This window comes from Duganella sp. Dugasp56, from assembly GCF_047304105.1.
Lineage (GTDB): Bacteria > Pseudomonadota > Gammaproteobacteria > Burkholderiales > Burkholderiaceae_D > Rugamonas > Rugamonas hordei.
Window position 1 is genome coordinate 56,488 of sequence record NZ_JBGLYQ010000001.1, and the last position, 56,256, is coordinate 112,743.

52 protein-coding genes and 1 riboswitch (1 of these 53 only partly in view) are annotated in these 56,256 nt (G+C 66.1%); of the genes, 33 read left to right on the forward strand and 19 right to left on the reverse strand.

The genetic code is table 11. From position 1 onward, the window contains the following. The 4 genes in view from ACCD07_RS00260 to ACCD07_RS00275 are tightly spaced (at most 50 nt apart) and all read left to right on the forward strand, a layout consistent with a single transcriptional unit that may run on beyond the window. Positions 1–1,274, forward strand: the 3' portion of a protein-coding gene (locus ACCD07_RS00260) for an inorganic phosphate transporter (protein ID WP_413446140.1). It extends 325 nt beyond the left edge of the window; 1,274 of the gene's 1,599 nt are visible here — the last part of the coding sequence; its start codon lies beyond the left edge, outside the window; its stop codon occupies positions 1,272–1,274. Between the two features lie 14 nt (positions 1,275–1,288). Then, positions 1,289–2,209 (forward strand): polyphosphate kinase 2, encoded by a 921-nt coding sequence (ppk2, locus tag ACCD07_RS00265; protein ID WP_413446141.1) that lies wholly within the window; start codon positions 1,289–1,291, stop codon positions 2,207–2,209. A gap of 50 nt (positions 2,210–2,259) precedes the next feature. Beyond that, entirely contained in the window at positions 2,260–2,631 is a 372-nt protein-coding gene (locus ACCD07_RS00270) for a VOC family protein (RefSeq protein WP_413446142.1), read from the forward strand. Between the two features lie 6 nt (positions 2,632–2,637). Next, the gene (locus tag ACCD07_RS00275; RefSeq protein ID WP_413446143.1) at positions 2,638–3,003 is read left to right on the forward strand and encodes a glyoxalase superfamily protein; all 366 of its coding nucleotides are present in this window, start codon (positions 2,638–2,640) and stop codon (positions 3,001–3,003) included. A gap of 50 nt (positions 3,004–3,053) precedes the next feature. Here the strand turns inward: ACCD07_RS00275 and ACCD07_RS00280 are convergent, their stop codons facing one another. The 5 genes from ACCD07_RS00280 to ACCD07_RS00300 form a co-directional block, all read right to left on the reverse strand. Next, on the reverse strand, positions 3,054–5,381 hold the full coding sequence (locus tag ACCD07_RS00280; RefSeq protein WP_413446144.1) for a GH92 family glycosyl hydrolase: 2,328 nt from the start codon (positions 5,379–5,381) through the stop codon (positions 3,054–3,056). A 113-nt stretch (positions 5,382–5,494) separates the two neighbouring features. Then, positions 5,495–6,397 carry a type II secretion system minor pseudopilin GspK gene (gene gspK / locus ACCD07_RS00285; RefSeq protein ID WP_413446145.1) on the reverse strand — a complete coding sequence of 301 codons (903 nt, stop codon included), beginning with the start codon at positions 6,395–6,397 and terminating at the stop codon, positions 5,495–5,497. Continuing rightward, a complete protein-coding gene (locus tag ACCD07_RS00290) occupies positions 6,397–7,524 on the reverse strand; it encodes a polysaccharide lyase family 7 protein (protein ID WP_413446146.1) in 1,128 nt (375 codons plus the stop codon). Before ACCD07_RS00290 ends, gspK begins: the two co-directional genes overlap by 1 nt. A gap of 132 nt (positions 7,525–7,656) precedes the next feature. Continuing rightward, on the reverse strand, positions 7,657–8,820 hold the full coding sequence (locus tag ACCD07_RS00295; RefSeq protein WP_413446245.1) for a cyanophycinase: 1,164 nt from the start codon (positions 8,818–8,820) through the stop codon (positions 7,657–7,659). Positions 8,821–8,864: 44 nt separating this feature from the next. Beyond that, the gene (locus ACCD07_RS00300) at positions 8,865–9,818 is read right to left on the reverse strand and encodes a MurR/RpiR family transcriptional regulator (RefSeq protein WP_176650969.1); all 954 of its coding nucleotides are present in this window, start codon (positions 9,816–9,818) and stop codon (positions 8,865–8,867) included. A 119-nt stretch (positions 9,819–9,937) separates the two neighbouring features. Here ACCD07_RS00300 and ACCD07_RS00305 point away from each other — a divergent pair, with 119 nt between their 5' ends. Then, a complete protein-coding gene (locus ACCD07_RS00305) occupies positions 9,938–10,255 on the forward strand; it encodes a FlxA-like family protein (protein WP_413446147.1) in 318 nt (105 codons plus the stop codon). A gap of 89 nt (positions 10,256–10,344) precedes the next feature. Here ACCD07_RS00305 and ACCD07_RS00310 read toward each other — a convergent pair whose 3' ends face one another. The 3 genes from ACCD07_RS00310 to ACCD07_RS00320 form a co-directional block, all read right to left on the reverse strand. Further along, the gene (locus ACCD07_RS00310; RefSeq protein WP_413446148.1) at positions 10,345–11,346 is read right to left on the reverse strand and encodes an NADP-dependent oxidoreductase; all 1,002 of its coding nucleotides are present in this window, start codon (positions 11,344–11,346) and stop codon (positions 10,345–10,347) included. 134 nt (positions 11,347–11,480) lie between these two features. After that, on the reverse strand, positions 11,481–12,080 hold the full coding sequence (locus tag ACCD07_RS00315; protein ID WP_413446149.1) for a TetR/AcrR family transcriptional regulator: 600 nt from the start codon (positions 12,078–12,080) through the stop codon (positions 11,481–11,483). Between the two features lie 31 nt (positions 12,081–12,111). Next, a complete protein-coding gene (locus tag ACCD07_RS00320) occupies positions 12,112–13,128 on the reverse strand; it encodes a helix-turn-helix domain-containing protein (RefSeq protein ID WP_413446150.1) in 1,017 nt (338 codons plus the stop codon). A gap of 186 nt (positions 13,129–13,314) precedes the next feature. On the opposite strand from ACCD07_RS00320, the gene ACCD07_RS00325 reads away from it, so the two are divergent. The 5 genes from ACCD07_RS00325 to ACCD07_RS00345 all read left to right on the forward strand — a co-directional run bounded on the left by ACCD07_RS00325 (position 13,315) and on the right by ACCD07_RS00345 (position 19,673). Continuing rightward, on the forward strand, positions 13,315–14,124 hold the full coding sequence (locus ACCD07_RS00325; RefSeq protein WP_413446151.1) for an SDR family NAD(P)-dependent oxidoreductase: 810 nt from the start codon (positions 13,315–13,317) through the stop codon (positions 14,122–14,124). Continuing rightward, a complete protein-coding gene (locus ACCD07_RS00330; protein WP_413446152.1) occupies positions 14,121–14,432 on the forward strand; it encodes a YciI family protein in 312 nt (103 codons plus the stop codon). Before ACCD07_RS00325 ends, ACCD07_RS00330 begins: the two co-directional genes overlap by 4 nt. A gap of 86 nt (positions 14,433–14,518) precedes the next feature. After that, on the forward strand, positions 14,519–15,163 hold the full coding sequence (locus tag ACCD07_RS00335) for a glutathione S-transferase family protein (RefSeq protein ID WP_413446153.1): 645 nt from the start codon (positions 14,519–14,521) through the stop codon (positions 15,161–15,163). A 92-nt stretch (positions 15,164–15,255) separates the two neighbouring features. Beyond that, positions 15,256–16,620, forward strand: coding sequence for an amino acid permease (locus tag ACCD07_RS00340; protein WP_353403596.1), 1,365 nt, complete (start codon positions 15,256–15,258; stop codon positions 16,618–16,620). After that, entirely contained in the window at positions 16,617–19,673 is a 3,057-nt protein-coding gene (locus tag ACCD07_RS00345) for a triple tyrosine motif-containing protein (protein ID WP_413446154.1), read from the forward strand. The genes ACCD07_RS00340 and ACCD07_RS00345 overlap by 4 nt, the downstream gene beginning before the upstream one ends. Here the strand turns inward: ACCD07_RS00345 and ACCD07_RS00350 are convergent. Next, entirely contained in the window at positions 19,670–19,939 is a 270-nt protein-coding gene (locus ACCD07_RS00350) for a GlsB/YeaQ/YmgE family stress response membrane protein (RefSeq protein WP_176650975.1), read from the reverse strand. The two genes, ACCD07_RS00345 and ACCD07_RS00350, sit on opposite strands and share 4 nt — an antisense overlap. A 166-nt stretch (positions 19,940–20,105) precedes the next feature. Here ACCD07_RS00350 and ACCD07_RS00355 point away from each other — a divergent pair, with 166 nt between their 5' ends. Then, on the forward strand, positions 20,106–21,428 hold the full coding sequence (locus ACCD07_RS00355) for an amino acid deaminase (protein ID WP_413446155.1): 1,323 nt from the start codon (positions 20,106–20,108) through the stop codon (positions 21,426–21,428). Here the strand turns inward: ACCD07_RS00355 and ACCD07_RS00360 are convergent. Both ACCD07_RS00360 and ACCD07_RS00365 read right to left on the reverse strand, forming a co-directional pair. Then, entirely contained in the window at positions 21,425–24,502 is a 3,078-nt protein-coding gene (locus tag ACCD07_RS00360) for a response regulator (protein ID WP_413446156.1), read from the reverse strand. The two genes, ACCD07_RS00355 and ACCD07_RS00360, sit on opposite strands and share 4 nt — an antisense overlap. After that, positions 24,503–25,651 carry a glycerate kinase gene (locus ACCD07_RS00365; RefSeq protein WP_413446157.1) on the reverse strand — a complete coding sequence of 383 codons (1,149 nt, stop codon included), beginning with the start codon at positions 25,649–25,651 and terminating at the stop codon, positions 24,503–24,505. Positions 25,652–25,851: 200 nt separating this feature from the next. Here ACCD07_RS00365 and ACCD07_RS00370 point away from each other — a divergent pair, with 200 nt between their 5' ends. Next, positions 25,852–27,240, forward strand: a complete 1,389-nt coding sequence (locus ACCD07_RS00370) for an amino acid permease (protein WP_353403589.1) — start codon at positions 25,852–25,854, stop codon at positions 27,238–27,240. Between the two features lie 47 nt (positions 27,241–27,287). Here the strand turns inward: ACCD07_RS00370 and ACCD07_RS00375 are convergent, their stop codons facing one another. The 3 genes from ACCD07_RS00375 to ACCD07_RS00385 are packed head-to-tail and all read right to left on the reverse strand — an operon-like array spanning position 27,288 to position 28,419. Continuing rightward, complete coding sequence (locus tag ACCD07_RS00375; RefSeq protein WP_413446158.1) at positions 27,288–27,728, reverse strand: pentapeptide repeat-containing protein; 441 nt, start codon at positions 27,726–27,728, stop codon at positions 27,288–27,290. Continuing rightward, positions 27,689–27,973 carry a pentapeptide repeat-containing protein gene (locus tag ACCD07_RS00380; RefSeq protein ID WP_413446159.1) on the reverse strand — a complete coding sequence of 95 codons (285 nt, stop codon included), beginning with the start codon at positions 27,971–27,973 and terminating at the stop codon, positions 27,689–27,691. The genes ACCD07_RS00375 and ACCD07_RS00380 overlap by 40 nt, the downstream gene beginning before the upstream one ends. Continuing rightward, complete coding sequence (locus ACCD07_RS00385) at positions 27,970–28,419, reverse strand: nuclear transport factor 2 family protein (RefSeq protein ID WP_413446160.1); 450 nt, start codon at positions 28,417–28,419, stop codon at positions 27,970–27,972. The genes ACCD07_RS00380 and ACCD07_RS00385 overlap by 4 nt, the downstream gene beginning before the upstream one ends. Positions 28,420–28,433: 14 nt before the next feature. Between ACCD07_RS00385 and ACCD07_RS00390 the strand changes: the two genes are divergently transcribed. The 7 genes from ACCD07_RS00390 to ACCD07_RS00420 all read left to right on the forward strand — a co-directional run bounded on the left by ACCD07_RS00390 (position 28,434) and on the right by ACCD07_RS00420 (position 33,963). Beyond that, positions 28,434–29,354: an ROK family protein gene (locus tag ACCD07_RS00390; RefSeq protein ID WP_413446161.1), complete on the forward strand. Its 921-nt coding sequence runs from the start codon at positions 28,434–28,436 to the stop codon at positions 29,352–29,354. Further along, complete coding sequence (locus ACCD07_RS00395) at positions 29,347–30,072, forward strand: copper homeostasis protein CutC (RefSeq protein WP_413446162.1); 726 nt, start codon at positions 29,347–29,349, stop codon at positions 30,070–30,072. Before ACCD07_RS00390 ends, ACCD07_RS00395 begins: the two co-directional genes overlap by 8 nt. Positions 30,073–30,172: 100 nt before the next feature. Next, positions 30,173–30,841: an amino acid ABC transporter permease gene (locus ACCD07_RS00400; RefSeq protein ID WP_413446163.1), complete on the forward strand. Its 669-nt coding sequence runs from the start codon at positions 30,173–30,175 to the stop codon at positions 30,839–30,841. Further along, positions 30,841–31,512 carry an amino acid ABC transporter permease gene (locus ACCD07_RS00405; protein WP_176650984.1) on the forward strand — a complete coding sequence of 224 codons (672 nt, stop codon included), beginning with the start codon at positions 30,841–30,843 and terminating at the stop codon, positions 31,510–31,512. The genes ACCD07_RS00400 and ACCD07_RS00405 overlap by 1 nt, the downstream gene beginning before the upstream one ends. Before the next feature lies 1 nt (position 31,513). Next, positions 31,514–32,248, forward strand: coding sequence for an amino acid ABC transporter ATP-binding protein (locus ACCD07_RS00410; RefSeq protein ID WP_413446164.1), 735 nt, complete (start codon positions 31,514–31,516; stop codon positions 32,246–32,248). Next, a complete protein-coding gene (locus ACCD07_RS00415; RefSeq protein WP_353403582.1) occupies positions 32,245–33,165 on the forward strand; it encodes an isoaspartyl peptidase/L-asparaginase in 921 nt (306 codons plus the stop codon). The genes ACCD07_RS00410 and ACCD07_RS00415 overlap by 4 nt, the downstream gene beginning before the upstream one ends. Positions 33,166–33,177: 12 nt before the next feature. Continuing rightward, a complete protein-coding gene (locus ACCD07_RS00420; protein ID WP_413446165.1) occupies positions 33,178–33,963 on the forward strand; it encodes a transporter substrate-binding domain-containing protein in 786 nt (261 codons plus the stop codon). On the opposite strand, the gene ACCD07_RS00425 is transcribed toward ACCD07_RS00420, so the two are convergent. Then, positions 33,953–34,951, reverse strand: coding sequence for a LacI family DNA-binding transcriptional regulator (locus ACCD07_RS00425; RefSeq protein WP_413446166.1), 999 nt, complete (start codon positions 34,949–34,951; stop codon positions 33,953–33,955). The genes ACCD07_RS00420 and ACCD07_RS00425 overlap by 11 nt on opposite strands. Before the next feature lie 110 nt (positions 34,952–35,061). Between ACCD07_RS00425 and ACCD07_RS00430 the strand changes: the two genes are divergently transcribed. The 7 genes from ACCD07_RS00430 to ACCD07_RS00460 all read left to right on the forward strand — a co-directional run bounded on the left by ACCD07_RS00430 (position 35,062) and on the right by ACCD07_RS00460 (position 42,095). Next, positions 35,062–36,360, forward strand: a complete 1,299-nt coding sequence (locus ACCD07_RS00430) for a cation:proton antiporter (protein WP_413446167.1) — start codon at positions 35,062–35,064, stop codon at positions 36,358–36,360. 54 nt (positions 36,361–36,414) lie between these two features. Continuing rightward, the gene (locus ACCD07_RS00435) at positions 36,415–37,527 is read left to right on the forward strand and encodes a GNAT family N-acetyltransferase (protein WP_413446168.1); all 1,113 of its coding nucleotides are present in this window, start codon (positions 36,415–36,417) and stop codon (positions 37,525–37,527) included. Between the two features lie 124 nt (positions 37,528–37,651). Then, complete coding sequence (locus ACCD07_RS00440) at positions 37,652–38,026, forward strand: nuclear transport factor 2 family protein (protein ID WP_176650991.1); 375 nt, start codon at positions 37,652–37,654, stop codon at positions 38,024–38,026. Between the two features lie 128 nt (positions 38,027–38,154). After that, positions 38,155–38,394 carry a hypothetical protein gene (locus tag ACCD07_RS00445; RefSeq protein WP_176650992.1) on the forward strand — a complete coding sequence of 80 codons (240 nt, stop codon included), beginning with the start codon at positions 38,155–38,157 and terminating at the stop codon, positions 38,392–38,394. A 152-nt stretch (positions 38,395–38,546) separates the two neighbouring features. Then, a complete protein-coding gene (locus ACCD07_RS00450) occupies positions 38,547–41,036 on the forward strand; it encodes an EAL domain-containing protein (RefSeq protein ID WP_413446169.1) in 2,490 nt (829 codons plus the stop codon). Between the two features lie 40 nt (positions 41,037–41,076). Then, positions 41,077–41,604 carry a flavodoxin gene (locus tag ACCD07_RS00455; protein WP_176650995.1) on the forward strand — a complete coding sequence of 176 codons (528 nt, stop codon included), beginning with the start codon at positions 41,077–41,079 and terminating at the stop codon, positions 41,602–41,604. A 14-nt stretch (positions 41,605–41,618) separates the two neighbouring features. Next, positions 41,619–42,095 (forward strand): pyridoxamine 5'-phosphate oxidase family protein, encoded by a 477-nt coding sequence (locus ACCD07_RS00460; protein ID WP_176650996.1) that lies wholly within the window; start codon positions 41,619–41,621, stop codon positions 42,093–42,095. On the opposite strand, the gene ACCD07_RS00465 is transcribed toward ACCD07_RS00460, so the two are convergent. Genes ACCD07_RS00465 through ACCD07_RS00475 form a run of 3 tightly spaced genes read right to left on the reverse strand, consistent with a single transcriptional unit; the run spans position 42,092 to position 45,000 of the window. Further along, entirely contained in the window at positions 42,092–43,042 is a 951-nt protein-coding gene (locus ACCD07_RS00465) for an ornithine cyclodeaminase family protein (RefSeq protein WP_413446170.1), read from the reverse strand. The two genes, ACCD07_RS00460 and ACCD07_RS00465, sit on opposite strands and share 4 nt — an antisense overlap. After that, positions 43,029–44,435 (reverse strand): nitrilase-related carbon-nitrogen hydrolase, encoded by a 1,407-nt coding sequence (locus ACCD07_RS00470; RefSeq protein ID WP_413446171.1) that lies wholly within the window; start codon positions 44,433–44,435, stop codon positions 43,029–43,031. Before ACCD07_RS00470 ends, ACCD07_RS00465 begins: the two co-directional genes overlap by 14 nt. Next, the gene (locus ACCD07_RS00475) at positions 44,419–45,000 is read right to left on the reverse strand and encodes a TetR/AcrR family transcriptional regulator (protein ID WP_413446172.1); all 582 of its coding nucleotides are present in this window, start codon (positions 44,998–45,000) and stop codon (positions 44,419–44,421) included. The genes ACCD07_RS00470 and ACCD07_RS00475 overlap by 17 nt, the downstream gene beginning before the upstream one ends. Before the next feature lie 94 nt (positions 45,001–45,094). Between ACCD07_RS00475 and ACCD07_RS00480 the strand changes: the two genes are divergently transcribed. Further along, positions 45,095–46,195 carry an acyl-CoA dehydrogenase gene (locus tag ACCD07_RS00480; RefSeq protein ID WP_413446173.1) on the forward strand — a complete coding sequence of 367 codons (1,101 nt, stop codon included), beginning with the start codon at positions 45,095–45,097 and terminating at the stop codon, positions 46,193–46,195. Positions 46,196–46,208: 13 nt separating this feature from the next. On the opposite strand, the gene ACCD07_RS00485 is transcribed toward ACCD07_RS00480, so the two are convergent. Then, positions 46,209–47,963 (reverse strand): PHA/PHB synthase family protein, encoded by a 1,755-nt coding sequence (locus tag ACCD07_RS00485; protein ID WP_413446174.1) that lies wholly within the window; start codon positions 47,961–47,963, stop codon positions 46,209–46,211. Between the two features lie 287 nt (positions 47,964–48,250). Next, a riboswitch (guanidine-I (ykkC/yxkD leader) is annotated at positions 48,251–48,363 on the forward strand. Positions 48,364–48,425: 62 nt separating this feature from the next. Here ACCD07_RS00485 and ACCD07_RS00490 point away from each other — a divergent pair. The 6 genes from ACCD07_RS00490 to uca are packed head-to-tail and all read left to right on the forward strand — an operon-like array spanning position 48,426 to position 56,249. Beyond that, complete coding sequence (locus ACCD07_RS00490; protein ID WP_176651002.1) at positions 48,426–49,424, forward strand: ABC transporter substrate-binding protein; 999 nt, start codon at positions 48,426–48,428, stop codon at positions 49,422–49,424. Between the two features lie 8 nt (positions 49,425–49,432). Beyond that, positions 49,433–50,287 carry an ABC transporter permease gene (locus tag ACCD07_RS00495; RefSeq protein ID WP_353403563.1) on the forward strand — a complete coding sequence of 285 codons (855 nt, stop codon included), beginning with the start codon at positions 49,433–49,435 and terminating at the stop codon, positions 50,285–50,287. A gap of 5 nt (positions 50,288–50,292) precedes the next feature. Next, the gene (locus ACCD07_RS00500) at positions 50,293–51,144 is read left to right on the forward strand and encodes an ABC transporter ATP-binding protein (RefSeq protein WP_176651004.1); all 852 of its coding nucleotides are present in this window, start codon (positions 50,293–50,295) and stop codon (positions 51,142–51,144) included. Continuing rightward, positions 51,144–51,917 (forward strand): urea amidolyase associated protein UAAP1, encoded by a 774-nt coding sequence (locus ACCD07_RS00505; protein WP_413446175.1) that lies wholly within the window; start codon positions 51,144–51,146, stop codon positions 51,915–51,917. Before ACCD07_RS00500 ends, ACCD07_RS00505 begins: the two co-directional genes overlap by 1 nt. A gap of 8 nt (positions 51,918–51,925) precedes the next feature. Further along, entirely contained in the window at positions 51,926–52,573 is a 648-nt protein-coding gene (locus tag ACCD07_RS00510; RefSeq protein WP_176651005.1) for an urea amidolyase associated protein UAAP2, read from the forward strand. A 16-nt stretch (positions 52,574–52,589) separates the two neighbouring features. Continuing rightward, positions 52,590–56,249, forward strand: a complete 3,660-nt coding sequence (gene uca, locus ACCD07_RS00515; RefSeq protein WP_413446176.1) for an urea carboxylase — start codon at positions 52,590–52,592, stop codon at positions 56,247–56,249. Positions 56,250–56,256: the final 7 nt, after the last annotated feature.

A 56,256-nucleotide genomic window follows, 5' to 3' on the forward strand; every position in this document is an offset into this window, starting at 1 on the left:
TGCTGATGTCCAGCGGCGCGGTCGCCTTCGGCATCATCTCGCTGCTGCCGGTCGAGCTGATACTGCAGGTAGGCACCAGCTCCGGCTTCGCCATGGTGTTCGCGCTGCTGATCGCCGCCATCATCTGGAACCTCGGCACCTGGGCGCTCGGCCTGCCTGCATCGTCGTCGCACACGATGATCGGCTCCATCCTCGGCGTCGGCATCGCCAACGCGCTGATGCACGGCCGCGACGGCACCGCCGGCGTCGACTGGGCGCAGGCGGCCAAGGTCGGCTACTCGCTGCTGCTGTCGCCGATGGTCGGTTTCGGCTGCGCCGCCTTGCTGCTGCTGGCCTTGCGCGCACTGGTCAAGAGCCGCGAGCTGTACGAGGCCCCGGTGGGCAACGCCCCGCCGCCCTGGTACATCCGCGGCCTGCTGATCCTCACCTGCACCGGCGTCTCCTTCGCGCACGGCTCCAACGACGGCCAGAAGGGCATGGGCCTGATCATGCTGATCCTGGTCGGCACCGTGCCGATGGCCTATGCGCTGAACCGCGCCATGCCGGCCGACCAGGTGACGCAGTTCGTCGCCGTCGCGCAGGTCACCCAGCAGTCGCTGCAAAAATACGCGGTGCCGGACGCGCTGGCGGCGGCCGAGCCGCGCACCGTGCTGTCGAGCTACATCCGCAGCAAGGAAATGACCCCGGCCGTGGTGCCTGCGCTGGCGGCGCTGACCGGCGAGATCGGCCAGGCCGTCAAGCTGCATGGCTCGCTGGCCAAGGTGCCGGCCGAAGCCGTCGGCAACGTCCGCAACGACATGTACCTCGCCGCCGAGGCCATGCGCCTGCTGGACAAGTCCAAGGCCCTGCCCTTCGACCAGGATACCGCCGCCAACCTGAAGGCCTTCCGCAAGCAGCTGGACGACGCCACCAAGTTCATTCCGCTGTGGGTCAAGGTGGCGGTGGCCATCGCGCTGGGCCTGGGCACGATGGTAGGCTGGAAGCGCATCGTCGTCACCGTCGGCGAGAAGATCGGCAAGTCTCACCTGACCTACGCACAGGGCGCGTCGGCCGAACTGGTGGCCATGCTGACCATCGGCGCCGCCGACGTCTACGGCCTGCCGGTATCGACCACGCACGTGCTGTCGTCCGGCGTGGCCGGCACGATGGCGGCCAACCGCTCCGGCCTGCAATGGTCCACCGTCCGCAACCTGGCCATGGCCTGGGTGCTGACGCTGCCGGTGGCGATCCTGTTATCGGGATCGCTGTTCTGGCTGTTCTCCCATATTTTCTGAACCAAGGAATGACCATGCAATTGAATGAACAGGATTTGATGGAACGCGTACAGCGCGAACTGACCGACAGCTACGACGAAGAGCTGGAAATGGAACTGGAAGACCGCGAGATCGATCCGGTCACGCGCGAAGTGGTGGTCACCGAACGCAGCGCCGAAGCCAAGGAAGCGCGGCGCCAGTACTTCCGCGAGCTGTTCCGCCTGCAGGCGGAACTGGTCAAGCTGCAGGACTGGGTGGTCCACACCGGCCACAAGGTGGTGATCCTGTTCGAGGGCCGCGACGCCGCCGGCAAGGGCGGCGTGATCAAGCGCATCGTGCAGCGGCTGAACCCGCGCGTCTGCCGCGTCGCCGCGCTGCCGGCGCCGAACAACCGCGAACGCACGCAGTGGTACTTCCAGCGCTACGTGTCGCACCTGCCGGCGGCCGGCGAGATCGTGCTGTTCGACCGCAGCTGGTACAACCGCGCCGGCGTCGAGCGCGTGATGGGTTTCTGCACCGACGACCAGTACGAGGAATTCTTCCAGACCGTGCCGGAGTTCGAACGCATGCTGGCCCGCTCGGGCATCCAGCTGATCAAATACTGGTTCTCGATTTCCGACGAAGAGCAGAACGCGCGCTTCCTGGGCCGCATTCATGATCCACTGAAGCAGTGGAAACTGAGCCCGATGGACCTGGAATCGCGCCGCCGCTGGGAGGAATACACCCGGGCCAAGGAGATCATGCTGGAGCGCACCCATATTCCGGAGGCGCCGTGGTGGGTGGTGCAAGGCGTCGACAAGAAGAAGGCGCGGCTGAACTGCATCCACCATTTGCTGGAGCAGATGCCGTACGAGGAAGTCGAACATCCGGTAATCCAGTTGCCAGAGCGCGAGTATCACGACGACTACGTGCGCCGTCCGGTGCCGACCGAGATCATCGTGCCCGAGGTGTACTGAGCGGGGCAAGTGTGCTAAAGTTGTTCGATCAGCCACGTTAGGAGATCGACATGCAACTCGGCGCATTTTCCATCAGCCTGGCGGTCAAGGACCTTGCCGCCTCGCGGGCTTTCTACGAAAAGCTGGGGTTCAAGGAGTTCGGCGGCAATGCGTCGCAGAACTGGCTGATCATGAAGAACGGCGACCACGTCGTCGGCCTGTTCCAGGGCATGTTCGAGAAGAATATGCTGACCTTCAATCCCGGCTGGGACCAGGGCGCCAAGCCGCTCGACGGCTTTACCGACGTGCGCGAGATCCAGCGCCAGCTCAAGGAGCAAGGCGTCGCCCTCGCCTCCGAGGCTGACGAGACCACCACCGGTCCGGCCAGCATCATCGTCATCGATCCCGACGGCAATCCGGTGCTGATCGACCAACACCTATAGGCCACCATGATCCTCGGACAAGTCACCCCCATCCTGCGCAGCTTCGACGAAGCGAAGACGCGCGAATTCTATGTGGACTTCCTCGGTTTCAAGGTCGATTGGGAGCACCGCTTCGAAGACAACCTGCCGCTTTACATGCAGGTGTCCAAAGGCGGCTGCGTGCTGCACCTCACCGAGCATTTCGGCGATTGCAGCCCCGGCGCCGCGCTACGCATCCAGACCAACGGCCTGGTGGAATACCATGCCGAGCTCAATGCCAAGCAGTTCAAACACGCCCGTCCAGGCATCGAAAATCCGCCCTGGGGCGGCAGCGAGATGTCGATCAAGGACCCATCCGGCAACCGCCTCACCTTCGTTCAGAGCGGCGAGTAGGACTCGCCCCGCCGCCTGCGATGCGGAGCGGGCGCACCTACCCCGCTGAATCAATACGCCGTCTGCGTGTAGGGACGCGCGGCGGCGCCTTTGCCCCAATCCATATTCGGCTTGCTTGACATCGTAAATACCAGCTCGCCGCCCGCCGTGATCTGCTCATGGCGCAGGAAGGTCTGCGCCAGCGGCTTGCCGTTCAGGGTCACGCCGGCCACGTACACGTTCTCCGCGCCCAAGCCGGCGGCGCGGATGGTGAAGGTCTTCCCGTTCGGCAGATTCATGACCGCCTTGTCCAGGAACGGCCGGCCGATCACGTACTCGTTGCTGCCCGGCGCCACAGGGTAGAAGCCCAGTGCCGTAAAGGCCAGCCATGCCGACATCTGCCCCAGGTCGTCGTTGCCCGACAAGCCGTCCGGCTTGGCGCTGTACTGCGACGCCACCACTTGCGTCAGACGCTTCTGCGTCTTCCACGGCGCGCCGGCATAGTTGTACAGGTAAGCCACGTGATGCGACGGCTCGTTGCCATGCGCGTAGTGGCCGATCAGGCCGGAGATATCCTCCATGTGCGCATACACCTTCTCGTCCACCTTGGCGTCGAACATCATGTCGATCTTGTTCTGCAGGCCGGCATCGCCGCCCAGCATCTTGATCAGGCCCGCGTTATCGTGCGGCATATACCAGGAATACTGCCACGCGCTGCCCTCGGTGTAGTCGCTGCCGAAGTTGGACAGCACAGGATCGAACGGCTCGCGGAACGTGCCGTCCGATTTTTTCGCCCGCAGGAAGCCGGTCTTCACGTCGAACGAATTGCGATAGTTCTGCGCCCGCTTGTAGTAGCGCGCCGCGATATCCTTCTTGCCCATCTTCTCCGCCATGCGCGCGATGGTCCAGTCGTCGAACGCATACTCCACCGTTTTCGACGCCGCTTCCGGCTCCAGGTCGATCGGCACGTAGCCCAGCTTCATGTAGTACTGCAAGCCGCCATACGGACCATATTCCGCGCTGCTGGTCATGGCCTTCAGCGCCTCCTCGGCGTCAAAGCCCTTCAGTCCCTTCATGTAGGCATCGGCGATGACCGGCACCGCGTGATAGCCGATCATGCACCACGTCTCCAGGCCGTGGAACTGCCATACCGGCAGGATGCCGTACGGGCTGGCCTTCTGCGACTCGATCAGCGAACGCACGAAATCGACGTTGCGCTGTTCCGGCTGGATCAGCGTCAGCAGCGGATGCAGCGCGCGATAGGTGTCCCACAGCGAGAAGGTCGAATGGAAGCGGAAGCCCTGCGCCTGGTGCACCTCGTTGTCCGGACCGCGATAGCGTCCGTCGCGGTCCATGAACAGGCTCGGCGCCAGCATGCTGTGATACAGCGCCGTGTAGACCATCTTGCGCATGTCCGGCGCGGCTTCTATCGCCACCGCGCCCAGCGCCTCGTTCCATGCCGCCGATGCTTTCGCGCGCTCGGCATTAAAGTCCCAGCCCGGCATCTCGCCCAGGTTGGCGATGGCGCCCTCCTCGCTGACGGCGGAAATCGCCACCTTCACTTCGAGCTGGCCATCCGGCGGCACGCCGAACTCCAGCGCGCCGACCAGCGCCTTGCCCTCCACCACGGCCTTGTCGCCCGGACCGCTGCCCGGACCGGCGAAGCCCTTGTACTCGACATCGAGCTCCATGTTGCGCAATGCGCGCGAGGTCAGCGGATGCGAGAACGATATCGCGAAATACAGCTGGCGCCCGGCCGCCCAGCCGCGCGTTTCACGCATGCCGGTGATCAGCGTGTTGTCGCGCACGCGCAGCCGCGACCACAGGTTCTTGGCCTTGTAGTCGTAGATGCTGCTGCGCAGGTCCAGTATCACCTTGGCCTCGGCGCCCTTGGCATACCGGTAGCGGTGCAGGCCGACACGCTCGCTGGCGGTCAGCTCGACATCGACGTCGTTGTCCACCAGCTTGACGGCGTAGTAGCCCGGCTCCGCATGCTCGTCCTGGTGCTTGAAGCGCGAACGGTAGCCGCTGAACGGACGCTCCGGATAACCCGGCTCCAGCTTGGTCTCGCCGCTGTACGGCATCAGCAGCACGTCGCCCAGGTCGGAATGGCCGGTGCCGGAGAAGTGCGTGTGCGAGAAGCCGAGTATGCTGTCGTCCTCGTAGCGGTAGCCGGACGCCCATGGATAGCTCTGGCGGAACGGCCGCACCTGCGTATCGGGACTCAGCTGGATCATGCCAAATGGCCGCGCCGCGCCGGGGAAGGTATGGCCGTCGCCACCGGTGCCGATGAAAACATCGACCGCGGCGGCCGGTGTGGTCTGGCCGGTCGCGATCGACGGTAGTGCAAGGACCAGCGACAGCGCGGCGGCGGTTGAAAAGAGTTTAGTCGCGTTCATTCGGATTCCAGTACAGGGACGATCCGACTTTATAGCCCCGGACAGGGCACCGGTCAATCACTTCCCCGCCGCGATGGGCATTGTTTAGTAAATTCGCTAAACAATGCCCTCGTCTAGTCCTCCCGTGACCATAGCAGTGCGGCGCCGGCCTTCCCTGCTCCGCGCTGTATCAGCCCCTGCATGCGCAGCGTGGCGCGCGCCAGCGTCAGCGTGCTGTCGACCAGGAAGTAGCTGCTCGAGACCTCGTAGCTGACGCCCTCCAGCGTCTCCTTGTCGTTCAGCCGGAACGCGAAGTCGCTGGGTCCCGTGAAATAAGCCTGCCGGCGGCGGCCTGTCAGTTCCCGCGCATCCTGCAGCGAGAAGTTGACCACCGTCGTCAGCACCTCCGGCGAAGCCGTGTTCACGTTGACCGGCGTCGTCTCCGGCAGCACGACGACGAACTCCCGCAAGCGTTCCAGTGCCGCCGGACTGAAACCGGCGATGGTGCGCAGGTCGTCGAGCCGCTGGATATCCATGCCCTTCTGCGCGCCGGCGACGGCTTCCGCCACCCGGTAAGCCAGCCCGGTATCGAGCCGCAGCACCGCCAGCAGCCGCGAAAACGCCGTCACCTGGAACAGGTCGATCTTGCCGCCGGGCGCCAGGTTGCGCAGATTGAAGCGCGACTGCGCGTCGACGATGCGCTGCGCCAGCCGGCCACCGGAGCCCATCCCTCCCGGCCCGGCATCCTGCCCGAGGTAGCGGTCCAGCCGGTCCTCCAGCAGCGGCGCGGTCCAGGCGCCGTCCAGCGTGGTGACGTTGGCCTGCGCCGCCGCGTCGAGCAGCGCGAGGCGCGCGGCATCCTGCGCCGCCCGCACTATCAGCTTGCCCTGCAGTTGCAAACGCTGCCCCTCCATGCCGCGCACCAGTACCTGCTGCTGCCAGAAGATACCGGTGACCAGCGTGACGGACAGCGCCGTCAGCAGCAAGGCCGTCACCACGGCCACGCCGCGTTGACGTCCCCTCCGCCGCGCGGGCATTACTGCAGCGCCGTTACCGCGACCTTGGCATGGGTGCCGTCGGCCGACGAATCCTGTGAGTACGCGCCGATCTTGAAGTACAGGTCGATCGCGCTCCACGACGCCGTCTCGTAGGTATAGGACTTGGAAGTGCCGTTCACCGTTACTGTCACCGTCGATCCAACCAGCTTGATGGTGTAGTCGATGTTGTCACCCAGCGCCAGGCCGCTCTTGATGAGGATCTGCTGCTCCGGATCGGCGAAGTGCTGCTTCACGCCCATCAGCACATCGCCATTGGTCCAGCGGATTTTCAGCAGCTCGGAACCGCCGGTCTGCTCGCCGTGGATCTGGCCGATGATGATCTTGCCGGTGGCCGGCTGCTGCAGCACCTTCATCGATGCCGACAGCGTATGCGTGCCGCCCATGTTCCAGGTGGCGTTGCCGCGCATTTCGGAGCGGGGATACTCCGAATTGGCGGTCGAGCCGGCGCCGGAAGGCACGTAGAACGTCATCGCGCCGGTGGAGCCGTCGGTGTAGAAATACGGATCGGTGTAGCTGCCGATCGGGCTGACCTGCTTGAGCTGCAGCGAACCGTCCAGCGTCTGCAGCTTATAGCCGGACAGGTCGAAATTCTGCCCCGGCGCCTTGGCGGTATCGAGGCCGGTGCAGCTGCCCGCGCCGTTGGTCCATATCTCCATCTCCGACAGGCTGACCCACTTGTTCACATCGCTGCCCGTGCTCTGCACCCGTACGTACCTGGCCGACTTGTCGCCGAAGGTGTAGGGTTTGAGCTGCGCCGTGGTGCCGCTGTTGGTGCCGTTGAATACGTCGCTCCAGCTGCTGCCGTCGTTCGACGTCTTCAGCGACAGGCTGTATTTGCGCGTATCGCCGTTGTACCAGGCCAGGTTGGCGTAAGCGACCTTGTAGCAGGCGCCGAGGTTATATTGCAGCCACTGCGCGCCGGCGGTGGCGTCGGCCGACCAGCGCGTGGCCAGCGAACCGTCGTTGGCGTTGACCGGCAGGTTGGTGTCGCTGCCGCTGGCAGTGATGTTGGAATTGGCGATCGTCAGTTTGGTCTGTGCCGAAGCCGGGGCGAGCGCCGCCAGCAGCACAGCAGCGATCGCTGCCTGAGCTGAAATTTTTTGCATGTCGAGTGTCCCCTGTAGTTTATTTTCGGGTGAATTGCCAATTCATCATACTCAACACACAATTCAAGGTAAACGTTTTTCTAATATGTCGTTGTTTTAACGGAACCAGTGAGTATTTTCAAAGTAAAACGTTTACTTATACCAAGGCCGCGTGATCTGCAGCGGACGCACATCGAGCCGTACATTGAGGATCGTATACGCGTCGGTGGTGGCGGACGCATAACCGACGCTGTCGGCCGTGCGGGTGAATTTGAACTCGAACCCCAGCTCCTGGAACGGCTCGCCCGGGCCCGCGGTGGCGATGCCGATCGCCTCGGTCTGCACGTTGTCGATCAGCTTTTCCAGCATCACCAGCACCGTGTTGTGGCCGAGGACGTCGGTCGAATAGACCGGATCCTTCTCCTCCGGTTTGAGCGGATCCAGCAGCCCATCGGCCTTGTCCGCCGATGGCGTGTAGCGGCGCGTGGCCAGGTTATAGCGGTCGCCGTGATCGAGATAGCTGATGCGCGCATTCGACAGGTTGAATTCCTTGGCGCCGCTGGTCTTGGCTTGCGACAGGTCGAGCAACAGCGAGCCCTGGTAGCCGATCACCTCCACTTCGTGCTGCGGGCCGATGATCAGCGCCGAATTCTCGTCGATGCCCAGCCCGAGCTTGTAGCCCCTCTTCAGCATCGCGGGCAGCATGCGCGCAAAGCGTCCGCGCGCCAGCAGGTGCTGGTCGACGAAGACGTCGTTGCCGATGAAGCCCAGTCCCGGCGCCAGTTCCACGCCATCGTTGACGCCCTGGCTCAGGGTGCCGAATACCGTCTTGGCGTTGTAGTACATGGTGGCGCTCATGATGGCGGCGCCGGCGCTGCTGCCGGCGATCACGCCGCCGCGCCGGTACACATCCCATATCGCTTCCAGCGCCGCAGTGCGGCTGCCGTCCGCGCGCACCAGCGCCTGCGTGATCAGCGCCTGGTCGCCGCCGGCGAAGTAGACGCCGCCGGCCTGGCGGATCGATGCGGCCAGCGCCGCGTCCTCCGCATCGCGGCGATAGTCATGATCCTTCAGGCGCACCGCCAGCGGCACCACGAACGCCGAGGCGCCGTAGTGGTTCAGGTATCCGGCCAGGTTGGCGCCGGAGCGCACGGGATTGGCCGCGGCGGCCGGGATGACGGCAATCCGCGCACCGGCGCCGCCGGCCAGCTTGACGACCCGCTGCCAGATTTCGGCGTTATCGGCACGCAGCGCGCCGCCGACGATGACCAGTGAACCCTGAGGCGCCTGCTCCGCCGCCTGCGCGGCCGGCAGCATCGCGCAAAGCAAAGCGCAGACCCGGATCACACGAAGAAGATAGCTCACGCCTTGCCCTTTCCCTTGCCGTTCTTGCCGGCCGTCGGGCCGTACAGGTAGGCGGATATCGCCTCCGTCAGTCGCGCGGCCTTCTCCACATTATCCTTGTTCGACACCATCAACGACACCGCCAGCGCTTCAATGATCGCCACTGCGGCCGTCGAGCTGCTCGGCAGGACCGGATGGGTGCTGTTCGCATACAGCACGTGCTGCGACATTTCCACCAGCGGCGAGGCCGGAGCATCGGTCAGCGCGATGACGCAGGCCTGGTGGTCGCGCGCATACTGCGCCAGGCGGACCACGTCGAGCGCATAACGCGGGAACGAGATCACCACCAGCACATCCTCCGCTCCGATAGTGGCCAGATGGCCGGCCGCGACCTCGGTGCCGCCCGCGGCCGCCACCTCCACCACATGATGGCAGAACGGCTGCAGATGCAGCGACAGCAGGCCTGCCAGATAATAAGACAATCCAAAACCCAGCACATACACGGTACGCGCCGCACCCAGTTTTTGCACCACCTGGTCCATGTCCGCCTGCGACAAGGCGTTGCGGGCAGCGCCGATATTGGCCAGCGCGTACTCCACGCTCTCGCCGCCGGGCCACATCGAGCCCTCGCGGTTCTCTATCGAGTGGCGCAGTTTGTCGACCGGCTGCATTTCCGAATGCAGCGTCTCGGCCACGGCGCTGCGCATGGCGGCGTAATTGGCGAAACCGATATCGCGTGCGAAGCGGCTGATGGTCGCGGTGGACACCTGGCAGCCTTCGGCCATTTCATCGATCTTCAGTGCGGTCACCCGCATCGGGTTGCGCAACAGGTAATTCGCGATGCTGCGATTCGATGCCGAGCCCTGGGCCAGGACTCCGGACAGCACATGGCCCAGCGACGACTGCGCAAACGCGACACCCGCCGACGACGATCGAACCGCAGGCGCCGAAACTGGTTTGCTGGTTTTCATGCAGTCCTCGATTTTCGAAAGAACGTAAGGATACTGATATTTCTGGAAATTTCGAGTCGTATTTACACTTATACACAGTTAGTTGACTTACAATGCCAAAAAACCAACCAGGAGTCACAATGGTATCCAGCATTACTTCAGGAGGCGCGCGCAGCGCGGGTGTCGGCTCCGGCGCCCAGGCACAGATTAATGGCCTGCTCGGGAATATCAAGAAGTTGCGCAAACAGATCGTCGCGCTGCAGAAGCAGCTGATGGAAACCAGCGATCCCCAGGTGCGCCTGCAGCTGATCAAGGAGATCGAGGATCTGAACCGCACCGTACAACTGCTGGAGCGGCAAATCGCGCAAATCCAGGAAAACGAACGGCGCAAGGCCGAGACGCACCGCCAGGCGCAACTGGATATGAAAAAGGAAGAGGAAGCGCGGCGGCAGAGATAAGATGTAATAACTCTCAGTAGCCCGACTCTTGCCCTCCCCGCCATAGGTCCCGGCGTGTGAAACCAGGTCACCGGGGGCTTTGATCGCCTCTATCTCATCTTGACGACGACCTTGCCCCTGGAACGCCCCTGGGCAAGGTATTCAAGGGCTTCCTTTGCCTGTTCGAATGGAAACACCTTGTCGATCACCGGCCGGATGTGCTCTCCCTCCAGGAGTTCGCCGATTTGGGCGAGTTGATCGCCATCGGGACGCACGAACAAAAATGAGTAGGCGACATCCCGCCTTTTCGCAAGACGCATGATCTTGCGGCTCATCAAGCCGAACACGAACGTCAGCAAGAAGTTCAGCCGTCGAGCGCGGGCGAATGCCGCGTCCAGTGGTCCGACCAGGGATACCATCGTGGCTCCCGGCTTGAGGATATCGACGGTTTTCTCCAACGCATCCCCCCTGACCGTGCCAAGCACCGCGTCGTAGCCGCGCAGCACTTTCTCGAACTCCTGCTTCTTGTAGTCAACCACCTCGTCCGCGCCAAGGCTGCTCACCAGTTCGACGTTGCCCGTGCTGGTGCTCGTTCCCACCTTGGCGCCCAGGTGCTTTGCCAGTTGGATCGCAAACGTGCCAATGCCGCCGGAGCCTGCAGGGATGAACACTTTTTGACCGGCGCGAAGAATGGCGCGTTCTTTCAGCGCCTGCCACGAGGTGAGCCCAACCATCGGGATCGATGCCGCCTGCACGAAGTCCAGGTTGGCCGGCTTCATCGCGGCGGCGCTCTCCGGCACCACCGCGAACTCGGCGATCGAGCCCGTGCCCATGTCGAAGATGCTGGCGAAGACTGCATCGCCGGGCTTGAAGCGAGTCACGCCGCTGCCGACCTCCGTCACCACACCGGCCAGATCGCTGCCCAGCGTAGCCGGAAGCCGGAACCGAAGGACGGGTTTGAAGATGCCGGTGGGGATTATGTTGTCGATCGGGTTCACGCCCGCGGCGTGGACCTGAACCAGCAGCTCGTTGGGCTTGAGCGTGGGGCGGGGAACGTCCGAGATGCCGATGTCGGGCGACTTGCCATAGCGTTTGAAGGTGAGCGCTTTCATGATTTTCCTTGTTCCTGACGTAGCGAGGGTTGTGCATGGCGTCATATGACTCCACGACGGGGACGTAATTTTTATTTTCGTATGACGATCATCATATTTTTAGGCAAGCGAAGAATTGATGGATTTCAGTGGTGTCAGGCGATAGGCAGATGCTTCAAGGCAGCCGTCAGCAGACTGTCGGATAGCGCCGGCTCGTCGACGACGCGGGCCAACAGCAAGGTGCCGACCATGGCAGCGATGGTCACGAGGGAGCGTTCGTGGACACCGGGCTGCCCCCAATCCGGCGACTGGCGGGCAACAAGATCGACCATTTCCTTGATGTACCGGGTGGTCACGCGCCGGACTTCGGGCGCCTGGCGCACGGTCTCCGAGCCCAGCGCGGCCAGCGGACATCCCTGCTCCACCTGCTCCAGGTTTTCTCGCGAGAGATAGGCGTGGAGCATGTAGGTCAAAGCCTGTTCCGGCGGCACACTGGCCACGACGTCTGCCGCCACGGCGGCCGACTCCGCGCAGGCCCGCCCCACTGCTTCCGCCAGCATGGCCTCGCGCGAGGCGAAGTGGGCGTAGAAAGCCCCATGGGTCAGCCCGGCCTCCTTCATGATGTCGGCGACTCCGGTTCCGTCATAGCCGCTGCGACGGATCGCCCGCGCAGCGGCGGACACGATGCGCTCATGCGAGGCTTCCTTGGCTGTCGTTCTGGTGGTGGGTTTTGAATTTCGCATGATGATCATCATACACGATTTCAAAAAAATGTGTTGTGAGGCGTTAAACCGTTGTCGCAACGCTTTCCTCCCTTACCGTCTGCGGGGTCTTTCCTGTCCAGGCATGAAATGCCCTGGCAAAGGAATTGGAATCCTCGAAGCCCAACAGAAAGGAGATCTCCGCACCCGACATGTGCGTGTTGCGCAAATAGTGGTGTGCCAGCGAACCGCGCAGCATATCCAGCGTTTGCTGGAACGTGGTGCCCTCCTCTTTCAGCCGACGTTGCAGCGTGCGCGTGCTGACTGCCAGCTTGCGGCTGACCGTCAGCATCGACACTTCGCCGGCAGGCAGGCATTCCAGCAACGTGCTGCGCACCCTCTCCAGCATGCCGGCGCTGCGGTCCAGATCGGCCAGCCGCTGCCGCAACGACGGTTCGAAAAACAGCCACATCTTGTGGTTTTCGGTAAGAAAGGGGCGGTCCATATCCTCGTTGGCGAATACCAACGTGGCCAGCTGCGCATCGGTCAGCGCCATGCCAAAGTGCGAGGCGTATTTATCCGCGTCCGCTGCGGTGATGGCATGAAGAGGCCAACTGACGCGCAGTGGCTGGACATGCGTGCGCGTCGCCAGGCGCGCCAGCTGAACAAAGAAAACCAGCTTGAACGCCAGGAACACCAACGGCGGCCGCGTGGTGGGGTCGATGAAGTCGATGGTGACAGTGGTCTGCGCCGGCGCACGCGTCATGTTGATGCTCATGGGCGCGATTAATTTGACGTACTTGCTGATCCGATCCAGCGCAGCGGCCAGATTAGGACTGCACAGCGCGGCAAACAGTTCAGGATCGAACCATTCAGAGGACATGACCTTGGCGATACGCAGTGGCGCCGGCAGGTCCGGGGCGAGCGATGCCGCTTCGTCGTCGATCGCGGTCCACAGCTTGAAGAAGTTGGCTGCATCCAGACGCACGTTCTGGCGCACGAACAAGTCGCCGGGCAATTGCGCGCGGCGCAGTACCGGCGCGGTGGCCAGCCCCGCATCCTGCATCAACAGGCGCCAGCCCGGCCAGATCGCATAGTCCATTTTATTTGATGAGTTCATGGGATCAGTCTAGCTCGCAGAACACGCCACCACAATAGCCAACTGCGCCAGGACGCCTACGGTGAAGTTGGCGCATTTTGCGCTTATGTGGCGCGATTGGCGAGTGCCAGCATCGTCCGCCTCAGGCAAAGTAAAGCCACTGCAAAACTCTACAAAGAAGGCAATGAAATGAAAAAGACTATCCTGATTACCGGCGCATCGTCGGGTTTCGGCTTGCTGTTGGCGAACCACCTGCACCAACAAGGCCACACAGTGATCGGCACCAGCCGCGAGCCGGAAAAGCATGCCGGCAAGTTGCCGTTCAAGCTGCTCCCACTGGATATCGGCGACGACCGCTCCATCCGGGCATTCACGGAAGCGCTGTTCCAGCACACGTCGAAGCTCGATGTGCTGGTCAATAACGCTGGCTACATGGTGACGGGCATCGCCGAGGAGACCTCGATTGAGCTGGGGAGGCAGCAGTTTGAAACCAACTTCTGGGGCACGGTGAAGGTGACGAATGCTTTGCTGCCGCGGTTCCGCGCGCAGAAGCAGGGGCAGATTATTACGGTCAGTTCCATCGTCGGCCTGATCGGACCGCCCAACCTGTCGTTTTACAGCGCCTCCAAGCACGCGGTACAGGGGTACTTCAAATCGCTGCGCTTCGAGCTGAACCAATTCAACATCAAGGTCAGCATGGTTGAGCCGGTGTGGTTCAAGACCAACCTGGCCCATAACGCAGTTGCGGCAAGCCAGACCAATATCGCGGATTACAACAGCTATCGCCGCAAGGCGAATGCCGCAACTCAAAAGGGCATCGATGAAGCGGAGGCGCCGGATGCGGTGGTCGATACCATTAATCGGTTGATCAGCACGCAGGAACCGAAATTCAGCAATCCGGTCGGCAAGATGACCGGCATGATTCTGTTCCTGCAAAGCTATGCGCCGAAGATGTTTGAAGGTTCGATTCTGAAAAGTGTGGAGACCGCCCTATCATGAAATACTACCTCTGCAAATACGTTCCGCCACGCGCGAACTTCCTGGCCACCATGTCTGCCGATGAGCAAGCCTGGATGCAGCGGCATGGCAGCTATCTGAACCAGTTGCTGGGCCAAGGCGTGATTGTGGCGCATGGACCGGTGATCGATGAGACTGGCGGCTATGGGGTGTCGCTGTACCAGATCGCGGACGACCAGGAGATCGGCGCGTTGACATCGGAAGATCCGATTATCAAACACGGCGTGGGCCACTACGAGCACTACACCATGTTGCATTTGAAATTCAAGCCATTGCCGCCGCACGAGTGATGCCCGAAGCCGGCGGCGCGATTTCTTTTTCGCCCGCCGGCTTTTGCATTAGAATCAGCGTCTTTGCATACCGCTCAGGGAACCCGATGGCAGATGTGACCCTTCTCACGGTTTATGGTGCACAAGCGTCGGGATCGATCGCCGTCGAAGCCGCGCTGACACTTCTCGGTGTTCCGTATTCCCTCATCGAGGGCGCCACTTGGGTGGATGAGGAAGCCAGGAACCGCGTCGCAACGGAAAATCCGATGCGGCAGATCCCAACCTTGGTCATGCCAGACGGAGAGGTCATGACGGAGAGCGCGGCGATACTGATCTACCTCGCGGATATGTACCCTGACGCGGGCCTGGCGCCGGCGCCGGAAGACGCTCGGCGACGTCAGTTTCTGCGATGGATGGTCTACGTATCCTCAGCCATCTACTCGCTCCATTGGATCAAACCCGATGTCCAGCGTATCGGCGCGCCCGTCAGCGCACGAACGTCCGTGGTCAACGCAGTGCATGAGCGCATCGCATTTTGTTGGAACAACATGGATCGCCAGCTAGAGCCGGGCCGCTATCTTCTTGGTGATGATCTGTCCGTGCTTGACCTCTACGTCACGGTGGTCTCCCGCTTCGGCCCTTGGCGCGATCGTTTCTACGAGGTCGCGCCCCGCATGACGCCGGTGGTACGCCGCGTGGACGAAGATCCCCGTCTCACGGCCTTCTGGCGCGAGCGTTTCCCGCAAGACTAGACGCAACCGCCCAGGCCGGCGGTGCGATTTCTTTTTCACCGTCCGGCTTTTGCATTAGAATCATCGTTTTTGCATACCGCCCAGGGAATCAGATGGCAGATGGTAAGAACGAACTCAAACGGGGCCTGAAGAGCCGGCACATCCAGCTGATCGCGCTTGGCGGCGCCATCGGCACCGGCCTGTTCCTCGGCATCGCCCAAACCATACAGATGGCCGGGCCGTCGGTGCTGCTGGGCTACGGCATGGCCGGCCTGATCGCCTTCTTCATCATGCGCCAGCTGGGCGAGATGGTGGTCGACGAGCCGGTCGCCGGTTCGTTCAGCTACTTCGCCGACAAATACTGCGGCCACCTGGCCGGCTTCACGGCGGGCTGGAACTACTGGGTGCTGTATGTGCTGGTCAGCATGGCCGAACTGTCGGCGGTCGGCATCTACGTCCAGTACTGGTGGCCCGCGATCCCGACCTGGGTTTCGGCGCTGGCCTTCTTCGTCATCATCAACACCATCAGCCTGTCCAACGTCAAGGCCTTCGGCGAGATGGAGTTCTGGTTCGCCATCATCAAGGTGGTCGCCATCGTCGGCATGATCGTGTTCGGCGCCTACCTGCTGTTCTCCGGCAGCGCCGGTCCGGAAGCCACGGTCGCCAACCTGTGGCAACACGGCGGCTTCTTCCCCAACGGGGTCGGCGGCCTGGTCATGGCGATGGCCGTCATCATGTTCTCGTTCGGCGGCCTGGAGCTGATCGGCATCACCGCCGCCGAGGCGGACAATCCATCACATACCATTCCCAAGGCCACCAACCAGGCCATCTACCGCATCCTGATCTTCTACATCGGCGCGCTGGGCATCCTGCTGTCGCTGTACCCCTGGCAGAAGGTGGTCACCGGCGGCAGCCCGTTCGTGCTGATCTTCCATGCGCTGAACAGCAACCTGGTGGCGCACGCGCTGAACGCGGTGGTGCTGACGGCCGCGCTGTCGGTGTATAACAGCTGCGTGTATTCCAACACCCGCATGCTGTACGGCCTGGCCAAGCAAGGCAACGCGCCGCAGGCGCTGCTGAAGTTGAACAAGCGCGGCGCGCCGCTGGCGGCGCTGGGCGTGTCCGCGCTGGCGACCGGCATCTGCGTGGCCGTCAACTACTTCATGCCGGGCAAGGCCTTCGGCTTCCTGATGGGACTCGTCGTCTCGGCGCTGATCATCAACTGGGGCATGATCAGCTGGATCCACCTGCGCTTCCGCGCGCAGAAAAAGGCCGAGGGCCAGACCACCGCGTTCCGCAGCCTGGGCTACCCGCTGACCAACTACCTGTGCCTGGCCTTCCTGGCCGGCATCCTGGTGGTGATGTACATGACGCCGGACCTGCAGCTGTCGGTGTACCTGATCCCGGTATGGCTGGCGGTGCTGGGCGTCGGCTACCAGCTGCGCACCAAAAAGCCAAGCGCCGCAGCGGTGCAATGAACGTGCGGCGCGGCCGGAGCTGGCGTGCCCTCGTCGGCGCCGCCATGCTGTGGCTGGCGTGCGCGCCGGCCGCGGCGCTCAATCCGGACATCCGGCTCGACGACTACAATCACGCCTCATGGACCGCGCGCGACGGCGCGCCGGGCGAGGTAAAAAGCCTGGCGCAGACACCGGACGGCTGGCTGTGGCTGGGTACCACGACCGGCCTGTTCCGCTTCGACGGCGTGCGCTTCGAACGCTACGTCCTGCCGATCAACGGCGAATTCGCCCGCCGCCGCATCACCGAACTGCGCGCGCAGGACAACGGCGACCTGTGGATCAGCTACATGGTCGGCAGCCTGTCGGTGCTGCACAAGGACGGCAGGCTGGAAGACCTGCCCGCATTCGACAGCAAGAACGGCCGCGTCATGACGCTGGCGCCGGACAGCGACGGCGGCGTGTGGATCGCGAGCGACAACGGCCTGTTCCTGCATGCGCACGGCCAGCCGCGCAAGATCGGCCCGGATCAAGGCCTGCCGGAGTTGATGGCAAAGAGCGTACTGCTCGACCAGTACGGCCAGGTCTGGACCATCAATGCCCTGGGCCTGTACCGCCTGGACCGCGCCACCGGAAAATTCCAGCAAGTGCTGGCGCAGGCCAACGACGCCGCGCTGATTCAATCGCCCGACGGCCGCCTGTGGCTGGCCGATGGGCAGCGCCTGCAGCCGGTGCCGTTGGCGCTGAGCCTTCCGCCCGGCTACGCCCCGGCCCGCGCGCTGCCGCGTTCAGCCGGCTTCAATCCGGCCGAATCACGCTGGGCCGGCCAGTTCGACCGTGACGGCAATCTGTGGACCCAGCACTGTCCGCAGGGCTTGTGTGTGGTGGCGCGCGGCGGCCAACGGCAGGACGCATTCACGCCGGTGCGCGACGCCACAGACACGCTGAATCCGCTCACACAGATGTCCGCGCGCGCCGCCAACGTCATCATGGAAGACCGCGAAGGCAATATCTGGATCGCCACCCAGGGTGGCCTCGACCGCTTCCGCGAAAACCGTTTGATACCGGCGCGGGTGCCGCTGTCGGCCGGCATTTTCAGCATGGCCGGCGACACCGAGGGCGGCGTCTGGGCCACCACGCAGAACACCGCCACCGCCTGGCGACTGGCGCCGGGCAAGGCGCCGCAGGAAGAACGCAGCCAGCCGTTCTCGGTGGTGGCCAACGCCCGCGACGGCGCGCTGCTGCTGGCGGGCCGGCGCGAGATCGAGCGCCGCCTGCACGGCCAGGTCAGCAAGATACCGCTGCCGCCGGGCCCCGACGGCCAGCCCACGGACCTCGACGTGCTCGGTCTGCAGGACGACGGCAAGGTGCTGTGGATGGCGGCCTCCAAGGTCGGCCTGATGGGCTACGTGGACGGCCGCTGGCTGCCGCGCAGCGCCTTCACGCTGTCGCCACGCATCTTCCTCGGCGCACCCGGGCGCGGCGCCGGCCAGCGCTGGCACGCCACGGCAGACGGCATGCTGGTCTTCAACGACAACGGCAAGATGACCACATACGACGGCCGTGCCCTGGGGCTGATCACCAGCATCACCGCCGGCGAGGACGTCGTGGCCGGCGGCGACCAGGGCCTGGCGGTATTGCAGGGCCAGGGCTTCCGCATGCTCAAGACCGACCGGCCCGACGCGCTGGTCAACATCTCCGGCATGGCCATCACCGCCGACGGCGACCGCTGGCTCAACGGCGCCAAGGGCGTGGTCCACGTGCGCCGCGACGACTGGCGCGACGCCGTCGACCATCCGGACGCGCCGCTGCGCTACGAATTGACCGGCGCCCTGGATGGCTATCCGGGCCAGGCGATGGTGGAGAACCGCCTGCCCAGCGTGTTTGCCGACCGCGCGGGCCAGCTGTGGTTCATGGCCAGCGGCGGCATCGTGCGGCTGGCCCCGGGCCAGATCCGCCGCAACGGTTTCAAGCCGGAAGTGCGGGTGCTGCGCATCGACGCCGGCGCCATCAGCTACGCCGCCAAGGCCGGCCTGCGCCTGCCGCCCGGATCGCAGGACCTGGACATCCAGTTCACCGCGCCCGGCCTCGGCAAGCCCGAGGCGATGCGTTTCCAGTACCGGCTGTCCGGCGTCAACGGCGACTGGCTGGAGGCAGGCGGCCGCCGCACCGCCTACTACACCAACCTCGGCCCGGGCAGCTACAGCTTCCGCGTGCGCGCCTGGAACGACGACGGCGTGCCGGTCGAGCAGGAGGCGCTGCTGGAATTCGAGATCGCGCCGACCTTCGTGCAGAGCATCTGGTTCAAGCTACTATGCGTGCTGGCGGCGGCCGGCCTGCTGTACCTGCTTTACCTGCACCGCATGCGCGTCGCCGTCGAACGCGTGGCCGAGCGCATGCACGTGCGCATGGCGGAACGCGAACGCATCGCCCGCACGCTGCACGATACCTTCCTGCAGAGCGTGCAGGCGATCATACTGCGGCTGGACGTGGTCGTCACCACGCTGCCGCAAGACAGCGCGGCGCGCAAGGCGCTGGAGCCCATCCTCGACAATGCCAGCGACACCGTCGTCGAAGGCCGCGACCAGGTGCACGAGCTGCGCTCCGGCCGCATCGACGACGTCGAGCGCGCCGCGCGCGAGGCCGGCCTCCAGCTGGAAAGCGAGCATCCCGGCACCCGATTCGTGCTGATGGTCTGCGGCGCGCGCGTCAAGCTCGACGCCCTGGTGGCGGAGGAAGCCTGCGAGATCGGCCGCGAAGCGATGCGCAACGCCTTCCATCATGCCGGTGCGGCCCAGGTGGAGGTGCAGCTCATCTACGAACGCGAACACTTCATGCTGCAGGTGGTCGACAACGGCAAGGGCATGACCGCCGCCGAGGTACAGGGCGAGAACAGCCCCCGACACTACGGCCTGGTCGGCATGCGCGAACGGGCGGCGCGCGCCGGGGGCAAGCTGGACATCGATAGCGCACCCGGCAAAGGCACCCGCGTGACGCTGACCGTTCCGGCCCGCCTGGCCTACGCCGGCGGCGTGCGGCGCGGGTGGCGCCGCCGGCAGCACCCCAAAGCCGCCTAGCGCAACCGGCCGCGCCGCAGCAGGTTGACAACGGCCAGCAGCACCAGCGCGCCGACGAAGGATACCGCCAGTGATTCGACGCTGAAGTCGTTCGCATTGATGGTGCCGGTGCCCAGCATCGGCGCCAGCAGCCAGCCGCTGAGCAGCGCGCCGACTATGCCGACCACGACGTTCAGCACCAGCCCCTGCTGCGCGTCGGTTCGCATGACCAGGCTGGCCAGCCAGCCCAGTATTCCTCCCACCACTATCCAGATGATGATATTCATCGTACTCCTCCGTGTGATCAACGCGGCCGGCGGCCGCTGTGTGACGATTATCCAAAGCCCGGTCGTTCGCGCCTATCGGAGTTGGCGCCGCCACGGCGTCGGACTGCTCCTGCCTCGCGACGGAGTAAAATGGCGGCAAGCACATGCACTCTGAACGGGACCACACTTGAACCGCACCGCCCCAGCCTCCATCACCAAGCTTGAACAGCAGCTGCTGCAGCCCGGCGTCAAGGGACTGCCGATCACCATGCCGCTGCGCCAGGCGGACATCGCAGCCCAGCACTGGAACGTGTTGCGGGCGGAGACCGGCTTTCCGGTGGCGCTGCTGAAGATCTCGGCGCTGGAGCACAACCTGCAATGGATGCGGCGCTTCTGCGCGCAGTACGGCGCGCAACTGGCGCCTCACGGCAAGACCACGATGAGCCCCCAGCTGTTCGACGCCCAGCTGTCCAACGGCGCCTGGGGCATGACGCTGGCCACCGCCGCGCAAGTGCAGGTGGCCTACCGCTTCGGCGTGCGGCGCGTGCTGTTGGCCAACCAGCTGGTGGCGCCGGCCGACATCCACGCCATGCTGACGCTGATGCAGCGCGATCCATCGTTCGAGTTCTACGCGCTGGTCGATTCCAGCGCCGGCGTGGCGCGCCTGTCGCAGGCGGCGAAAAAGCTGGGCATGCAGCGGCCCTTGCCGCTGCTGGTGGAGCTGGGCCTGGCCGGCAAACGCGCCGGCTGCCGGAGCACGGACCAGGCCCTGGCGCTGGCGCGAGAGGTCGCCGCCGCGCCCGGCCTCGAACTGGCCGGCATGGAGGGCTACGAGGGCCTGCTGCACAGCCACGACGCGAAGCAGGACCGCGAGGCCGTCGGCGGCTTTGTCGGTCAATTGTCCGAGCTGCTGCGCCAGGCCGACGCCGAGCAGCTGTTCACGCGCGACCAGATCCTGCTGTCGGCGGGCGGCTCCGCCTACTTCGACCTGGTCGCCGCAGGCTTCGCGCAGGTCAAGGGCTTGTCGCGCACGGTGCTGCCGGTGCTGCGCAGCGGCTGCTACTTGACCAGCGACCACGGCTTCTATAACGGCATGATCGCCCAGCTCAACGAGCGCGAAGGCACGGCGCAGGACCAGGGCCTGCGGCCGGCGCTGGAAGTGTGGAGCATGGTGCTGTCGCGTCCCGAGCCGACGCTGGCGATACTGGGCATGGGCAAGCGCGACGCCTCTTACGACATGGACCTGCCGCGCGCCCTGCTGTCGCACCGCCCGGGCACGGCCGCGGCCAGGCCCGCAGCGTTGCCGGACGGCTGCCGCATCGAGAAAATGAACGACCAACACGCCTATCTGCGGCTGCCGGAGGGCCATGCCATCGGAGCGGAACTGGAGGTCGGCGACCTGATAGGCTGCGGCATTTCGCACCCCTGCACCACCTTCGACAAGTGGCCCCTGATCCTGGCGGTAGACGACGACTACAGCGTGCGCCACGCCGTCAATACCTTCTTTTAGGCCGCGCCTGCGGGCAGGTGCTTCTTCATGACGGCGAACATCTGCTCGACGTCGATCGGCTTGCCGATGAAATCGTCCATGCCGGCGGCGATGCACTGCTCGCGCTCGGACTCCATCACGCCGGCCGTCATCGCGATCACCGGCAAGGCCAGCGCCAGCTCGGTGCGAATCGCGCGCGTCGCCGCAAAGCCGTCCATGACCGGCATCTGCACGTCCATCAACACCATGTCGTAGCCGCTGCTCTCGCGCAGGCGCGCAAGCGCGGCCTCGCCGTTGTCCGCCACCGTCACCACGGCGCCGGCGTGTTCAAGGATGCCGCGCGCCACATGCTGGTTGATCAGGTTGTCCTCGACCAGCAGCACGCGCAGGCCCGCAAACGCCGGTGCCGCCACCGGATCGCCGTCCACCGCGCCAACCGGGCGATGCGCCAGCGCCGTCTGCATCGCGTCGAACAGTGTGGACGATGTCACCGGCTTGGTCAGGAATGCCGACGCGCTGTTCGACGCGGCTTCCTCTACCAGCTTGTTGCGCCCGAACGCGTTGACCATGCAGATCACCGGCACGCCCGGCATCTGCCGCTGGATCGCGCTCATGGCGGCCGGACCGTCCATGCCGGGCATCTGCCAGTCCACCAGCGCCGCATCGTAAGTCCGTCCGCCATCCAGCAGCTCCAGCGCTTCCTCGCCCGAGGCCACGACATCGCAGGTCCAGTTCCAGCCCATGATGGTCTTGCCGAGGAAGGAGCGGCTGGTCGGGTTGTCGTCCACCACCAGCAGGTGCAGACGGCCGGCCTGCTTGCCGGTCTCCGCCGCCGCCTCGCCGGAAGGGTTCATCGGCAGCGTAAACGCAAACGTGCTGCCCTCCCCGACCACGCTGTGCACGGCGATGGTCCCGCCCAGCAGCTCGATCAGGCCCTTGGAGATCGTCAGTCCCAGCCCGGTGCCGCCGAAGCGCCGTGTGGTCGACAGGTCGCCCTGCGTGAACGGCGAGAACAAACGCGCCAGCTGTTCCCCGCTCATGCCGATGCCGGTGTCGCGCACGGTAAAGCGCAGCATCAGCAGCGGGCCGTCGCCGTCCGCGCGCTCCACCAGCACCGACACCTCGCCCTGCGCGGTGAACTTGATGGCGTTGCCGGTCAGGTTGACCAGTATCTGCTGCAGGCGCAGCGCGTCGCCCACCAGCATGCGCGGCACGTCCAGCTCCACGCCGATGCACAGCTCCAGGTTCTTTTCGCCGACGCTGACGCTCATGATGCTGGCCAGCGAATGCAGCACCTCGTCCAGATGGAAGCTCGCCGGATGGATTTCGATCTTCCCGGCGGTCATCTTGGAGTAGTCCAGGATATCGTTCAGTATCCCCAGCAGCGACTGTCCGGAAGCCCGTATCATCTCCAGGTAGCGTGCCTGCTCCTGCGACAGCCCGGTGGTGCTGAGCAAATGCGCCATGCCCAGCACGGCGTTCATCGGCGTGCGCAGTTCGTGGCTCATATTGGCCACGAAGATGTCCTTGGCGGCGCTGGCGATCTGCACCTGCTCCATCGCCTGCCGCAGTTCCGTTTCGGCGCGCTTCTGCTCCGTGACGTCGCGCACGATGCCGACGAACAGCGGCTGGCCTTCGACATGCAGCGCCCGTATCGACAGCTGCAGCGCGAAGGTGGTGCCGTTCTTGCGCAGTCCCTCCAGCTCGACATTGTTCTTGCCTACCACCGTCGGCGCGCCGCCGCCAAGGTAGCGCTTCATGCCCGCGTCATGCGCGCCCCGCATCCGCTCCGGCATCAGCCGCACGATGTTGGAACCGACCGCCTCCTCCGTCGTATAGCCGAAAATGCCCGAGGCGGCGCGGTTGAACGATTCGATCACGCCACTGGCGTTGATGGTGATGATGCCGTCGCCGACGTTTTCCATCACGGTGCGCGTGCGCAGCTCCTTGTCGATCGCCTCGCGCCGGGCCGATTTCAGTTGCAGCGTGCGTTCCTCGATCACGCTTTCCAGGCGGTCGCGGTACTGCTGCAGTTCCGTCTCCACCGCGTGCAGCGTCTGCAGGGCATCGTCGGCCTCGAGGAAGGTCGGCCGCGCGCGCCCGCGCCCGGAGACGGCGCCGCCGCCGCGCCCCAGCGCGGTCGCCGCCAGCGACAGCATGCTGACCGAATCGCCGATGCGGCGCGCAAAGTACCAGGCCATCGCGACGCCCATCGCCAGCAGTCCCGCCACCAACAGGCTGATCCACCTGATCGATTTCAGCATCTCCGCCAGCACCGTGCTGCGCGGGACGGCGATCACCACCGCCCATCCGGTGGCCGTCGAATGGCTGATCATCGAATACACCGGCGTTCCCTCGTGGGTGGTCGATTCGATCACCGCGTCGCCGCTGCGCCCCATCTGCGCCAGCAGCGAGGGCGAGCCAGGTTTGCCGATGTATTTTTCAGGTTCGAGTGTGCGCGCCACAGTCACGCCCTGCGTATCGAAAATGCCGGCCACCCGTCCCTTCGACAATCCCTGTTCCATCAACACCTTGCCCAGCCGCTCCGGCACGAAGCCCACCGAGATACAGTAGATCACCTTGCCGTCGCGGATCACCGGCACGTGCACCGCCACCAGCGGCCGTTTCAGCGCGCCGCCGATAAACACATCCGACACCACCGTCCGCCCGGTATCGAACACCTTGCGGATGCGTTCGAGGCTGCCCGGATCGGCCATCGATCCGCCGAACGGCCGCACGGTGTTGAGCAGCTGGACCGAGTCGCGGTCGCTCAGCACAAAATTAAAGCCGGGGAATTCGGGACCCAGTGCCCGCGTGGCCTGGCGGTGGAACGCGGTCAGGTCGCCCCGGTCCAGGCTGGGCGAATGGCTCAAGGCCAACGCCAGGGAGATGCCTGTGTTCAGGTCGCGGTCGACCACCCGCATCAGGGCGCGCGCGGTGATCAGCGCCTCATGCTGGATCTGCGCGCGTTCGCGCTCGAAGAAGTTATTCGCCAACAGCGCAAAGCCGACAACGGCCGGCAGCGCGCAGGCCCACACCAAAGTGTAGATCTGCGTCCGGATCGACGGCAGCGGGCGTCGGGCGGCTGGCTTCATCTACAACCTGGCGCCCAGGCTGAGCACCGCCGCCACGTTGCGCGCGGCGCTGCGCACGTTCTGCGCCGCCTCGGCCAGCGCCTGCTCGACGCTGCACGGGCGAGCGACCGCCGCGAACACGGCGTCAATGCCGTGCTGGTGCACCACGCCGGCGCCCGGCGCCAGACAGCCGGCGATGCCGATCACCGGCTTGCCGTGCCGCTGCGCCACGCGCGCCACGCCGATCGGCGTCTTGCCGTGGATGGACTGGCTGTCGATGCGGCCTTCGCCGGTGATCACCAGGTCGGCGTCTGCCACGGCCGCATCCAGCCCGACCGCCGCCGTCACGATCTCGCTGCCGGGACGCAGCCGGCCGCCGAGGAACACCAGCATCGCCGCCGCGATGCCGCCGCCGGCGCCGGAGCCCGGCACATCGGCCACCTCGGCCAGCTGCCGCCCCAGGTCGCGGGCGACGATGGCGGCGTAGTGGCGCAGGTTGTCGTCCAGTTGCAGGACCGTGGCGACATCGGCGCCTTTTTGCGGGCCGAAGATATGCGAGGCTCCCTGCGGGCCGACCAGCGGGTTGCTGACGTCGCAGGCGACGTCGAATTGCGCCTCGGCGATGCGCGCATCGAGACCGGCGGCATCGATCCGGGCCAGCGCGCGCAAGGCGCCGCCGCCGGCGCACAGCTCGGCGCCGCCGGCATCGAGCATGCGCACGCCCAGCGCCTGCAGCATGCCGGCGCCGCCGTCGTTGGTGGCGCTGCCGCCCACGCCCAGCACGAAGCGCCGCGCGCCGGCGTCGAGCGCATGGCGTATCAACTCGCCGGTGCCGTAGCTGGTGGTGCGCATCGGATCGCGCTGCGCGGGCGCCAGCAGTTCCAGCCCGCTGGCGGCGGCCATTTCGATCACCGCTGTTTTCCCATCCCCCATCATGCCGTAGAACGCGGCGACCGGCGCGCCCAGCGGGCCGGCGACCTGCAGCTCAATGCGGCGCCCGCCGCTGGCGTCTATCATCGCCTGCACCGTGCCTTCGCCGCCGTCGGCCACCGGCAGCTTGCGATACTCGGCGTCCGGGAAGAACTCGCGGAAGCCGGCCTCGATTTCATTGGCCACCTCCATCGCGGTCAGGCTCTCCTTGAACGAGTCGGGCGCAATCACAATTTTCATCAGGGAAACCCAATCAACAGTCGATACAGCAAGTATCGCACCAAACAGCAACATGCTGGCCGCCGATTCGCGGATTTGGCTTGCCCATATAACAACAACCTCGGCACAAGCGCCAACTTCCTGTATTATTTGCCGTTGCCTGAAACGGCTCATGAGGCCGTCTTGGGAACAGAGATAAACACAATAAAATTGGAGCCATTTTGAGCATCTTTAGAACAAAGAACCTTGACGACATGATCGCCAACAGCCGCAAACCCGGCGGCCTGGCGAAAGTACTCGGTCCCTTCGACCTGATCCTGATGGGTATCGGCGCCATCGTCGGCACCGGCATCTTCGTCCTGACCGGCACCGGCGCCGTCACCGCCGGCCCCGCGCTGACGCTGTCGTTCATCGTCGCCGCCATCGCCTGCGGCTTTGCCGCGCTGTGCTACGCGGAATTCGCTTCCACCATCCCGGTGGCCGGCTCCATCTACACCTACACTTACGCCACCCTCGGCGAACTGGCCGCCTGGATGATAGGCTGGGACCTGCTGCTCGAATACGGCCTGGCCACGTCGGCGGTATCGGTCGGCTGGTCCGGCTACTTCCAGTCGCTGATCGCCGGCTTCGGCATCCATCTTCCGGTCGCCTTGACGGCCGCTCCGGGCGCGCTGCCCGGCGTGCACACGCTGATCAACCTGCCGGCGCTGTGCATCATGCTGGTGCTGACCGCGATGCTGAGCTGGGGCGTGCGTGAATCGGCCCGCCTGAACAACGTCATGGTGGCGATCAAGGTCGGCGTGGTGCTGCTGTTCATCGTGGTCGGCGCGCGTCACGTGCAGCCGGCCAACTGGCAGCCGTTCCTGCCGTTCGGCTACAACGGCATGCTGAGCGCCGCCGCGCTGGTGTTCTTCGCCTTCATCGGCTTCGACGCCGTGACCTCGGCCGCCGAGGAAGTGAAACGCCCCGAGCGCGATCTGCCGATCGGCATCATCGGTTCGCTGGCCGCCTGCACCATCCTGTACGTGGTGGTGTCGGCCATCATGACCGGCATCGTGCCGTACCAGCAATTCCTCGGCATCGACCATCCGGTGTCGCTGGCGCTGCAGCACGCGGGCGAGAACTGGTTCGCCGGCTTCGTCGACCTGGGCGCGATCCTGGGCATGACCACCGTGATCCTGGTGATGGCCTACGGCCAGACCCGCATCATCTTCGCCATGTCGCGCGACGGCCTGCTGCCGAAGCGCCTGTCGAAGGTGCATCCGCGCTTCCACACGCCGTTCTTCGCCACCTGGCTGGTCGGCATCGTGTTCGGCCTGATCGCCGCCGTGGTGCCGCTGAACGTGCTGACGGAGCTGATCAACATCGGCACGCTGGCCGCATTCAGCCTGGTGTCGATCGCCGTTATCATCCTGCGCAAAACCCGCCCAGACCTGAAGCGCGCCTTCCGCTGCCCGGGCGTGCCGGTGATCCCGGCGCTGGCCGTTATCTTCTGCGTCATGCTGATGACCTATCTGAGCTCGTTCACCTGGATCGCCTTCGTGATCTGGCTGGTGATCGGCCTGGCGATCTACTTCGGCTACGCCCGCAAGCGCTCGGAACTGAACTAAGTATCTGAATTATCTTCGCCGCCGGCTGTCCTGCCGGCGGCAGTCCACTAGACAACGATCAGGTCCAGCTCGCGCAGGAAGCTGGCCGCCTGCGCGTGCGAGATGATCGCGCCTTTGAACAGGCCGGCCTCGGTCAGCTTCACGCCTTCGATATCCGCGCCCCGCAAATCCGCTCCCTGGAATTTCGCCAGCTTCAACGTGGCATTGCGCAGGCTGCCGCCTTCAAACACCGCTTCGCGGAAATCGCATCCGGCCAGGTAGGCGTCGGAAAAATCCAGCTCCTTCAGCGTCATCTTCTTGAACGACATGGCGCGCAGGTCGGCGCCCACCAGCAGGCTTTCCTCGAAGCTGATGCCGAGGTGCGCGACTTCCTCGAACGACGCGCCGGTCAGCTTGCAGCCGCGGTAGGACACCGCCGCCAGCTTGGCGCGGCGCCACTTGGTGTTATTCAGGTCGCAGCCATCGAAGCGCGCGTCGACCGCATCCACCACTCGAAATCCGCGCCACCGCCGCGGCAGCGCAGCCAGCTGCTACGCGCCAGCTTGGCGGCGAACAGGCTGGCGTCGACAAAGGTGCAGCGTTCGAAGGTGCAGCCTTGCAGGTCGAGACGCGACAGGTCGGCGTCGTCGAAGCTGCAGTTGTCGAAGCTGCGCACCGGTTGCGCAAGGTGCTCTTCCAGTGCGGCCCTGTCCAGCGTTGCGCCGGAGACTCTGGTGTTCGTGGTTTCAGTCATTTTTCGCTGGACCATACTTTCATCGTTTGATTCGACAGCAGCTTGCACTTGCCGCCGTCATTGACATAGGTGCGCATGAACTGGTAACGGTTGCTGCGGAAGGTCTTGCCGTCGGCGTTCCACTGATCGACGGTGCTCAGGCCGCGCAGCACCACGGTGTCGCCCTGGATGTGGGCATGGACGTCGCTGGTGGTGCGGGCCTTGTAGACGATAGCCGGCTTTTCGGAACGGGCCAGGATGACGGCCTTGGTCTCGACCTGCGCTCCCAGCGTGTGGACCCAGACGTAGTCGTCCGCCAGCAGGTCCCGCAGGAACGGTACATCGCCGAGCCGCAGCGCTTCTTCATACTGGGAATCGCGCGCGACCAGGGCATCGGTCGGCAGGCATGGCGCGGCCAGGACGGAGGTCGGGAGTGCCCAGCATAGGCACAACAGGAGCTTTTTCATCTATCATTCCAATCATGAAAATTACATGCTTCGATATCGGCGGTAGCGCCATCAAGTGCGCCAGCGCGGCTGCGGACGGCAGCATCGGCCCCTTGCGCCGCGTCCCCACGCCCACGAACGACTTTGCCGCGTTCACCGCGGCCATGGGTGCCTTGATCGCCGACGGCGGCCCCTCTGACGGCGTCGCCATCTCCATCGCGGGAGTGATCGATCCCGCCGACGGCCGCATCAAGTGCGCAAATATACCCTGCATCGACGGCCGAGCGCTAGCCGCGGATCTTGAGGATGCCTTTAAACTGCCGGTCTGGATCGCCAACGACGCCGACAGCTTCGCGCTGGCCGAGGCGCAGGCCGGCGCGGGACGTGGCCACGCCAACGTCTTCGGGCTGATATTGGGCACCGGCGTCGGCGGCGGACTGGTGATCGAGGGCCGGCTGATCGGCGGTCCAGGCGGCTTTGCCGGCGAATGGGGCCACGGCCCGGTCGCCGCCCACTTTGCCGGCACGCCGCCGGTGGCGATTCCGCGCTTCGCCTGCGGCTGCGGCCAGACCGGCTGCCTCGATACGGTGGGCGGCGCGCGCGGGCTGGAGCGCCTGCACCACGCGCTGCACGGCGCGGCGCTCGACAGCCGCCAGATCATCGCCGCATGGGAGGCCGGCGCGGCCGACGCGGAGCGCACGGTGGACTGTTTCATCGACCTGCTGTGCGGGCCGCTGGCGATGCTGGTCAATACCATCGGCGCCTCGGTGCTGCCGGTCGGCGGCGGCCTGGCCAACAGCGCGCCGCTGATCGCGCGGCTCGACAGCGCGGTGCGCGGCGCCATCCTGCGCAAGACCGATGGCCCCATCATCGTGCCGGGACAGGCGGGCGCCGAGCCGGGACTGATCGGCGCCGCGTGGCTGGGACTGGGCAAACTTGGAGGTGCACATGGCTGAAATCATGTTGGAAGTCTGCGTCGACAATGTGGATGGCCTGGCGGCCGCCATCGCCGGCGGCGCCGACCGGATCGAACTGTGCTCGGCGCTGGAGATCGGCGGCCTGACCCCTTCGGCGGGGCTGATGCGGGTGGCGGCGGCCAGCACGGTGCCGGTCTACGCGATGATACGTCCGCGCGGCGGCGAATTCATCTTCGACGACGTCGAGGTGCAGCTGATGCTCAATGAGATCGACGCCGTCGCTTCGGCCGGCCTGCAGGGGGTGGTGCTGGGCGTGTCGCTGCGCGACGGCCGCCTGGACCAGCAAACGCTGGACCGGCTGATACGGCGGGCCCGCGACCACGCGCTGCCGGCAACGCTGCATCGGGCGATCGACCTGTGTCCCGACATTGCGCAGGCGACCAGGCTGGCGATAGACCTCGGCTTCGAGCGCATCCTGACCTCGGGCGGCGCCAAGAGCGCCCTGCAGGGCATGGACGGCTTGCGGCGCTGCTTCGACGCGGCCGCCGGGAGCATCGCCGTCATGCCCGGCGCCGGCATCAACGCCGAGAATATCGGGCAGTTGCGGGCGCGCCTGCCGCTGCAGGAGGTGCATGCCTCGTGTTCGGCGCCGTCGCCGGTGTCCGGCGCGCCGGCGCTGGCCTTCGGCTTCGACAGCGGCAACCGCCGCCAGACCAGCCGCGAACGCGTCAGCGCGCTGAAGGAAGCCCTGCTTTAGCCACCGTCCCGCCGCCTCCCTCTTGAAACTCCGGGCAGTTTGTGTGACACTCGTCCGTATTGCAGTGAAACCGGTTTCACTTTTAGCTGGAGCACCCTGTTTGGCGTTCGATCCGACTATTCTGGCACCCTACCTCGGCGACCTGGCGGCCGGCGCCCGCCTGACCGCGGTCGCCTGCGCGCTGGCCCTGGCCGGCGGCCTCGCACTGGGCATCGTGGCCGCGCTGATGCGCACCGCCGCCTCGCCGCTGGCCCGCCGCGCGGCAAATGCCTATGTCGACATCTTCCGCAACGTCCCCTTCATCGTGCAGCTGTTCTTCCTGTTCTACGGCCTGCCCGAAATCGGCATCGAACTGGATGCCTTCGGCACCGGTGTCCTGGCGCTGTCGCTGGCCGGCGGCGCCTTCACCTCGGACGCGATCCGCTCCGGCATCCTTGCCATCGAACCCGGCGTGCTGGAAGCGGCCCAGGTGAGCGGCCTGTCGCGGCTGACGATCTACCGCCGGATCGTGCTGCCGATCGCGCTGCGCACCTCGGTCCGGCCGCTGGGCTCCGTGTTCGTCAACCTGATACTGACGTCGTCCATCCTGTCCGCGATCACGGTCAATGAACTGACCGGCAGCGCCAAGATCGTCGCCGCCGACACCTTCCAGCCGTTCGAGGTGTACGCCCTGCTGCTGCTGGCCTACGTGACGCTGACGTATCTGGTCTCGCTGTCGGCCGGCGCCCTGCACCGCCGCCTGAACCGCGACCGCGCACTGGGCAGCTGATGCGCTATTCCGACTTCACGCCCAACGACATCCTGCTGCTGCTGCAAGGGCTGGGCGTATCCGTCGCGCTGTTCGCCGCCACCACCGCCATCGGACTGCTGATCGGCCTGGCCTGGGCCGTGCTGCGCTACTATCGCACGCCGCTCTTGGCGCCATTGGCCGGCGCCGTCGCCGAGCTGCTGAAAAATTCGCCGGTGCTGGTGCAGCTGTTCCTGGTCTTCTTCGGCCTGCCGGTGCTGCTGGAGACCGACCTGACGCCGGTGCAGGCGGCCGTCATCACCCTGTCCGGCAATACCGCCGCCTTCATCTACGTGATCGCCGTGTCGGCCATCGAATCGGTCGGCCGCGAACAGCTGGAAACGGCGCGGGTATTCGGCATGAGCCGCTGGCAGGTGCTGCGCCACGTCGTCGCGCCGCAGGCCGCCGCGTTCGGACTCGGGCCGCTGACCGGATTGCTGGTCAACCAGCTCCAGGTCACATCGCTGATCTCGGTGGTCGGTGTGCTGGACCTGACCAAGATCGGCCACATCCTGAACCTGCGCACCTTGAAGCCCTTCATCGTCTGGACGGTGGTCGGGCTGCTGTACTACCTGATGGCCAAGCTGATCGCCAGGGCCTGCGCGGGCCTCGAGACGCGCTTGCGCGCGCATAGTCAATGGAAGGGTTTGTAGCATGATCGAGATCGAGGGCGTGGGGAAGAAATTCGGCGCCACCACCGTGTTGGATGGCGTAGACCTGCGCATTGCGCCGGGCGAAGTGGTGTCCATCCTCGGCGCCAGCGGCTCCGGCAAATCCACGCTGATACGCTGCATCAACGGACTGGAAAAACTGGACCGGGGCAGCATCGCCGTCGATGGCCATCGCGTCGACGACCCGAAACAACTGCAACTGGCGCGCCGCTGCTCCGGCACAGTATTCCAGCTGTTTAACCTGTACCCGCACATGACGGCGCTGCAGAACATCGCGCTGGCGCCGGTGGAAGTGCTGAAAATCCCGCGCCGCCAGGCCGAGGAGGAAGCGCGCGCCTTGCTCGCCTCCGTCGGACTGGTCGACCGGGCCAACGCCTTCCCCGCCCAGCTGTCCGGCGGACAGCGCCAGCGCGTCGGCATCTGCCGCGCCTTGGCGATGAAGCCGCGCTACCTGCTGCTGGACGAGGTGACCAGCGCGCTGGATCCGGAGATGACGGCCGAAGTGCTGGACATCCTCGCCAAGCTCGCCGCAGCGGGCACCACGATGCTGTTCGTCACCCACGAAATCGAATTCGCGCGCAGCATCTCCAACCGCGTCGTCTTCCTCGACCAGGGGCGCCTGCTGGCCGACCTGCCGACCGCACAATTCTTTGCCGCCGATGGCGGCCTGGCGCATCCACGCATCGCCCAATTCCTTTCACGTATGAGCAAATCATGAGAATGCTGCTTGCAAACGCCGAGGCCTGGCCCGGCTTCGATACCACCGTCGAGCTGCTGAAAAGCGGCGGCGCCGGCATAGACGCCATGGTGGCCGGTATCGCCAAGGTCGAACGCGAAGCCAAGGTGCGCAGCGTCGGCTATGGCGGCTGGCCGAACATGATAGGCGACATGGAGTTCGACGCCGGCGTGATGGACGGCACCACGCGCGACGTCGGCGCGGTCGGCGCCGTGCCGGCCACGCTGCCGGTCGCCGCGCTGGCCCATGAGGTGATGAAGCACCTGCCGCACGTGATGCTGACCGGTGCCGGCGCCCGCCGCTTCGCCACCGAACGCGGTTTCGCCGTCGACGACACGCTGCACCCGGACAGCAAGCGCGTATGGTGGGAGCGGCTGCAGAAGGAGATGTCGCCCGAGCAGCTGGCCGCCTTCCCCGATATTCCACTGGCCCCGCTCAGCAACACGATCACCGATCCGGAGCGGGTGCGCGACACCACCGTCTTCCTCGCGCGCGACGCCGCCGAGGGCCTGGGCGTGGTCACGTCGACCTCCGGCTGGGCGTGGAAATATCCGGGCCGGCTCGGCGATTCGCCCATCGTCGGCGCGGGCTTCTACGCCGACAGCCGCTACGGCGCCGCCGCCTGCACCCACACCGGCGAGATGACGATGCGCTGCGGGACTTCGCGCAGCATCGTGCTGGCGATGCGGCTGGGTTATTCTCTGGAGGACGCCGTCAAGCTGGCGGTGGAGGAACTGTCCGAACTGAAGACGGGCTTCCTGGCCGGCGTGGTGATCCACGCGATCGACGCCAAGGGGAATCACAAGGTCGTCAACTATCGCAACGAGGAAGAGATACGCTACTGGTACTGGGACGAACGGATGGCCGCGCCGGAACTGCGCGTCGCCGGCACTATCTAGAAAGGACTGCACATGCTGAATAAACTGTTCGCCGTCGCGGCGCTGGCCATGCTCGCGGCCAGCGCCCAGGCCGGCCGCATCGAAGAAATCAAGGCGCGCGGCTATGTGCGCATCGGGGTCTCGCTGGGCGGCGAGCCGGTCGGCTTCCGCAACGCCAAGAACGAACCGGTGGGCTACGACGTCGACGTCGCCACGCAGCTGGCGGCCAGGCTGGGGGTGCCGGTGCGGTTCTCCGACGTCTCCAGCGATGCCCGCATCTCGATGCTGATGTCGAAGCAGCTCGACCTGGTGGTGGCCAACGTGTCGATCACGCCGCAGCGCGCCCGCGTGGTGGACTTCTCGATGCCCTACAACCAGGCCGGCCTGCGCGTCATCGTGCAAAAGAGCGCGGGCATCAAGACGCTGGCGGACCTGAACGGCAAGCGTGTGGTGATCGGCCGCGGCACGCCGGGCGACGCCTTCCTCAAGCAATCCGCGCCGCGCGCAATTCCCGTCTACACCGACAACTTCGCGCCGGACGGCGTGCTGCTGCTGCAGCAAAAACGCGCCGACGCCGGCATCGAGGATTCGTCGTTGCTGGACTACCTGGCCAGCAGGGGCGACCAGCTGGATACCCTGCCCGGCCTGTACTCGAACAGTCCGATCGGCATCGCGATGGCCAAAGGCGATCCCGAGCTGCTGAAGTTTGTGAACGCCTTCGTGGCCGACTACGTCAGGAGCGGCGCCTACGCGGCCAACTACAAGAAATGGTGGGGCGCCAAGACCGCGCCGCCGGTTCTGGAAGGCGCTAGCCGGTAAGGCGCGGCACGAAGCGCGTGGCGACCAGCACATGGGCGCTGTTTTGCGCCAGCTCCGCCGGCTGGTTCAGTATCCGCACAATCTGCGCGACGTATTCCTTTTTGTCGGCGCCTATCGACGAAATCGGATAGGCGTCGAACTGCGTCAGCGAGACATTGTCGAAGCCGTACAGGCGGAAGCGCGCCGGCCGGTGCTCGGGGAAGTGCCGGCGATGCGCATCGAGCACGCCCATCGCCATCGCATCGGACGTGCAGAACACGGCGCCGGTGCCTTCCACATCGATCTGCTGCGCCAGCGCGCGGCCGCTGGCATATGAATAGTCCCCCGCCAGCTCGTCCAGCAGCTTGATGCCGTGCCGCTGCAAGGCTTGCCGGTACGACGCCACGCGCGCCTGCTCGACCAGCGACATCATGCGTCCCGTCAGCAGCGTCGCCGTGCGCACGCCCTTGCCCGCCGCATCGGCCACTGCTTCGGCGATGCCCTGCGCCTCGTCCATCGTCACCGACGACGCGCCCTCGTCGTGATGCCCGTTCAGCATCAGCACCGCGTTATTGCGAAACATGCTGCGCACCGTGGCGGCGTCGGCAAAGTCGGAAAACACCAGCGCGGCATCGACGTGATAGGCCACGCCGTCGCGCAGGAAGCGCTCCGCGTCCTCGCCGGCGCCGACGCGGATGAAGATGACCTGCTTGCCGATCGCCTGTATCTGCGCCAGCAGCAGGTCGAACAAATCCAGGTCCGACAGGTCGTGGATGTGGTTGACGAGGATGGCGACCAGGTTGACGGTCTTGCTGGCCAGCCCGCGCGCCAGCAGGTTGGGACGGAAGCCCAGCGTTTCCGCCGCCCGCACCACGCGCTCGCGCTTGTCGGCCGATACCGGCCGTGGCTGCGCCGACAGCGCCCGCGACGCGATCGCCCGCGATACGCCGGCCAGCGTCGCGACATCGGACAAGGTGGGTTCTGGAGCGGGTTTCCGGGCATCGGTCATGGATCGATTATAACCGGCCAGGGTGCCCTATCCCACAGACAAGGCCGTCGAAACCTCATACGCTAAGGGATAAGACAAAGAATAAGGCACGTCATTGCGAAGGAGACCGCATGAGTACCAATCAATGGTTCCTGCTGGTCGGCTGCCTGATGCTGGCGCGCGGACTGGCGGCGACGACGATCTCGCGTTCGCCCTTTACTTCGGCCATCGTCTACCTTGGCGTCGGCATCCTGCTGGGCCCGACCTTGCTGAATATTTTCGGCTTCGACCCGAAGCGCGAATCCGCCCTGCTTGAAATCATGGCGCAGATCGCGCTGTTGATTTCGCTGTTCTCGGCCGGTATCAAGATGCCGGTGCCGTTCAAGCTGAAACGCTGGGACGCTCCGCTGCGGCTGGCGTGGATTTCCATGACCCTGACCGTGGCGCTGGTCGCCCTGTTCGGCTACTACGTGCTGCAGCTTCCCGCCGGCGCGGCGGTGCTGCTGGGCGGGATCCTGGCGCCCACCGATCCGGTGCTGGCCACCGATGTCCAGGTGCGCCACGCGGGCGACAAGGACCAGCTGCGCTTCACGCTGACCTGCGAAGCCGGCATGAACGACGGCAGCGCCTTCCCCTTCGTCCTGTTGGGCCTCGGCATGCTGGGCCTGCCGGAGGCCGGCGGGCATCACCTGCACTGGCTGCTGGTGGACGTCCTGTGGGGCACCATCGGGGCGATCCTGGTCGGCGTGGCGGCCGGCGCCGGCGTCGCCCGGCTGGGCTGGCAGCTGCGCATCGTCGAGCCCAAGCACGAGATCATGGACGATCTGGTGGGGCTCGGGATGATCGGCGTGGTCTACGGCGTCGCCAGCCTGTGCAAGACCTCGGGCTTCCTGGCCGTGTTCTTTGCCGCCGTCGCCTTGCGCCAGACCGAGTTGATACTGGCCGGCGCGCCAAAGGACCGCCACGGCCTGATGGAGCCGGACACCGCCAAATCCGAAGTCGCGCAGGCCAGCGAGACGCACGAGGCGCCGCAGGTGGTCAGCACGGAGGCGCTGGCGTTCAAGGAACACCTGGAGCGCCTGTCCGAGCTGACGCTGGTGCTGCTGTTGGGCGGCATGATCTCGCTGCGCCAAATGGACTGGCAGGCCGTGGGCACGGCCGCCTTCCTGTTCCTGGTCGCCCGTCCGCTCAGCGTGTTTGCCGGGCTGGCGGGCAGCGCGACCAGCATGCGCATGCGCGCCATGACCGGCTGGTTCGGCGTGCGCGGCATCGGCTCGATCTTCTACCTGATGTTCGCCGTCGAAGCCGGCCTGCCCGCCGCGCTGGCCGAGCAGCTGACGCGCATCGCGCTGTTTGTCGTCATGTTGTCGATACTGGTCCACGGTTTCAGCGTCAAGCCGCTGATGGACACCCTCTGGCGCCGAACTTGAGCCGATTGGACCTGCGTCAACAACAGACCGCCCGACCTGTGGGATCGTCTTGCGATGAGCGACGCAGACAACTATCACATCGAAAGGGCCAGCCACAGGGTCGGCGACCAAGGCCTGCTGCTGCGCTGGCGCGAACTGCTGGCGGAAAGCGAAAGCCCCGGGCGGCTGTACCAAAGCCCGGAATTTTTCGACTACCTGCTGGCCACCGCCGCCGATGACGGACCGCCGGAACTGCTGCTGCTGCGCGAACGCGCCGGCGGCGCCATCGTCGGCGTCATCCCCATCGCGCTGCGCCGGCACAGTTTCAACTTCGCGGCCGGCCGGCGCCAGCTGGCCCGCGTCGCCATCCCCAGCATCGTACTGCTGGGCAGCGCGCCGCTGATGCCGGCGCGGACCGAGCTGTTCGCGCTGCTGCTGCGCTTCCTGCTGGCCGAATACCCGCGCCACCAGGCCGTGTCGCTGACCGCGTTGCCGCAGGACAGCACACTGTGGCGCTGCATCAGCGGCACCGGCGATTTCGCCCGCGGCTACCAGTTGCATCTGCTCAACGACTGGCGCGATTGCCACCAGATACCGCTGCCGGCCACCTTCGAACACTTCCTGTCGCAGTTCAGCTCCAAGCGGCGCTACAACCTCAAGCGCCAGCAGCGCCAGCTGCGCGATCACGGCCAGGGCCGGCTCGACTTCCACTGCATCGAGCATCCCGGGCAACTGGACATGCTGCGCACCGCGCTGGCCGCGCTGACCACGCCCGCGCACCGCAGCGAGCTGTGGACCGAGGCAGACCTGCTCGGCTTCGCCCGGCGCGGCATGCTGCTCTGCTATCAGCTCGATTGCGGCGGCCAGGCCTGCGCGCTGATGCTGGGCTTGCGTTCCGGCGGCACGCTCTATCTGTTCAACATCCTGCACGACAGCGCGCTCGACCATTTATCGGTCGGCACCACGATGCTGCACCTGGCGATCGAAGACCTGTGCGACCGGCGCCATTTCTCAATGATCGACCTGGGCTACGGCACGCCCGGCCACAGCTACCAGTCCACCAACGTCACCGTGCAGCGCGCACATCTGCTGTTGATGCGACGCAACCTGAGGAACCGCCTGGCAAGTCAGCTGCACCATGGTTTTTCCAGCGCCATCGACTGGCTCAAGAAGAACAAAAAAAGATAGCTTTTCAAAGAACCTTGTCATGTGGCCGGGCGCATCATGCGCCACGGCCTATACCCGCTATGCGCGCGGCGCGGTCACGGCAAGAGCGCCGTCGCGTAGGATGCGCTCTCCAACTGGAGACTTCATGACTACTTTTAACGACGAACAACTGGCCGCGCTGGAACCCGTACACAACTACTTCCAGGGTCACGCCCAGGACAACGCCGCCTTCATGCGCCAGGCCTTCCTGCCGAGCGCGCATATCGAATCAATGCGCGACGGCGTATTCACCTCCTGGCCGCTGGACGTGTACTGCGAGCGTTTCAAAGGCACGCCGGCTGCCGACGAGCCAACCCGCAAGCGCAGCGTCGACTGGATCGAGGTGCACGGCAGCGCCGCCAGCGCCCGCATCACGCTGGAGCACGGCGCGATGAAATTTGTCGACTACTTCGTGCTGCTGAAAACCGAACAGGGCTGGAAGATCGCCAACAAGGCCTTCCACGGCCAGGCGGCGACGTAGTTTCTATCCGGACTCTTGTATTCCGCGAGCCTCGGACCAGTCCTACACGCGCGCTGCAAGCACGCCGATGGCACGCAAACTCAGGAATAGCTAGCATAAGGCTCGATCCCTCCCACAAGGAAACAGCCATGAAACAGCTCCACGTCACCGCCAAATTTGCCTGCGCATTGATACTGACGGCAGCCGCCGTCACCGGATGCCAGAAAAAGGAAGTGGATACGCCGCCGGCTCCTGAAGTCGTTACACCGGCGCCGGCCCCTGCGCCAGCCGCCACGCCGCCTGCCACCGACAGCAATGTGACGCCGCCACCGGCAGGTAGCACGCCGCCGGCCGACACGCCGCCACCGGCAACGCCGCCGGCACGCTGACCGGCAGCTGGGACGGCTGCCGGTCCGCCGCAGCCGTCTGACTCACCACTCCGCCGCGCTGGCCCCAAAATTGCGTACGCCTGACACAGATCAAGACACCGATCCGATGACAGTCGACGATGGTTGGGTAAATAGCGAACAGCGAGACCCTCATGGCGGCAACCGGCGATCCGACAGTGGTGCACGCGGCCACACGGATACTGGTGGTCGAGCACGAGCACGCCGCTGCGGAAGAGCTATGCGGCCAATTGGGCTCGCTTGGCTACCATGTCTGCGGACGCACCGACACCGGCGCCGCGGCCATCGACGCGACGGCGGCGCTGCGGCCCGACGTGGTCGTGATCAATGCGCTGCTGCCGGGCGAGATCAGCGGCATCCGCGCGGCGGCGGAAATCGGCGGCAGGCTGGAGACGCCCTTGCTCTTCCTCAGCGCCAACAACGATCCCGACACCATCGAACTCGCGTTGCGCGCCCATCCCTACGCTTATCTGAGCAAACCCTTCGAGCTCCACGAGCTGTACGCACAGATCGAGGTATCCCTCGCCAAAGGCCGCTCCGACAAGCAATTGCGCGACGCCCTGCAATGGTATGCGGCGACCCTGCGCGGCGTTGCCGACAGCGTGGTCGTCACCGATGCCGCCTCGCGCGTGCGCTTTCTCAACCCCGCCGCGGAAACACTGGTGGGCTGGCGTCTGACGGAGGCGCAGGGGCAGGACATCGACCGCGTGCTGCAGTTGCAGGACGCCGACCGCAATCCGCTGCCCTCGCCGCTGCGCCAGGTCTTGTCGGCCGCTCCGAGACCGGCGATGCCGCAGGGCCTCCGGCTGGTCCCGCGCGGCGGCGAATCGCACGTGGTGGAGGATTCCGTCGCGCCCATCTACAGCAACCAGGGAAAACTGCTGGGCGCGGTCATGGTCCTGCGCGACATACAGCAGCGCGCGGCAGCGGAACAGCGGCTGCGCCAGAGCGAGGAGCGCTTCCGCAACGCCTTCGACCTGGCGCCCGGCGGCATGGCGCTGGCGGCGGCGGACGGCCGCTTCGTCCAGGTCAACGCGGCCATGTGCCGCCTGCTGCGCGTCGCCCCCGATAACTTGACCGGCCGCAAGCTGGACGACTACGCCGCAGACGAGGCCGGCGCCGCGCCCCATCTCGAGTTGCTGCACGGCGGCCACGGCGCCACCGTCCAGTTTGAACAACATCTGCGCGCAGGCGGCCTCGATGTGTGGGCGCTGGTCAGCGTCTCGCTGCTGCGGCCGGACGATGGCGGCGGCATGCTGTTTCAGCTGCATGACATTACCGAGCGCAAGCTTGCCGAGGCCAGGCTGGCGCGGCTGGCCCATTCCGACGCCCTGACCGGCTTGCCCAACCGCGCGGCGATCAGCGAGGAGATCGAACGCCAGATCGCGCTGGCGCGCCGCCACGGCCATCGCCTGGCCGTGGTGTTCCTGGACCTCGACTATTTCAAGCACGTCAACGACAGCCTCGGCCACGAGGCCGGCGATGAACTGCTGCGCGTGATCGGCCGGCGGCTGCGCGCGGCGGTGCGGGTGTCGGACATGGTCGGCCGTCTCGGTGGCGACGAATTCGTGCTGCTGCTGCCGGAGATCGCCGACCTCGAGGATGTCATGAAGGTGGCCGCCAAGATGCAGGCCGAATGCCTGAAGCCGATACACATGCTGGGCCACGAGCTGCGGGTCGGCATCAGCCTCGGCGCCAGCCTGTTTCCCGACGACGCGCAGGACTCCCGCAGCCTGCTGCGCTATGCCGACAGCGCCATGTACGCGGCCAAGGCCGAGGGCCGCCACAACCTGCAATTTTACCGGCGCGACATGACGCGCGGCATGGAGCAGCGCCTGCGGCTGGGCGCCCACCTGCGCCATGCCCTGGAGCGTCAGGAGTTCGAACTGTATTTCCAGCCCATCGTCGCGCTGGACTCGTCGCGCCCGCGCGCGGCCGAAGCCCTGCTGCGCTGGAACCATCCGGACCTGGGGCTGCTGGGGCCGGACCAGTTCCTGCCGCTGGCCGAGGACATCGGCCTGGGCGCCGCGTTGAACGCCTGGGTGTTCCAGGCGGCCTGCCGCGCGGCGGCGGTCTGGCCGGCCACCGCGCCGGAGCCGCTGCGGCTGTCCATCAACGTCTCGCCATCGCAGTTCCGCGACCACAAGCTGATGCAGCTGATCCGTCAGTCGCTGAGCGCGTCGGGCTTGCCGCCGGAACGATTGTGCGTCGAAATCACCGAACACCTGATGCTCGGCGATAACCCGCACAACCGCGACATCTGCCACCAGATCAAGGCGCTGGGCGTGCAGATCTCCATCGACGACTTCGGCACCGGCTATTCTTCGCTGAGCTATCTGAGCCACTTCAACCCCGACGAACTGAAGATCGACCGCTCCCTGATCCGGCCGCTGTGCGACGAAGCCGAGCACGCCGCCATCGTGCGCGCGGCCATCGCGATGGCGCACGGCCTGCAGTTGACCGTGGTCACCGAAGGCGTGGAGAACGCGCAGCAGCATGCGCTGTTGCGCGCCATGGGGTGCGACTACGGCCAGGGCTATTGGTATCTGCGTCCCTGCCCGGCGGCCCAATTCGACGCCTGGCTGGCGGGAACCATGGCGGCGCGCAGCGGTCCAACCCCTTGACATTATCCGCCTTGGTCGATGCGGAAAAAAAGGAGGCGCCATGAAACTTTGCCTGATCGTGTACTACTCGCGCACCGGCGTCACCGCCCGCGTCGCCACCGAGCTGGCCCAGGCCTGCGGCGCGGACCTGGAGCAGATCCTCGACGTGCGCCCGCGCAGCGGCGCCGGCGGCTATGTGCGCTCGGCATGGCAAGCCTTGCGCCAATTGCCGGCAGAGATCGTGCCGCCGCAGCGCCGTCCCGCCGACTACCCGTTCATCGTGCTGGGCACCCCGGTCTGGGCCGGGCACATGAGCGCGCCGATGCGCAGCTACATCCTGCAGCAGCGCGAGCACTTCCGGCGTATCGGCCTGTTCTGCACCATGGGCGGCAGCGGCGGCCACAACGTGCTGAGCGCGATGGCGGACATGTGCAACAAGCTGCCCGTGGCCAGCCTGTGCCTGCGCCAGGCCGACGTGCTGGCCGGCCGCCATGCCCAGCCCCTGGCCGACTTCGCCAACGAACTGGTGGCCGTGCGCGACAGCGAGCAAGCCGCCACGGCGGCGGAATCGCTGGCCCGTCCCGTTTGAACCCGCGAGGCCCCATGCAACCACTGGACCGCACCCATCGCCAATTCGTCCTCAGCCTGCTCGGGGGCACCCACGACATGACGCTGGCCACGCTGCGCCCGGACGGCTATCCCCAGGCCACCGTGGTCAGCTTCGTCCACGACGGCCTGACGCTGTACGCCGGCATCGGCCTGGACAGCCAGAAGGCGCACAACATCCGCCAGCACGACAAGGTATCGGCCACCATCACCCCGCCCTACGACGACTGGCGGCATATCCGCGGCCTGTCGCTGGCCGGCCGCGCGGAGATGGTCAGCGGCGCCGACGAGAATGCGCACGCGGCCGACCTGATGCTGTTCCGCTTCCCGCAGCTGCGCCAGTTCGTCCAGGCCGGCGCCGTCACCTGGCCCGGCGCCGTCTTCGTACGCATCACGCCGTCGGTGATCTCGGTGCTGGACTACGAACAGGGCTTCGGCCACACCGAGCTCTATGAAGTATTGCCCGGGATTTAATCTGCTTCGGTGTTTTTCAACACCAGCTGCGCCGCGATCAGGTCGCTCAGCGCCGTGCCGACCGACTTGAAGAGCGTGATCTGATCCGGGCTGTCGCGCCCGGCCGGACCGGCGCGGCACAAGTCCTTGAGCTCGCCGCGTATGGCGTCGGCGCTGAACACGCCCTCCGCGATCGGGATCAGCAATTCGCCGGCTTCGCGCAGCACGTTGTCGCGGTTGTCGACATAGACCGCGCTGCCGACCACCAGCGCGCTGTCGCACTCGCGCCGGTCGGGGCTGTGGTTGCCCAGCAGGTCGACATGGCAGCCCGGCTTGACCCATGCGCCCAACAGCAGCGGCGTGGCCGCGCCCGTGGCGCTGACGATGATGTCCGCCGCGCCCGCGCACTGCGCCAGATCCTGCGCGCAGACAAATTCGACAGCCGGATGGGCGGCCTGCAGCCGGGCCTGCAGCGCCAGAACTTTTACCGCATCGCGCCCCCATAGAAAGACGCGTTGCAAATCGCGCACGGCAAGGTGGGCGGCCACCAGGAACGAGGCCAGCCGGCCGGTCCCCAGCAACAGCAGGCTGGCCGAGTCCGGCCGGGAAAGAAGGCGCGCAGCCAGCGCCGACACGGCGGCGGTGCGCCAGTAGGTCACGGCGGTGCCGTCGACCAGGGCCAGCGGCACGCCATGGCTGCGGTCGAACAACAGGATCTTCGAATACAGCGACGCGAAGCCGGCCGCCTCGTTGTCCGGAAAATAGGTGAAGGCCTTCACGCCGATCAGCGTGTCGTTCCACGCCGGCAGCAGCGCGAAGCCGTCGTGCGACGACGCGTCCTTGCCCGCCAGCTGGAACACCTGCCGCGGCGGCATGCCGAAGTCGTCCCGGAATCCCGCTTCAATGGCGTCGATCAGGCTGGGGAAATCCAGCGCCCGGTCGACCTGTTCCGCTTCAAGTATTTTCACGCTTCCTCCTTCGTGGCGGCAAGATCATCGCCAGCAGGAACAGGTCCAGCCAGGCAAACCAGTCGCCCCAGCGCGCGTACAGCGTGCGGGACTGATGCAAGGGCAAATCGGAGACCAGTTGCGCGCTGCCCTGCGCGTCGCTGGTTTCCGCGACGATGCGTCCACGGTCGTCCGACAGCGTCAGGTTGCCGCGCTTGGCCGCGCGGGCAATGGCCAGACCATTTTCGACGCCGCGCAGGACCGCCATGCGGCTGTGCATCGTGCCGTCGACGTCGAAGTCCCAGGCCGGCACCAGCAGCAGATTGGCGCCGCGCGCGGCGTAGGCGCGGCCGGTGTCGTGGAAGTCCATGTCCTTGCAAATCGCCAGCCCGGTCCGCGTGCCGGCCAGCATGGCGTAGTCCGTTCCCGGCTGGTATTGGCCCTCCAGCCCCGGTATCAAATGGTGCTTGGCATAGCCGGCGGCGACGGCCGGCGACGGCCCATACGCCAGCGCCTGATTGCGACCCTTCAGCGCGACGCCGGCGTCTATCCAGATCCGGTGGCGCGCCGCGCTGGCCGCCAGTTCGGGAATCGCGGGCTGATCGGTGCTGAACGCCGTCTCCGGCAAGACCACCGCCTGCGCGCCCTGCGCGGCAAGCTTGTCGATCACGGCGAGATAGCGCTGCAGCTGCGCCTTGCCTTCCGCCGTGGCCAGCGATGCGCGGAACGGTCCGTCCAGCGACGCCAGGCCGATGCGTATGCTGCCGCTTGCCGGCTGCTGCAAGCGCACGGCGCCGAAACCGAAGGTCGCAACGACCAGCAGCGCAGCAACGCCGCCGGCCAGCGCGCGTTGACGCGGCGGCACATCCGGCAGCAGCACAACGGCCAGCGCGGATGGCGCCAGCAGCACGATAAAGGAGACGCCCCACAACCCCGTCAGACTCGCCAGTTGAAGGACGTGCAAGGCGTCCACCTGGCTGTGCGCCAGCGTGCCGAACACGCCGTGTGGCGAGCCCAGCGACCCAAGATAATCAAGCGCCACCCACAGCGCGGGAAAGGCCAGCAGCGCCCGCCCCGGCCGGCCCGACAGCAAAAAATACCGGTGCAACAGCAGGCTCAGCGCAAACTTGAGCGCCGCGCCAACCGCGACCAGCACGCCGATCGTCACTGGCAGGCCGATCACGCCGCACAGATAATGCCACAGGTTGAGCCCGGCGCATGCACCGGCGCACAAGGCGGCTAGTCCGGCATATTGCCATCGCAGGCGCGGCGCGATCAGCAGCAGCGGCAACGGCGCCAGCCAGGTCAGCCACGCCTGCGGCGCCAGTCCCGTGCCCAGCCACCACGCCGCCCCGGACAGAATGGTGGCCGCGAGCGTCCATGCCAGCAATGCGCGTTTATCGTTTGATGCCATCGAACAGTACTCCGAAGGATTGCAGGTAGAAGGCGCGGAACCGCGCCTCGTCGTAGCTGAAGCGGCCAGCCCGGTACAGGGCGATCAGGCCATGGGCCTGGGCCCACAACGTCATGGCCAGGTCCCACGGATCGCCGTCGCGCAGCAGGCCGAGGCGGATGCCTTCGGCCAGCAGGTCGGCGATCACATTCAGCGTGGGCGACTGGCGGTCACGAAAATCGTCGGGGAAGCGGCGCGCATCGTCGCGCGAGACCGAAAAGTTGTAGTCGAACAGATGCGGCTGCCGCAGCGCGTAATCGAGGTAGTTCTCCATCGAATGCAACAGGCTGTGCATCAGGTCCGGATGCCGTGCCTGGCCCAGCCACTGCTGCGCCACCGCGGCAAAGGCCTCGTCGGAAATATGCTTCAGCAGCGCCTCGCGGTTGGCGAAATGACGGTAGATCGCCATCGGCGTAATGCCCGCGGCATCGGCCACGCGGCGCATGCTGACGGCGGCCGCGCCTTCCCGCTCCAGTATCCGGCGCGCCGCTTCGACGATTTTCTGCTGGGTGTTTGGATGAGCCATGTATACAGCGTATACACGAATAATTCCGCCGTCAACCCGTTTGACATCTCAAAGATGAGAAAATGCCGGACTTTGCCACCGCCACAAGCTCCGCATGACATTGCCAACCACCTCGCCCCTGGGCGCGCGCGACACGCGCCGTATCGAGCGCTACGCAGGCTTGGCCGACGCCGCCCGCTTCCTCCATCCCGTCCAGCAGGCGCTGCTGCACCGGCGCGGCTGGCTCAAGATGCTGGCGCCGCGCGCCAGCGGCGGCGCCGAGCTGCCGTTGCCGGAGGTGGTGCGCCTGGAAGAGGCGGTCGCGGCCGTGGACGGCAGCATGGGATGGGTGCTGACGCTGTGCGCCGGCGCCGGCTGGTTTGCCGGCTTCCTGGCGCCGGAACTGGCGCGCGCCATCATCGGCACGCCGCGCGTCTGCCTGGGCGGCAGCGGCGCGCCCACCGGCCATGCGGAACAGGAAGGCGACGGCTACCGCATCACCGGCCGCTGGGACTACGCCAGCGGCGCGCCGATGGCCACCCATTTCACCTTGAACGCCGTGCTGCGCGCCGGCGGCCAGCCGCTGCTGGACGAACACGGCGCGCCGCGCATCCGCGCCTTCCTGGTGCCGGCGGCGCAGGTGCAGATCGTGCCGTCATGGGGCAGCATCGGCCTGCGCGCCAGCGCTTCGCACAGTTACCGCATCGATGGGCAATGGGTGGGCAAGGAGCATGGATTCACCATCAGCCCCGCCACCGCCACGGCGGATGGGCCGCTGTACCGCTACCCGTTTTATTCGCTGGCCTTCGTCACGCTGGCGGCCAACGTGGCGGGCATGGCCAGCCATTTCATGCGGCTGGCGCGGCCCTGCATCGAGCGCCGCCGGCATGCCGTGAAAAACCTGCCGCTGCTGGAGGTGCCCGAAGTGGCCGCCCTGTTGCGCGACAAGGAGCAGGCCCACGCCGCCGCCCGCGCGCATTTCTATGATGTGCTGGACCGCAGCTGGGCATCGGTGGCGGCCGGCATGGCGCTCGGCGCGGACGACATGCTGGCCGTGCGGACCGGTTCGCTGGCCCTGGTGGCCGCCTCGCGCGCCGCGGTCGACGAGCTCTACCCCTACTGCGGCCTGTACGCCGCGCACCAGGACAGCGCCATCAACCGGGTCTGGCGCGACTTCCACACCGCCAGCCAGCATTCCTTGCTGCTGCCGTGCTGAGCGCGTCCCTGGCTCAGGGTTGCACCACGAAGCGCCCCGGCGCCGGCCCCAGCGTCCGGCCCAACCCCATGGCCGGCGGCGCCACGCGCTGGCGGTCGGAATGGCGCGCCAGCCATTGCTGCCAATGGGGCCACCACGAGCCTTCGGTGTGCTCGGCCTGCTCCAGCCACTGCTCCGGGCTGGTGTAGCCGATCGGCGCGACGTTGGCGGGGTGACTGTAATAGCTGCGGTTGGCGTGCCCCGGCTCCGAGACGATGCCGGCGTTGTGGCCGCCCGAGGCCAGCACGAAGTCGATCGGCCCGTTGCACAGCAGGTGGATCTTGTAGACCGAGCGCCACGGCGACACGTGGTCGCGCTCGGTGCCCAGCACGAACATCGGGGTGCGGATATCGGCCAGCGCCACCGGCTTGCCGGCCACCTGATAACGCCCCTCGGCCAGATCGTTGTGCAGAAACAGCCGCCGCAGATATTCGCTGTGCATGCGGAACGGCAGCCGCGTGGCGTCGGCGTTCCAGGCCATCAGGTCGTTCGGCGCGCTGCGTTCGCCCAGCAGGTATTCGCGCATCATGCGCGACCACACCAGGTCGCGCGCATGCAGCAGCTGGAACGAGGCCGCCATCTGGTCGCCGTCCAGATAGCCCTGGTCCCACATCAGCGCGTCGAGGAAGGCCAGCTCGCTGTCGTCGATAAACAGGCCCAGCTCACCGGGCTCGTGGAAGTCGGTCTGCGCCGCCAGCATGGTCAGCGACGCCAGCTTGCCCTGCGCGTCCAGGTGGCCCGCGCTGAGCGCCGCGGCGCCCATCGCCAGCAGGGTGCCGCCCAGGCAGTAGCCGGCCGCGTGCACCGGCGCGCCGCCGCACAGCAGGTCGGCCTGCTCCAGCGCGGCCAGCAGTCCGCGCCGCAGGTAGTCCTCCATGCCGAGATCGCGGTCTTCGGCGTCGGGGTTGCGCCAGGAAATCATCAATACCGTATGCCCCTGCTGCACCAGGTAGCGCACCAGCGAATTGTGCGGTGACAGATCGAGGATGTAGTACTTCATGATCCACGACGGCACGATCAGCACCGGCTCCCGGTACACCTTGGCGGTCTGCGGCGCGTACTGGATCAGTTCGATCAGATCGTTGCGGTAGACGACCTCGCCGGGCGTCAGCGCCACGTCTTGCCCGGGCACATAGGTCCGGCCAACCGGCTCCGACACCGTCGCGCCGGGCGGCGCCAGGCGCCGGCACAGATCCTTGCGCCAATTGAGGGCGCCATCGATCAGGCTGCGCCCGCCGCTGGCGACCGCCGCGCCCAGCACCTCCGGGTTGGTCCACAGGAAGTTCGATGGCGAGTACATATCGAGCAGCTGACGCGCGGTGAACGCCACCACGTCGGCGTGATGCGACGACACGCCGGCCACGCCGCAGGTGGCCTGCTTCCAGAACTCCTCGGCGTGCTTAAAGACCTGCGCGTACCCGGAAAACGGCCACTGCCGCCAGGCGGCATCGGCGAAGCGCTTGTCGGCGCCGACGTCGACCGCCTGCGCGCCGCCGGCCAGGGCGCCGCTCCAATAGGCCAACAGTTCGCTGCACTTGCCCGGGGACACCGCCAGGTGCTGCCACCAGTCGTGGAACGCCAGCGACATCGCAATCGGCGACACGCCGCCCGTCATGCGCGCCACCTGGCTCTGCAGGTACAAATCCAGCACGTTGCGGCTGCCGATCGCAGCCGTGGGCGCCGGAGCGCCAACCGGATTCGATACGGACTTCAGCAGTGTTTTTTCCACAATCCCTCCTTGATCATCGTCGGACGATTATGGTTGGCGGAGGTTCCTGACGTATTTGATCCAGGTCAAAAACGTCGGCGATCATGCTCTCAGCTACCAGCCGAGCTTCCGCGCGCCAAAATGGAACACGGGGCGCGCAAGATTTCGCACCATAACAATGCAGCATGGTTGCCATTGGTGCATGGAAGCGGCCGCGACCGCCCGGCCGCCCCGCATGCCGCTGGCACAGCTCTTGCTCAATGACAGGTAGCGAGAGGTGCGGCGGAAACAGTCGAACAACACTTCTTGAGCATGGACGCTAGGGTTCCGGTCGCTATCAAGCGATGTCTGGTCCGAGAGCAGCCGGTTTCGAACAGCGCAGCTGTTGGGAACTCCACGGAGGGATAAAAGCCCGGGAGGTCATCACATGGTTTGATTTGTGATGCTCACCTCTCGTCCTTTTATTTTTTCGGGAGCCTGACCATGCATCCACGTTTCTCCTCGCGCGTCCTGCGCACCTTCGTAGCATCCCTGTTGTGCATGACGCTGGGCCTGAGCGCCGGCACCGTCCGCGCCGAGGTCAAGGTCGGCCTGTCCGACTGGCCGGGCTGGGTGGCCTGGTATGTCGCGGATCAAAAAGGCTATTTCAAGAAATACGGCGCCAAGGTCAAGCTGGTCTGGTTCGCCAACTACACCGACTCCATCGCCGCGCTGTCGGCCGGACAGCTGGACGCCAATTCGCAAACCTGGTCCGACACCATGACGCCGCTGGCCAAGGGCGTGCCGCTCAAGACCATCCTCGTCAACGACAATTCTGCCGGCAACGACGCCTTGATGGTCAGCGCAAAAATCAAGTCCTTCGCCGACTTGAAGGGCAAGTCGGTCGCGCTGGAGCAATTCAGCATCTCCCATTTCGTGCTGGCCAACGCGCTGGCCAAGAACGGCCTGGCCATCAAGGACGTGAAGATCGTCAACCTGTCGGCCGGCGACGCGGCGGCGGCCTTCATGTCGGGCAAGGTCGACGCCGCCGTGGTGTGGAACCCGTGGGTGTCGAAGATCGAATCCAGCGGCAAGGGCCGCGCCCTGTTCACCTCCCGCGACATGCCCGGCTTGGTGCCGGACCTGCTGGTGGCGCACGGCAAGGCGCTGGCCGACAAGGCCAAGCGCGCCGAACTGGTGGCGATGATCAGGGCCTGGTTCGACACCGAGCAATTCATCCGCAGCAACCAGGCCGAAGCGCTGCAGATCATGTCCAAGGTGGTCGGCATGAAGCCGGATGAATACAAGGTGTTCCTGCCCGGCACCCGCTTCTTCAACGCCGCCGACAACAGCGGCGCGCTGGACCCGGCCCAGCCGCAGTCGCTGGTCGCGGTCGGCCCGGTCATCCACAAATTCCTCAAAGATAACAAGCTGGTCGACGGCACGGTGGACTATGCCCATGGCATAGACAGCTCCCTGCTGGCCGACGCGCTGAAGAAATAAGGCGCGCCATGCGGGACTTCACCACTGGCGGCAAGGCCGCCGCTGCCGGGCGCGCCGGCGTGCCGCGCAACCGCCGCTCGCCCTGGGCGGTGCGCGGCGAGCTGCGCCGGTCCAGCGTCGTGCTGCTGGCCGCGCTCGGCTTCCTGCTGCCGTTCGTGGCCTGGACCGTGCTCTCGGCCAGCGCCTGGGTCGACCCGGTGTTCCTGCCGACGCCGCTCCAGGTGCTGCAGCGCGCCCACGAATGGCTGTTGGCCGACGACTTGCTGAGCGATGTAGGCATCAGCGTGGGGCGCGTGTTCGGCGGCTTCCTGCTGTCGGCCGCCGTCGCCATGCCGCTCGGCGTGCTGATGGGCGCCTACGCGCCGGTGCGCGCCCTGCTCGAGCCGCTGACCGACTTCAGCCGCTACCTGCCGGCGGTGGCCTTCATCCCGCTGATCATGCTGTGGGTGGGCATCGACGAAAGCGCCAAGGTCACGGTGATTTTCGTCGGCACCTTCTTCCAGATGGTGCTGCTGATCGCGCAGGACATCGCGCGCGTGCCGCCGGCGTCGATAGAGGCGGCCCAGACCATGGGCGCCAGCAACGGCGAAGTGCTGCAGCACGTGCTGATCCCTGCCGCCCGCCCGGCCATGCTCGACACGCTGCGCTCGATGATGGGCCTGTCCTGGACCTACCTGGTGGTGGCCGAGCTGGTGGCCGCCAATTCCGGGCTGGGCTTTTCCATCCTGAAGGCGCAGCGCTTCCTGCAGACCGACAAGATCTTCACCGGCATCCTGCTGATCGGGCTGGTGGGATTGCTGACCGACCAGGCGTTCCGCTGGCTGCACCGGCGCGCCTTCCCCTGGCTTTACCTGCGGAGCTAAGCGATATGACCAACAAGATCAGCATCCGCCAACTGGACAAGTACTACGGCGCCGGCGCGCGCCGCACGCAGGCCTTGCAGCGCATCGACCTGGACATCGCCGCCGGCCAGTTCGTCACGCTGGTGGGCGCTTCCGGCTGCGGCAAATCGACGCTGCTGCGCACGCTGGGCGGACTGGAGGAGTACCGCGACGGCGAGATCGCATGCAACGGCCGCGCGGTGGACGGGCCGGGCCCGGACCGGGCCATGGTGTTCCAGGGCTACAGCCTGTATCCGTGGCTGACGGTGATGCAGAACATCAAATTCTGCCGCCGTCTGCACTGCCACCGCGACAACACCACCTCGACCGACGTCGAATTCGCCGCCGGCCGCGCCGACGCGCTGGTGGCGCTGATGGGCCTGTCGCACGTGGTCCATGCCTATCCGTCCGAGCTGTCCGGCGGCATGCAGCAAAGGGTGGCGATCGCGCGCGCGCTGATGGTCAAGCCGGACGTGCTGCTGATGGACGAACCCTTCGGCGCGCTCGACGCGCAGACGCGGGAAGTGATGCACGACCTGATACGCCACGTCTACCTGCTGGAGAAGACCACCGTGGTCTTCGTCACGCACGACGTCGAGGAAGCGCTGTATCTGGGCCAGCGCGTGGTGGTGATGGCGCCGCGGCCGGGCCGCATCGATTCGGTGATCGAGGTGCCGTTCGGCGCGCAGCGCGACCAGGACCTGAAGCTGAGCCCCGAGTTCATCGGCCTGAAGCGGCAGATCCTCGACCGCATCCGCGCCACGTCGGGCATGAAGACCGACCTCGAACAACTGGAAAAACTGACACGCAGCACGACACAACACATGGAAGGCCTGTGATGACTACAACGATGGAACCCGAAGCGCTGCAACAGGCGCGCGAACTCGCCCCCGGCCTGGCCGGCAAGGACATCCTGTGGAGCGAACTGATACCCGGCGGCGGCCACTGGTCGTACCGCGTGCGGCGCGGCACCACGCTGCGCTTCATCGATCTCGAAGGCGGCGCCAACCTGGCCTGCCTGCTGTACCGCGCCGACGAGCGGCTGGAACGACTGAACCTGCCCGACACGCTGAAGGCCCAGCACACGGCGCACCTGACCGCCGGCCATGTGCTGTACTCGGACATGGGCCGCATCCTGGCCGCCATCTCCGCCGACACGCTGGGCTGGCACGATCCGCTGTGCGGCCTGTCCGACGCCGCGCTGATCCGCTCCCGATACGGCGAGCGGCGCTACCAGGAACACCGCAACGCGATGCACCGCAACGGCAAGGACAGCCTGCTGATCGAGCTGGGCAAGTGGGGCCTGGGCCGGCGCGACCTGGTGCCCAACGTGAACCTGTTTTCCAAGGTGACGGTCGACGCCGGCGGACGCTTCCAGTTCGTGCCCGGCCACTCGCGCCAGAACGACTATGTCGAGCTGCGCTTCGAGATGGACACGCTGCTCGCGCTGTCGACGGCGCCCCACCCGCTCGATCCCTCGCCCGTCTACGCGCCCGGCAAGGTCGCCATCGTCGCGTGGCATTCCGGCCCGGCCGCCATCGACGACGCCTGCCGCCTGTCGTGCCCGGAGAACGGGCGCGGCTACCACAACACCGAACTTGCCTACCGCTAGGAGCGTACATGGACACCCTGCTTGAAAGCTCCCTCGATCCGGCCGCCGCGCTGCTCGACCATTACCAGCCGGCCGGCGAGCCGTGGCTGCACACCATGCGGCGCGGCCAGGTCCTGCGCATCATCGACCTGGAAGGCAACCAGGCGGTCGACACGATCTTCTACAACGCCGGCGATACCGAAGAAAGCTACAGCGTCACCGACACGCTGCAGCGCCAGGGCGGCATCTACCTGAGCACCGGCTCGGTGCTGTATTCGAACCGCGGCCGGCCGATGCTGTCCATCGTCGCCGACACCTGCGGACGGCACGACACGCTGGGCGGCGCCTGCGCGGCCGAAAGCAATACGGTGCGCTATGCCGCGCAAAAGAAATTCATGCACAGCTGCCGCGACAACTACCTGCTGGCGCTGGCGCATGCGGACAACGGCATGGGCAAGCGCGACCTGGTGCCGAACGTGAATTTCTTCATGAACGTGCCGGTCACGCCGGAAGGCGGCCTGAGTTTCGAGGACGGCCTGTCGGCGCCCGGCAAATACGTCGAGCTGCGCGCCGAGATGGACGTGCTGGTGCTGGTCTCGAACTGCCCGCAATTGAACAACCCGTGCAATGCGTACAACCCGACACCGGTGCGCTTCGTCATCTGGGATTCGGAATAATTACAAGGACTACGCCATGTTTACCAAAATCCTGATCGCCAACCGGGGCGAGATCGCCTGCCGCGTGATCCGCACCGCGCGCGCGATGGGCATCAAGACCGTCGCCATCTATTCCGAGGCGGACGTGGAGTCGCTGCACGTGCGCCTGGCCGATGAAGCCATCTGCGTGGGCCCGGCGCCGGCGGCGGAAAGCTATCTGTCGCAACAGGCCGTGCTTGGCGCGGCCCTGTCCACCGGCGCCCAGGCGATCCATCCCGGCTACGGCTTCATGAGCGAGAACGCGGCCTTCGCCGAAGCCTGCGCCGCCGCCGGCGTCACCTTCATCGGCCCGACGCCGCGGCAGATGCGCGAGTTCGGCCTGAAGCACACGGCGCGCGACCTGGCCCGGCGGGCCGACGTGCCGCTGCTGCCGGGCACCGATCTGCTGCGCGACATGGACGACGCGCTGCGGCAGGCGCAAGCCATCGGCTACCCGGTCATGCTCAAGAGCACCGCCGGCGGCGGCGGCATCGGCATGCGGCTGTGCCACGACGCGGACGAGCTGGGCGCCGCCTACGCCTCGGTCAAGCATCTGTCGGAAAACAACTTCAAGAACGGCGGCATCTACCTCGAAAAATTCGTGCGGAACGCGCGCCACGTCGAGGTACAGATTTTCGGCGACGGCCGCGGCAACGTGGTCTCGCTGGGCGAGCGCGATTGCTCGGTACAGCGCCGCAATCAAAAGGTGATCGAGGAAACGCCGGCGCCGGGCCTGACCGACGCCACCCGCCAGGCGCTGGCCGCCACCGCCGTGCGCCTGACACGTTCGCTGTCCTATCTGTCGGCCGGCACCGTCGAATACGTGCTCGACGCCGACAGCGGCGCGTTCTACTTCCTTGAAGTGAACACGCGGTTGCAGGTTGAACACGGCGTGACGGAGCAGGTGTTCGGCGTCGACCTGGTGGAGTGGATGATACGCGCGGCCGACGGCGGCTTTGCGCTGCCGGCTCAGGACAGCCTGCGCTCGAACGGCCATGCGATGCAGCTGCGCGTGTACGCCGAGGACCCGGCCAAGAATTTCCAGCCTTCGTCCGGCGTGCTGACGGCGGTCGAATTCGGCCCGGGACTGCGGGTCGACACATGGATAGAACGCGGCGTCACCGTCAGCCCCTACTACGATCCGCTGCTGGCCAAGCTGATCGTCAAGAGCGGACAGCGGTCGGCGTCGATCGATGCCTTGTCCGAGGCATTGGCGGTATCGCGCATTGACGGCATCGAGACCAACCTGGCCTATCTGGCCAGCATCCTGCGCTACCCCGATTTTGTGGCGGGACGCCAGACCACGCAAATGCTGGCGGCCATGCCCTACCGGCCGCGCACGGTCGACATTCTCGACGGCGGCATCCAGACCACGCTGCAGGACTATCCCGGCCGGCTGGGGCTATGGGCGGTCGGCGTGCCGCCTTCCGGGCCGATGGACGCGTATGCACACCGCTACGCCAATCACCTGCTGGGCAACGACGCCGGCGCCGCGACGCTGGAAATGACCTTGCAGGGCGCGACCCTGAGCTTCAACTGCGACACCATGGTGGCACTGGCCGGCGCCGACATGCAGGCGTTGGCCAGCGGGCCGCAAGGCAGGCGCCAACTGGCCAACTGGCATACACATATGATCCGCGCCGGCGAAACGCTGCGCTGCGGCGCCATCGCCGGCGCCGGCCTGCGCGCCTATCTGGCCATCGCCGGCGGCGTCGACGCGCCGGCCTACCTGGGCAGCCGCGCCACGTTCACGCTGGGCCAGTTCGGCGGCCATGGCGGCCGCGCGCTGCGCAGCGGCGACGTGCTGAAACTGCACGCGGCCGCGCCGCAAGCGGCGCCCGCCGATCCCGTGGCGCCGCCGGTCTACGGCCATGCCTGGGACATCGCGGTGCACTACGGCCCGCACGGCGCCCCGGACTTTTTCACCGACGACGACATCGCCATGTTCTTCGGCACCGACTGGCAGGTGCACTTCAATTCCAGCCGCACCGGCGTGCGTCTGGTCGGCCCCAAGCCGCGCTGGGCCCGCACCGACGGCGGCGAAGCCGGCCTGCACCCGTCCAACATCCACGACAACGCCTACGCGATCGGCTCTATCGACTTCACCGGCGACATGCCCGTGATCCTGGGACCGGATGGCCCCAGCCTGGGCGGCTTCGTCTGCCCGGCGGTGATCGTGTCGGCCGACCTGTGGAAGATCGGCCAGCTGAAGCCGGGCGACACGCTGCGCTTCATCCGCGTATCGCCGCAACAGGCGGCGACCATGCGCGACACGCTGGAACGCGTGTTCGAACAAGGCGGCGGCAATGACGATAATGGCGTCAATAGCATCAGTGGCACGCCAACGCCGCTGCTGGCGCCAGCCAACAGCGCGGCCGGAACCGAAGCCGCCGCCATCGTCGGCACCGGCGCCTACCGCAACGAGACCGCCGTCACCTACCGCCGCGCAGGCGACGACTACCTGCTGGTCGAATTCGGCGACCTGGTGCTGGACATCAACCTGCGCTTCCGCGTGCACGCGCTGATGCAGGCCATCGAGAATGCACAACTGAACGGCGTGATCGACCTGACGCCGGGCATCCGTTCGCTGCAGGTCCATTTCGACCACCGGCAACTGCCGATGGCGCGGCTGGCGGGCCTGATCGGCGAACTGATGACGGCCCTGCCCTCGGTCGACGACATCGTCGTGCCGTCACGCATCGTGCACCTGCCGCTGGCGTGGAACGACGCGCAAACGCGGCTGGCGATCCAGAAGTACCAGACCACGGTGCGGCCGGACGCGCCCTGGTGCCCCAGCAATATCGAATTCATCCAGCGCATCAACGGCCTGGCCAGCGTGCAGGAGGTGTACGACATCGTCTTCAACGCCAGCTACATGGTGCTGGGACTGGGCGACGTCTACCTGGGCGCGCCGGTGGCGACGCCGATCGATCCACGCCACCGCCTGGTCACCACCAAATACAATCCGGCCCGCACCTGGACGCCGGAAAACGCGGTCGGCATCGGCGGCGCCTACCTGTGCGTGTACGGCATGGAGGGACCTGGCGGCTACCAGTTCGTCGGCCGCACGGTGCAGATGTGGAACCGCTATCGCCAGACCGCCAGCTTCCGCGACGACAAGCCATGGCTGCTGCGCTTCTTCGACCAGATCCGCTTTTATGAAGTCAGCGAAGAGCAACTGCTGGAACACCGGCGCGATTTTCCGCTGGGGCGTTTCGACATCAAGATCGAGGACACCACGTTCTCTCTGTCCGACTACAACCGCTTCCTGGCCGAGCAGCAGGACTCGATCGCCACGTTCAAGCACCGCCAGCAATCCGCCTTCGACGCCGAGCGTGAGCGCTGGGGACGCAACGGTCAGGCCGATTTCGTCGGCGAGGAAGCCGCGCCCGACGCAGCCCTCGAAGAGCTGCTGCCGGCGGGCCAGCAATACCTGACGGCCGAGGTGCCGGGCAGCGTCTGGAAAATCGTCGCCCAGCCGGGCGAGCGCCTGGCGGCCGGCGACACCGTCGCGATCTTCGAGTCGATGAAGATGGAAATCACGCTGCGCGCCGCCGCGCCGGGCGCGGTGCTCGAATGGCTGGTCAGCGAGGGCAAGCCGGTCAACGCCGGCCAGCGCATCGCCATCTTCCGCCAGGCCGAAGAAAACGATCAATAAGTATCGA

Excerpts from the sequence above, each read along its gene's own strand:
- ppk2 (WP_413446141.1), top strand. The coding sequence starts at position 1,289 with ATGCAATTGAATGAACAGGATTTGATGGAACGCGTACAGCGCGAACTG.
- ACCD07_RS00270 (WP_413446142.1), top strand. The coding sequence starts at position 2,260 with ATGCAACTCGGCGCATTTTCCATCAGCCTGGCGGTCAAGGACCTTGCC.
- ACCD07_RS00275 (WP_413446143.1), top strand. The coding sequence starts at position 2,638 with ATGATCCTCGGACAAGTCACCCCCATCCTGCGCAGCTTCGACGAAGCG.
- ACCD07_RS00280 (WP_413446144.1), bottom strand. The coding sequence starts at position 5,381 with ATGAACGCGACTAAACTCTTTTCAACCGCCGCCGCGCTGTCGCTGGTC.
- gspK (WP_413446145.1), bottom strand. The coding sequence starts at position 6,397 with ATGCCCGCGCGGCGGAGGGGACGTCAACGCGGCGTGGCCGTGGTGACG.
- ACCD07_RS00290 (WP_413446146.1), bottom strand. The coding sequence starts at position 7,524 with ATGCAAAAAATTTCAGCTCAGGCAGCGATCGCTGCTGTGCTGCTGGCG.
- ACCD07_RS00295 (WP_413446245.1), bottom strand. The coding sequence starts at position 8,820 with ATGCTGCCGGCCGCGCAGGCGGCGGAGCAGGCGCCTCAGGGTTCACTG.
- ACCD07_RS00300 (WP_176650969.1), bottom strand. The coding sequence starts at position 9,818 with ATGAAAACCAGCAAACCAGTTTCGGCGCCTGCGGTTCGATCGTCGTCG.
- ACCD07_RS00305 (WP_413446147.1), top strand. The coding sequence starts at position 9,938 with ATGGTATCCAGCATTACTTCAGGAGGCGCGCGCAGCGCGGGTGTCGGC.
- ACCD07_RS00310 (WP_413446148.1), bottom strand. The coding sequence starts at position 11,346 with ATGAAAGCGCTCACCTTCAAACGCTATGGCAAGTCGCCCGACATCGGC.
- ACCD07_RS00315 (WP_413446149.1), bottom strand. The coding sequence starts at position 12,080 with ATGATGATCATCATGCGAAATTCAAAACCCACCACCAGAACGACAGCC.
- ACCD07_RS00320 (WP_413446150.1), bottom strand. The coding sequence starts at position 13,128 with ATGGACTATGCGATCTGGCCGGGCTGGCGCCTGTTGATGCAGGATGCG.
- ACCD07_RS00325 (WP_413446151.1), top strand. The coding sequence starts at position 13,315 with ATGAAAAAGACTATCCTGATTACCGGCGCATCGTCGGGTTTCGGCTTG.
- ACCD07_RS00330 (WP_413446152.1), top strand. The coding sequence starts at position 14,121 with ATGAAATACTACCTCTGCAAATACGTTCCGCCACGCGCGAACTTCCTG.
- ACCD07_RS00335 (WP_413446153.1), top strand. The coding sequence starts at position 14,519 with ATGGCAGATGTGACCCTTCTCACGGTTTATGGTGCACAAGCGTCGGGA.
- ACCD07_RS00340 (WP_353403596.1), top strand. The coding sequence starts at position 15,256 with ATGGCAGATGGTAAGAACGAACTCAAACGGGGCCTGAAGAGCCGGCAC.
- ACCD07_RS00345 (WP_413446154.1), top strand. The coding sequence starts at position 16,617 with ATGAACGTGCGGCGCGGCCGGAGCTGGCGTGCCCTCGTCGGCGCCGCC.
- ACCD07_RS00350 (WP_176650975.1), bottom strand. The coding sequence starts at position 19,939 with ATGAATATCATCATCTGGATAGTGGTGGGAGGAATACTGGGCTGGCTG.
- ACCD07_RS00360 (WP_413446156.1), bottom strand. The coding sequence starts at position 24,502 with ATGAAGCCAGCCGCCCGACGCCCGCTGCCGTCGATCCGGACGCAGATC.
- ACCD07_RS00365 (WP_413446157.1), bottom strand. The coding sequence starts at position 25,651 with ATGAAAATTGTGATTGCGCCCGACTCGTTCAAGGAGAGCCTGACCGCG.
- ACCD07_RS00380 (WP_413446159.1), bottom strand. The coding sequence starts at position 27,973 with ATGACTGAAACCACGAACACCAGAGTCTCCGGCGCAACGCTGGACAGG.
- ACCD07_RS00385 (WP_413446160.1), bottom strand. The coding sequence starts at position 28,419 with ATGAAAAAGCTCCTGTTGTGCCTATGCTGGGCACTCCCGACCTCCGTC.
- ACCD07_RS00390 (WP_413446161.1), top strand. The coding sequence starts at position 28,434 with ATGAAAATTACATGCTTCGATATCGGCGGTAGCGCCATCAAGTGCGCC.
- ACCD07_RS00395 (WP_413446162.1), top strand. The coding sequence starts at position 29,347 with ATGGCTGAAATCATGTTGGAAGTCTGCGTCGACAATGTGGATGGCCTG.
- ACCD07_RS00405 (WP_176650984.1), top strand. The coding sequence starts at position 30,841 with ATGCGCTATTCCGACTTCACGCCCAACGACATCCTGCTGCTGCTGCAA.
- ACCD07_RS00410 (WP_413446164.1), top strand. The coding sequence starts at position 31,514 with ATGATCGAGATCGAGGGCGTGGGGAAGAAATTCGGCGCCACCACCGTG.
- ACCD07_RS00415 (WP_353403582.1), top strand. The coding sequence starts at position 32,245 with ATGAGAATGCTGCTTGCAAACGCCGAGGCCTGGCCCGGCTTCGATACC.
- ACCD07_RS00420 (WP_413446165.1), top strand. The coding sequence starts at position 33,178 with ATGCTGAATAAACTGTTCGCCGTCGCGGCGCTGGCCATGCTCGCGGCC.
- ACCD07_RS00425 (WP_413446166.1), bottom strand. The coding sequence starts at position 34,951 with ATGACCGATGCCCGGAAACCCGCTCCAGAACCCACCTTGTCCGATGTC.
- ACCD07_RS00430 (WP_413446167.1), top strand. The coding sequence starts at position 35,062 with ATGAGTACCAATCAATGGTTCCTGCTGGTCGGCTGCCTGATGCTGGCG.
- ACCD07_RS00435 (WP_413446168.1), top strand. The coding sequence starts at position 36,415 with ATGAGCGACGCAGACAACTATCACATCGAAAGGGCCAGCCACAGGGTC.
- ACCD07_RS00440 (WP_176650991.1), top strand. The coding sequence starts at position 37,652 with ATGACTACTTTTAACGACGAACAACTGGCCGCGCTGGAACCCGTACAC.
- ACCD07_RS00445 (WP_176650992.1), top strand. The coding sequence starts at position 38,155 with ATGAAACAGCTCCACGTCACCGCCAAATTTGCCTGCGCATTGATACTG.
- ACCD07_RS00450 (WP_413446169.1), top strand. The coding sequence starts at position 38,547 with ATGGCGGCAACCGGCGATCCGACAGTGGTGCACGCGGCCACACGGATA.
- ACCD07_RS00455 (WP_176650995.1), top strand. The coding sequence starts at position 41,077 with ATGAAACTTTGCCTGATCGTGTACTACTCGCGCACCGGCGTCACCGCC.
- ACCD07_RS00460 (WP_176650996.1), top strand. The coding sequence starts at position 41,619 with ATGCAACCACTGGACCGCACCCATCGCCAATTCGTCCTCAGCCTGCTC.
- ACCD07_RS00470 (WP_413446171.1), bottom strand. The coding sequence starts at position 44,435 with ATGGCATCAAACGATAAACGCGCATTGCTGGCATGGACGCTCGCGGCC.
- ACCD07_RS00475 (WP_413446172.1), bottom strand. The coding sequence starts at position 45,000 with ATGGCTCATCCAAACACCCAGCAGAAAATCGTCGAAGCGGCGCGCCGG.
- ACCD07_RS00480 (WP_413446173.1), top strand. The coding sequence starts at position 45,095 with ATGACATTGCCAACCACCTCGCCCCTGGGCGCGCGCGACACGCGCCGT.
- ACCD07_RS00490 (WP_176651002.1), top strand. The coding sequence starts at position 48,426 with ATGCATCCACGTTTCTCCTCGCGCGTCCTGCGCACCTTCGTAGCATCC.
- ACCD07_RS00495 (WP_353403563.1), top strand. The coding sequence starts at position 49,433 with ATGCGGGACTTCACCACTGGCGGCAAGGCCGCCGCTGCCGGGCGCGCC.
- ACCD07_RS00500 (WP_176651004.1), top strand. The coding sequence starts at position 50,293 with ATGACCAACAAGATCAGCATCCGCCAACTGGACAAGTACTACGGCGCC.
- ACCD07_RS00505 (WP_413446175.1), top strand. The coding sequence starts at position 51,144 with ATGACTACAACGATGGAACCCGAAGCGCTGCAACAGGCGCGCGAACTC.
- ACCD07_RS00510 (WP_176651005.1), top strand. The coding sequence starts at position 51,926 with ATGGACACCCTGCTTGAAAGCTCCCTCGATCCGGCCGCCGCGCTGCTC.
- uca (WP_413446176.1), top strand. The coding sequence starts at position 52,590 with ATGTTTACCAAAATCCTGATCGCCAACCGGGGCGAGATCGCCTGCCGC.